Annotated in this window: 47 protein-coding genes and 1 pseudogene (2 of these 48 cut by a window edge); 14 read left to right on the top strand and 34 right to left on the bottom strand. The window is 58.8% G+C overall.

Annotated elements, in window-relative coordinates; translation table 11 throughout:
- Both L53_RS10785 and L53_RS10780 read right to left on the bottom strand, forming a co-directional pair.
- A protein-coding gene (locus L53_RS10785; protein WP_034815032.1) for a DNA repair protein RecN crosses the window boundary here: on the bottom strand, positions 1 to 971 show its 5' portion. It extends 721 nt beyond the left edge of the window; only the first 971 of its 1692 coding nucleotides appear in the window; it begins with the start codon at positions 969 to 971; its stop codon lies off the left edge, out of view.
- 78 nt (positions 972 to 1049) lie between these two features.
- The gene (locus L53_RS10780; protein WP_034815029.1) at positions 1050 to 2861 is read right to left on the bottom strand and encodes an aminopeptidase P family protein; all 1812 of its coding nucleotides are present in this window, start codon (positions 2859 to 2861) and stop codon (positions 1050 to 1052) included.
- A gap of 170 nt (positions 2862 to 3031) precedes the next feature.
- Between L53_RS10780 and L53_RS17020 the strand changes: the two genes are divergently transcribed.
- Positions 3032 to 3214 (top strand): hypothetical protein, encoded by a 183-nt coding sequence (locus L53_RS17020; protein ID WP_156947889.1) that lies wholly within the window; start codon positions 3032 to 3034, stop codon positions 3212 to 3214.
- Here the strand turns inward: L53_RS17020 and L53_RS16835 are convergent.
- Together L53_RS16835 and L53_RS10775 are read right to left on the bottom strand one after the other, a co-directional pair.
- Positions 3208 to 3381 carry a DUF2256 domain-containing protein gene (locus tag L53_RS16835; RefSeq protein WP_084333342.1) on the bottom strand — a complete coding sequence of 58 codons (174 nt, stop codon included), beginning with the start codon at positions 3379 to 3381 and terminating at the stop codon, positions 3208 to 3210. The two genes, L53_RS17020 and L53_RS16835, sit on opposite strands and share 7 nt — an antisense overlap.
- Before the next feature lie 94 nt (positions 3382 to 3475).
- Positions 3476 to 4333 (bottom strand): 50S ribosomal protein L11 methyltransferase, encoded by an 858-nt coding sequence (locus tag L53_RS10775; RefSeq protein WP_034815027.1) that lies wholly within the window; start codon positions 4331 to 4333, stop codon positions 3476 to 3478.
- A gap of 63 nt (positions 4334 to 4396) precedes the next feature.
- On the opposite strand from L53_RS10775, the gene L53_RS10770 reads away from it, so the two are divergent.
- The 4 genes and pseudogenes from L53_RS10770 (at position 4397) to L53_RS10760 (ending at position 8476) form a co-directional block, all read left to right on the top strand.
- Entirely contained in the window at positions 4397 to 5320 is a 924-nt protein-coding gene (locus L53_RS10770; RefSeq protein ID WP_051607838.1) for a peptidylprolyl isomerase, read from the top strand.
- 47 nt (positions 5321 to 5367) lie between these two features.
- Positions 5368 to 6651: pseudogene (locus L53_RS17770) on the top strand (ammonium transporter); the annotation flags it as partial.
- A 30-nt stretch (positions 6652 to 6681) separates the two neighbouring features.
- The gene (gene pgeF / locus L53_RS17765; protein WP_198019796.1) at positions 6682 to 7452 is read left to right on the top strand and encodes a peptidoglycan editing factor PgeF; all 771 of its coding nucleotides are present in this window, start codon (positions 6682 to 6684) and stop codon (positions 7450 to 7452) included.
- 88 nt (positions 7453 to 7540) lie between these two features.
- The gene (locus L53_RS10760) at positions 7541 to 8476 is read left to right on the top strand and encodes a ribose-phosphate pyrophosphokinase (RefSeq protein ID WP_034815022.1); all 936 of its coding nucleotides are present in this window, start codon (positions 7541 to 7543) and stop codon (positions 8474 to 8476) included.
- A gap of 10 nt (positions 8477 to 8486) precedes the next feature.
- Here L53_RS10760 and L53_RS10755 read toward each other — a convergent pair whose 3' ends face one another.
- The 5 genes from L53_RS10755 to L53_RS10735 form a co-directional block, all read right to left on the bottom strand.
- Positions 8487 to 8990: a hypothetical protein gene (locus L53_RS10755; RefSeq protein WP_051607837.1), complete on the bottom strand. Its 504-nt coding sequence runs from the start codon at positions 8988 to 8990 to the stop codon at positions 8487 to 8489.
- A gap of 87 nt (positions 8991 to 9077) precedes the next feature.
- Positions 9078 to 10988: a peptidoglycan DD-metalloendopeptidase family protein gene (locus tag L53_RS16440; protein ID WP_051607836.1), complete on the bottom strand. Its 1911-nt coding sequence runs from the start codon at positions 10986 to 10988 to the stop codon at positions 9078 to 9080.
- Positions 10985 to 11368, bottom strand: a complete 384-nt coding sequence (locus L53_RS10745; protein ID WP_034815020.1) for a BlaI/MecI/CopY family transcriptional regulator — start codon at positions 11366 to 11368, stop codon at positions 10985 to 10987. The genes L53_RS16440 and L53_RS10745 overlap by 4 nt, the downstream gene beginning before the upstream one ends.
- 119 nt (positions 11369 to 11487) lie before the next feature.
- A complete protein-coding gene (locus L53_RS10740) occupies positions 11488 to 11766 on the bottom strand; it encodes a hypothetical protein (protein WP_034815018.1) in 279 nt (92 codons plus the stop codon).
- 91 nt (positions 11767 to 11857) lie between these two features.
- Complete coding sequence (locus L53_RS10735; RefSeq protein WP_034815017.1) at positions 11858 to 12568, bottom strand: molecular chaperone DjiA; 711 nt, start codon at positions 12566 to 12568, stop codon at positions 11858 to 11860.
- Between the two features lie 279 nt (positions 12569 to 12847).
- On the opposite strand from L53_RS10735, the gene L53_RS10730 reads away from it, so the two are divergent.
- The gene (locus tag L53_RS10730; RefSeq protein WP_369794170.1) at positions 12848 to 13306 is read left to right on the top strand and encodes a fasciclin domain-containing protein; all 459 of its coding nucleotides are present in this window, start codon (positions 12848 to 12850) and stop codon (positions 13304 to 13306) included.
- Positions 13307 to 13381: 75 nt separating this feature from the next.
- Here L53_RS10730 and L53_RS10725 read toward each other — a convergent pair whose 3' ends face one another.
- From L53_RS10725 to dusA, 6 genes are all read right to left on the bottom strand, one after another.
- Positions 13382 to 14233, bottom strand: coding sequence for an ion transporter (locus tag L53_RS10725; RefSeq protein WP_051607835.1), 852 nt, complete (start codon positions 14231 to 14233; stop codon positions 13382 to 13384).
- A 106-nt stretch (positions 14234 to 14339) separates the two neighbouring features.
- Entirely contained in the window at positions 14340 to 14810 is a 471-nt protein-coding gene (locus L53_RS10720) for a DUF4440 domain-containing protein (RefSeq protein WP_034815015.1), read from the bottom strand.
- Positions 14811 to 14853: 43 nt separating this feature from the next.
- Positions 14854 to 16578, bottom strand: a complete 1725-nt coding sequence (locus L53_RS10715) for an MFS transporter (protein ID WP_034815013.1) — start codon at positions 16576 to 16578, stop codon at positions 14854 to 14856.
- Complete coding sequence (locus L53_RS10710; RefSeq protein ID WP_034815010.1) at positions 16575 to 18065, bottom strand: ATP-binding protein; 1491 nt, start codon at positions 18063 to 18065, stop codon at positions 16575 to 16577. Before L53_RS10710 ends, L53_RS10715 begins: the two co-directional genes overlap by 4 nt.
- A gap of 37 nt (positions 18066 to 18102) precedes the next feature.
- Positions 18103 to 19659 (bottom strand): YifB family Mg chelatase-like AAA ATPase, encoded by a 1557-nt coding sequence (locus L53_RS10705; protein WP_051607834.1) that lies wholly within the window; start codon positions 19657 to 19659, stop codon positions 18103 to 18105.
- A gap of 90 nt (positions 19660 to 19749) precedes the next feature.
- Positions 19750 to 20727, bottom strand: a complete 978-nt coding sequence (gene dusA, locus L53_RS10700) for a tRNA dihydrouridine(20/20a) synthase DusA (protein WP_034815007.1) — start codon at positions 20725 to 20727, stop codon at positions 19750 to 19752.
- Between the two features lie 136 nt (positions 20728 to 20863).
- On the opposite strand from dusA, the gene L53_RS10695 reads away from it, so the two are divergent.
- On the top strand, positions 20864 to 21535 hold the full coding sequence (locus tag L53_RS10695) for a 4'-phosphopantetheinyl transferase superfamily protein (RefSeq protein ID WP_034814993.1): 672 nt from the start codon (positions 20864 to 20866) through the stop codon (positions 21533 to 21535).
- On the opposite strand, the gene L53_RS10690 is transcribed toward L53_RS10695, so the two are convergent.
- The 5 genes from L53_RS10690 to L53_RS10675 all read right to left on the bottom strand — a co-directional run bounded on the left by L53_RS10690 (position 21532) and on the right by L53_RS10675 (position 34468).
- On the bottom strand, positions 21532 to 22308 hold the full coding sequence (locus L53_RS10690) for a hypothetical protein (RefSeq protein ID WP_156947888.1): 777 nt from the start codon (positions 22306 to 22308) through the stop codon (positions 21532 to 21534). The two genes, L53_RS10695 and L53_RS10690, sit on opposite strands and share 4 nt — an antisense overlap.
- Positions 22200 to 27587, bottom strand: coding sequence for a beta-ketoacyl synthase N-terminal-like domain-containing protein (locus tag L53_RS16435; RefSeq protein WP_051607832.1), 5388 nt, complete (start codon positions 27585 to 27587; stop codon positions 22200 to 22202). Before L53_RS16435 ends, L53_RS10690 begins: the two co-directional genes overlap by 109 nt.
- Entirely contained in the window at positions 27584 to 28924 is a 1341-nt protein-coding gene (locus L53_RS16430) for an SDR family NAD(P)-dependent oxidoreductase (protein ID WP_156947887.1), read from the bottom strand. The genes L53_RS16435 and L53_RS16430 overlap by 4 nt, the downstream gene beginning before the upstream one ends.
- 78 nt (positions 28925 to 29002) lie before the next feature.
- Complete coding sequence (locus L53_RS10680; RefSeq protein ID WP_051607829.1) at positions 29003 to 32923, bottom strand: type I polyketide synthase; 3921 nt, start codon at positions 32921 to 32923, stop codon at positions 29003 to 29005.
- Between the two features lie 27 nt (positions 32924 to 32950).
- Positions 32951 to 34468: a PfaD family polyunsaturated fatty acid/polyketide biosynthesis protein gene (locus tag L53_RS10675; protein ID WP_084333336.1), complete on the bottom strand. Its 1518-nt coding sequence runs from the start codon at positions 34466 to 34468 to the stop codon at positions 32951 to 32953.
- Between the two features lie 474 nt (positions 34469 to 34942).
- On the opposite strand from L53_RS10675, the gene L53_RS10670 reads away from it, so the two are divergent.
- Genes L53_RS10670 through L53_RS10660 form a run of 3 tightly spaced genes read left to right on the top strand, consistent with a single transcriptional unit; the run spans position 34943 to position 37954 of the window.
- Positions 34943 to 35470: a RimK/LysX family protein gene (locus L53_RS10670; protein WP_198019794.1), complete on the top strand. Its 528-nt coding sequence runs from the start codon at positions 34943 to 34945 to the stop codon at positions 35468 to 35470.
- Positions 35463 to 36995, top strand: a complete 1533-nt coding sequence (locus tag L53_RS10665; protein ID WP_034814990.1) for a UUP1 family membrane protein — start codon at positions 35463 to 35465, stop codon at positions 36993 to 36995. Before L53_RS10670 ends, L53_RS10665 begins: the two co-directional genes overlap by 8 nt.
- Positions 36992 to 37954, top strand: a complete 963-nt coding sequence (locus L53_RS10660; RefSeq protein WP_034814989.1) for an alpha-L-glutamate ligase-like protein — start codon at positions 36992 to 36994, stop codon at positions 37952 to 37954. The genes L53_RS10665 and L53_RS10660 overlap by 4 nt, the downstream gene beginning before the upstream one ends.
- Before the next feature lie 6 nt (positions 37955 to 37960).
- Here L53_RS10660 and L53_RS10655 read toward each other — a convergent pair whose 3' ends face one another.
- The 8 genes from L53_RS10655 to L53_RS10620 all read right to left on the bottom strand — a co-directional run bounded on the left by L53_RS10655 (position 37961) and on the right by L53_RS10620 (position 47629).
- On the bottom strand, positions 37961 to 38692 hold the full coding sequence (locus L53_RS10655) for a proteasome-type protease (RefSeq protein ID WP_034814987.1): 732 nt from the start codon (positions 38690 to 38692) through the stop codon (positions 37961 to 37963).
- A gap of 33 nt (positions 38693 to 38725) precedes the next feature.
- Positions 38726 to 39526: a transglutaminase family protein gene (locus L53_RS10650; protein ID WP_034814986.1), complete on the bottom strand. Its 801-nt coding sequence runs from the start codon at positions 39524 to 39526 to the stop codon at positions 38726 to 38728.
- A 4-nt stretch (positions 39527 to 39530) separates the two neighbouring features.
- Positions 39531 to 40472, bottom strand: coding sequence for an alpha-E domain-containing protein (locus L53_RS10645; protein WP_034814984.1), 942 nt, complete (start codon positions 40470 to 40472; stop codon positions 39531 to 39533).
- A 3-nt stretch (positions 40473 to 40475) separates the two neighbouring features.
- Positions 40476 to 41906, bottom strand: a complete 1431-nt coding sequence (locus L53_RS10640; RefSeq protein WP_034814981.1) for a circularly permuted type 2 ATP-grasp protein — start codon at positions 41904 to 41906, stop codon at positions 40476 to 40478.
- Between the two features lie 93 nt (positions 41907 to 41999).
- Positions 42000 to 43766, bottom strand: a complete 1767-nt coding sequence (locus L53_RS10635; RefSeq protein WP_034814979.1) for a glycoside hydrolase family 15 protein — start codon at positions 43764 to 43766, stop codon at positions 42000 to 42002.
- Entirely contained in the window at positions 43763 to 44497 is a 735-nt protein-coding gene (gene otsB, locus L53_RS10630; RefSeq protein ID WP_034814977.1) for a trehalose-phosphatase, read from the bottom strand. The genes L53_RS10635 and otsB overlap by 4 nt, the downstream gene beginning before the upstream one ends.
- Positions 44494 to 45888: a trehalose-6-phosphate synthase gene (locus tag L53_RS10625; RefSeq protein WP_034814975.1), complete on the bottom strand. Its 1395-nt coding sequence runs from the start codon at positions 45886 to 45888 to the stop codon at positions 44494 to 44496. The genes otsB and L53_RS10625 overlap by 4 nt, the downstream gene beginning before the upstream one ends.
- 151 nt (positions 45889 to 46039) lie before the next feature.
- Positions 46040 to 47629, bottom strand: a complete 1590-nt coding sequence (locus L53_RS10620; protein WP_034814973.1) for an FMN-binding glutamate synthase family protein — start codon at positions 47627 to 47629, stop codon at positions 46040 to 46042.
- Between the two features lie 282 nt (positions 47630 to 47911).
- Here L53_RS10620 and L53_RS10615 point away from each other — a divergent pair, with 282 nt between their 5' ends.
- Entirely contained in the window at positions 47912 to 48340 is a 429-nt protein-coding gene (locus L53_RS10615; RefSeq protein ID WP_084333332.1) for a DUF2853 family protein, read from the top strand.
- A 78-nt stretch (positions 48341 to 48418) separates the two neighbouring features.
- Here L53_RS10615 and L53_RS10610 read toward each other — a convergent pair whose 3' ends face one another.
- The 4 genes from L53_RS10610 to L53_RS16425 form a co-directional block, all read right to left on the bottom strand.
- Positions 48419 to 49555, bottom strand: a complete 1137-nt coding sequence (locus L53_RS10610) for an acyl-CoA dehydrogenase family protein (protein ID WP_034814971.1) — start codon at positions 49553 to 49555, stop codon at positions 48419 to 48421.
- Positions 49552 to 49875 (bottom strand): hypothetical protein, encoded by a 324-nt coding sequence (locus L53_RS10605; protein ID WP_034814968.1) that lies wholly within the window; start codon positions 49873 to 49875, stop codon positions 49552 to 49554. The genes L53_RS10610 and L53_RS10605 overlap by 4 nt, the downstream gene beginning before the upstream one ends.
- A gap of 2 nt (positions 49876 to 49877) precedes the next feature.
- On the bottom strand, positions 49878 to 51092 hold the full coding sequence (locus L53_RS10600) for an acyl-CoA dehydrogenase family protein (RefSeq protein ID WP_034814966.1): 1215 nt from the start codon (positions 51090 to 51092) through the stop codon (positions 49878 to 49880).
- A 78-nt stretch (positions 51093 to 51170) separates the two neighbouring features.
- Positions 51171 to 52499 (bottom strand): glycosyltransferase family 2 protein, encoded by a 1329-nt coding sequence (locus L53_RS16425; RefSeq protein WP_198019793.1) that lies wholly within the window; start codon positions 52497 to 52499, stop codon positions 51171 to 51173.
- 258 nt (positions 52500 to 52757) lie between these two features.
- Between L53_RS16425 and L53_RS10590 the strand changes: the two genes are divergently transcribed.
- Both L53_RS10590 and L53_RS10585 read left to right on the top strand, forming a co-directional pair.
- Entirely contained in the window at positions 52758 to 54299 is a 1542-nt protein-coding gene (locus tag L53_RS10590; protein ID WP_051607826.1) for an FAD-binding domain-containing protein, read from the top strand.
- A gap of 245 nt (positions 54300 to 54544) precedes the next feature.
- Positions 54545 to 55108 carry a UrcA family protein gene (locus L53_RS10585; RefSeq protein WP_034814964.1) on the top strand — a complete coding sequence of 188 codons (564 nt, stop codon included), beginning with the start codon at positions 54545 to 54547 and terminating at the stop codon, positions 55106 to 55108.
- A 94-nt stretch (positions 55109 to 55202) separates the two neighbouring features.
- Here the strand turns inward: L53_RS10585 and L53_RS10580 are convergent, their stop codons facing one another.
- Entirely contained in the window at positions 55203 to 55733 is a 531-nt protein-coding gene (locus tag L53_RS10580) for a histidine phosphatase family protein (RefSeq protein WP_051607824.1), read from the bottom strand.
- A gap of 126 nt (positions 55734 to 55859) precedes the next feature.
- On the opposite strand from L53_RS10580, the gene L53_RS10575 reads away from it, so the two are divergent.
- The gene (locus L53_RS10575; RefSeq protein WP_034814962.1) at positions 55860 to 56498 is read left to right on the top strand and encodes a peroxiredoxin; all 639 of its coding nucleotides are present in this window, start codon (positions 55860 to 55862) and stop codon (positions 56496 to 56498) included.
- A 53-nt stretch (positions 56499 to 56551) separates the two neighbouring features.
- On the opposite strand, the gene L53_RS10570 is transcribed toward L53_RS10575, so the two are convergent.
- Positions 56552 to 57671 carry the 3' portion of an HWE histidine kinase domain-containing protein gene (locus L53_RS10570; protein WP_051607823.1) on the bottom strand. 1439 nt of this gene lie beyond the right edge of the window, so only the last 1120 of its 2559 coding nucleotides appear in the window; its start codon lies off the right edge, out of view — the gene reads right to left on this strand; it ends in the stop codon at positions 56552 to 56554.

Genomic DNA, 57671 nt, shown 5'->3' with positions numbered 1-57671 from the left:
TGCTTCCGGCCCGCTGCCCGCAAGGCGAACAGCCGCGCCTCGGCGCCGTCCAGTTCAGCAGAATCATGATCGACAAGCCGTTCGAGCTGGCTGATCGCGCCTGCTGCTTCGCGCGCTTCAATCAAGGCCCGCTCAACAGCTTCTGCGGCGGCACGTGCGGCAACCGGCAGCGTGTCCTGAGAGGATTCAAATCCCGGCAAGCGACAAATCCGTTCGGTGGCACGCGCCGCCTTGGACAAGGCATCTTCCACGCCAGACTTTTCCAACACATTTTCGGCTTCACGCACGGCCTCGGTGACGCGTTCCGACTGCATCAACAGGGTCCGGCGCTCTGTCAGGATGGCGGCTTCGCCTTCCTGCGGATTCAAGCTGGAGAGCTCGGCCACAGCCTCGGCCAGCCATTCGCGATGTTCGATGGCTTCGGCATGCGCGTCCTCAAGTTCCTGACGCCGGGCGCTGGCCTCCGCCATCGCAGCATGAGTGGCCGCGCACATGTCCAAAAGCTTTTCATTGCCTGCAAACTGGTCGAGCAAACGGCGGTGAGATGATGGCTTCAGCAGGGTGGAGGCCGCGTGCTGGCCGTGAATCTCGACCAAGAGGTCCCCGATCTCCGACAGGAGCGCCGCGCTGACCGGCTGGTCATTGAGGAAGGCGCGCGCGGGGCCGTTGCGGCGGATCACGCGTTTCATGGTCAGGGTCTCGTCCGGCGAAGCGTCAATGCCTGCTTCGGCCAGTGCAGACCAGACTGGATGGCTGACCGGGGGCGAAAACTCTACCGCCACACTCGACTGGTCCTGCCCCGCCCGGATCATCCCACGGTCGGACCCGTGCCCCATCGCAAGCGACAGGGCATCGAGAATGATGGACTTGCCCGCCCCGGTCTCCCCGGTCAGCGCCGTAAACCCGGCGCCCGGTTCGATGTCCAGGCGGTCAATCAGGACGAAATCACGTATCGACAATGAAAGGATCATGGCCAGTCTCCAAAGAGTCTACTGGCCATGATTTATCATTAGAACAAAACCGGAACAAGCCCGATTTTCACAGACTGCCTAAAGTGGCATGCAGGTTGCGCGCAACCAGTCCTTTACCGGCCCGTCCAGACGGTCGGCCAACAATTCGTAGACTTGCGCGTGATAGGCATCGACCCAGTCCCGCTCGTCCTTGGTCAGATGAGCCAGATCGATCAGGTCCCGCGCCAGGGGCGCGAAGGTCAGGCATTCAAAGCCATACATGTCGAGTTCGCCACCTTCAATGGCCGCCGGTGGCGTGACATATTGAAGGTTCTCGATCCGGATGCCGTACTGTCCGGCGCGGTAATAGCCCGGTTCGTTTGAGACGATCATGCCGGTTTCCAGCGGCACGGAATTCCACGCCTTGGCAATGCGCTGCGGGCCTTCATGGACGCCGAGATAGACGCCGACCCCATGGCCGGTGCCGTGCTGGTAGTCGAGCCCGGCCTGCCAGAGCGCATGGCGCGCGAGAATGTCGAGATGGGTTCCGGTCGTGCCTTTCGGAAAGCGGACCATGGCCAGCGAGATATGCCCCTTCAGGACCAGCGTGTAGTGACGCCGCATGTCCGAGCTCGGATCACCGATGGGCACGGTACGCGTCACGTCTGTCGTGCCGTCCAGATACTGGCCGCCACTGTCGACAAGATAGAGGCTGCCACGTTCCAGCTTGCGGTTCGAGGCTGTCGAAACACGGTAATGCGGCAGCGCGCCATTCGGCCCAGCACCGGAAATTGTCGGGAAGGACAAATCGTTCAGGCCGCCAAGGTCTTCGCGGAATTCTTCCAGCTTGATCGCCGCATCAATCTCGGTGATCTCGCCACTCTGAGCCTCGGTGTCTAGCCAATGCAGGAAGCGGGTCAGGGCCACGCCATCACGAAGATGGGCGGCGGCCGAGCCTGCGAGTTCCGCCTCATTCTTGCAAGCCTTGGGCAGAGCGACCGGGTCGCGTTGGCGCACGGGCGTTGCGCCAGCCTGTTCGAGCTGATCAAAGAACCAGGCTGAGGCCACGTCCGGATCAACGCTGACCGTCTTGCCCTTCAGGTCTGCAAGGCCCTTTTCGAGATCGGCCAGCGGGCGCAGAGTGACACTGTTGCCAAGATGCTGGCGGAGCGCGTCGGACACTTTCACCTCATCAAGGAAGAGGTCAGCTGACCCGTCTGCGAACAGAATGGCGCGGCCGAGCGGCAGCGGCGTGCAGCTGACATCACCGCCGCGAATGTTGAAAGCCCAGGCGATGGATGCGGGAGACGTGATCACCGCAGCGTCGAGCTTTTCGGCTTTCAGGTCGCGACCGATCTGCACACGTTTTTCATCATGCGCGACCCCTGCAAATTTTACCTCATGCGGCACGACGAGCGCGGCGGGCTGGTCCGGCCGATCTGCCCAGGCAAGGTCGATAGGGTTGTTCGCAACGGCAACCAGTTCAGCGCCAGCCGCCTTGGCCGCTGCACCCATGGCCGCGACATCGTTCGGACTCATCAGTTTGGGGTCATAGCCGATGCGCTTGCCGGTCATGTCCTGCGATTTGAGCCAGCCGAACGGGCCGGGCTCCGGCACAGCCTGAACCTCCCAGAGATCCGGATCGGTCTGGTCAGCGACCTGTAGCGTGTAGCGGCCATCGGCGAAAATCACCGCGCGGTCTGTGAAGACGAATGCCGAACCGAACGAACCGGTAAACCCGCTCACCCAAGCCAGGCGCTCATTGGCGTCAGGCAGGTATTCGTTCTGGTATTCATCATCATGCGGAACATAAAGGCCGTCGAGGCCCTGCGCGGAAAGCTGTTCGCGAACGAGGGGCAGATGCGCCCGGCCGTCCTGCGGACCGCCCTTGATATCAAATGTCTGTCTCATGCCCCTTACTTAGGGCGAAAGCGTGGATTTGACCATAGAAAGCCGCATCGTAGCTATGCATTTAATCATGCTAATTTCCGATTTTCCATGCTTTTTAGTTTAGATTTTTACGCTACATAGCGCCCACACAAAAAATTGTGCGCCGCACAATACAAAAAGAGGGACGCACCATGAGACGTCAAAACACAATTACTGCGCCAGAAATGGCACTCGTCAACGGCCAGGGCCGTTCGCTGATGGTCAACGAGATGGCCGAGCCAGCCTTCGTGAACGCGCTGCAGAGCGCCGAAAGCCAGCGTCCGCAAATCCTGGCACGCCGTTCTGCGCGCTGGGCTCGCCGCGCCGCTTACTGATCCCGGCTGCGGGATACGCGTCGACATCGTTCGGAACAGTACTTTACCTCGTGCCAGACCCGTTCCCATTTTTTCCGCCATGTGAACGGGCGTCCGCAAGACACGCAGGCCTTCTCCGGCAGATCGGACTTATCCGGTCTTCTGGACCGGCTCCCAGACTTCGGCATGCGTGGACCTCCGCCCGCTTCAGCTAGGGGGCGGCGACCTGCCGACAAGGGCAGATGCCCGTCATGCGGCGGCGCGTTGGTCTGGTGTGCTGTTTCAGCTTGGCTTCCGGAACACCAGCGTCGACCACCCGTCTTCGCGAATACGAGTCTGGAAGTCGAGCCCGCGGGACGCAAAGGCGTTCCGGACTGGCGGCGCTTGGTGGTGCAACAGTCCTGACAGGATAATTGTGCCGCCCGGCGCCGTGAGAGACGCAATATCCGGTGCGAGCCCGATCAGGGGCCGCATCAGGATGTTCGCAAACACGGTGTCATACGGCCCGCCCTGACGAATGCGCGGCGTGTTCGCACCGGTGACATGCAAGGCGGTGAAGCCGTTGACATGATTCTTGCGAGCATTCTCATTCGCCACACGCACGCTATCGAGATCGATATCCGTACCGATCGCCGAGGATGCCCCCGCCTTCAGGGCAGCAATCGCCAGAACGCCGGAGCCCGTGCCAAGGTCAAGCACCTTGCCGGTGGACCGGCGGCGGCGCACATCATCCAGCGCCAGCAAGCATCCGAGCGTCGTGCCATGATGGCCCGTTCCAAACGCAGGGCCGGCCTCGATCAGCACGGAAATCTTTCCCGGTGACTGGCGCGCAAGGGCGTGGCTGCCCGCTACAACGAACGGTCCGGCCTTGACCGGTGGCAAGCCTTCGAGTGACAGCGTCACCCAGTCCTGCTCGATCACCTGTTCGATCCGCGCGACAAGATCCGGCGCGGCTTCTTCGATAATGACAACGCAGGCTTCGGCGTCTTCGAGCGTTTCCGCGAACGCATCGAGCCGCCAACTGGTCCGGCTGTCCTCCTTGGCATCAACCGCGCCCGCTGGCGACGGATCGGCCCAGGCCAGCGCGTCCCACGCCGTTTCAACTGGCGCCCGCGCGCCTTTTGCACTTATCTGATACATGAGCGGCGCTTAGCAGGCGGATGATTTCTTGGGAAGGACACAAAGATGGTGCGGATATCTCTCATGGCAGTTGCCATCGGCATCTCCTTATTGGGCGCTTGCGAAACAGCGCCCGATCCGAGCCCTGCCCCAGCCTCCGAGATGGTAGACGCTCCGGCCCCTGCGGCACCATGGCGTGAGGTGGCCCCTGAAAATCTTGTGGTCCTGAAAACGGTGGCAGGGGATGTCATTATCGAACTCGCCCCTGAAGTCGCGCCGCAGCATGTCGCGCAATTTCGCGAGGCGATACGGAGCAATCTCTATAATGGCGAATATTTCTATCGCGTGATCGATGGCCATGTGGCGCAGGCAGGACTCGAATTCGAACACCTTCTGGAAGATTGGGCCGAGCTGCCGCTGGAAGCCGAGCGGGCCGTAGACTCAGACGGCTTCGTGCCCCTGGGCAATGAGGACCTGTTCGCCGGTCAGGTGGGCCACCGGAATGGCTTCGCAGTTGGCCGAGAGAGCGGACAGGAATGGTTGCTGCATTGTCCCGGCGCCCTTGGCATGGCGCGCAATTCCCCGCCGGAGACCGGCTCGACCGAATTCTTTGTTCCCATCGGTCAGCGCCGGTATCTTGATCGGAACTATACGATATTTGGCCGGGTCATATCCGGTATGGCCCATATCAACCGACTGGAACGCGTGGAGCCTACGCCCGAGGACAAGATAGTATCCTTCCAAAATCCGGACACATCCGAAAAAGCATTTGCGGCGCGCGCGCAGGCCCTCTCCGCCAATGAGATCCTGTCTGTCGGGCTCGCGGCTGACATGCCCGAAAGTTTGCGCCCACGCTGGGAAGTCATGGCAACGCCCGGCGCAGAATGGGAAGACCTGAAGACCTCCAAACGCGATTACAGCATCTATGATGCCTTTGTGGTTACACCTCCAAAGCGCGTGGATATCTGCACACTCCCTGTCCCTGCGAGACAGGTGCTCGTTGATTGACGAACCGTTCGAGCTTCGTCAGAAATGACGAAAAAACGGGGAGTGAAATGCTGAAATCAATAAAAGGCGCTGCACGCGCAGGCTTAGTTGTGGCCGCCATCGGGGCACTCGCCCTGCCCGCCCATGCCGATACCGGAGACACAGCCTGGATCCTGACCGCCACGGCGCTGGTCCTGTTCATGACCCTGCCGGGACTTGCCCTGTTCTATGGCGGCCTCGTTCAAGCGAAGAATTTGCTTTCCATCTTCATGCAGTGCTTTGCCATTGCCTGCCTGGTCAGTCTGGTCTGGCTGGTGTGTGGATATTCCATCGCTTTCGGTCCGGGCGCGACGGGCTATCTCGGCGGGTTCGCGAAGAGCATGCTTGCAAACGTCACCGGCGCGCCACTCGACGGGCAGACCATTCCCGAACCCTTGTTCTTCATGTTCCAGATGACCTTTGCCATCATCACCCCGGCGCTGATTGTCGGCGCGTTCGTGGAGCGCGTGAATTTTGCGGTTGTGCTGATCTTTTCCGCGCTCTGGCTCGTGCTCTGCTACGCGCCTGTTGCCCATTGGGTCTGGGGTGGAGGCTGGCTGGCCCAGCAAGGCGTGATCGATTTCGCAGGGGGTATCGTGGTGCACACGACAGCCGGCATCTCCGCACTCGTCTTCGCACTGATGCTGGGACGTCGTAGCCACTTTCCGAAGGATATGCGTCCGCCCCACAGTCCGGGATTCGTGATGCTTGGCGCGGCCATGCTCTGGGTCGGCTGGTTCGGCTTCAATGCGGGCTCGGCCCTCGGTGCCAATGATGGCGCCGCGCAGGCCATGTTGGTCACACACATCTCGGCCGCCACAGCATCACTTGTCTGGATGCTGATCGAATGGTTCAGCTTTCGCAAACCCACGCTCGTCGGCATCGCAACCGGCATGGTCGCAGGCCTCGCGACGATCACCCCGGCGGCAGGATCCGTCGGCCCGGTCGGTGCCATCATTACCGGCATCCTGGCTGCAGGCGTCTGCTACGCAGCCGTTGGCTTGATCCGGCAACGTCTGAAGATCGATGACAGCCTCGACGTGTTCGCCGTGCATGGCGTTGGCGGCATCCTCGGCAGCTTACTGATCCCATTCCTCGCAGCCGCGGGTCCGCTGGCGCCGGGACTGGAGATATCCACCGGTGCGCAGTTTGGTGTGCAACTGCTCGGTGTAGCAGTCGTCGCGGTTTATTCGGCCATCGTGACCGCAGCGATCCTGTTCGTCATCAAGCTGTTCATTCCTTTGCGCGTTTCTACCGAGGATGAGGAGAACGGCCTCGACTCAGCCACTCATGGTGAGTCCGCCTATCATTTCGGCGCGCCGCAGCAAACCACGGCTAGGCGAATGACCGATACGCCCCCCTTTGAAACGAGTGATAATCTTTCAGGCCTGCCGGAGATCCGCCATGGATTCTTTGGCCGAAAGGGCGGTGTTTCAGGCGGTCTCTATACCAGTCTGAATGCCGGGGAAGGCTCAGGGGATGTGCCGGGCGCCGTCGCGACCAATCGCGAGCGAGTCCGCACCGCCATGTCCGCCCGCGCGCTGCTCTCCTGCTACCAGATTCATTCAGCCGATGTGGCACATGTCACCGAACCGTGGAGCGTGCGGCCGGAGGCCGATGCAATGGTGACGAAAATTCCGGGAATTGCCCTGTGCATCCTGACGGCCGACTGCACGCCTGTCCTATTTGCCGATGCCGAAGCGGGCGTGGTGGGTGCGGCGCATGCGGGCTGGAAAGGCGCTATTGGAGGTGTGCTCGACACAACCGTTGCAGCGATGATTGAACTTGGCGCCGAAGCAGGCCGGATTCGCGCGGCCATCGGGCCTACTATCCAGCAGGCAAGTTATGAAGTCGGCCCCGAATTCCGAAACACGTTCCTGGACGCATCCCCCAATAGCGCAGCCCTGTTCTTGCCCGGCAAAGGCGACCGGTTTCAGTTCGACCTGCCGGGCTATTGCCGACAAAGACTGGATGGGCTCGGCGTCCACAGCGTTCACGACACCGGGCTGGACACATGCGCGCTGAAAGACTCCTATTTTTCCAACCGACGACGCAATCATCGGAACGAACCAGACTATGGCCGAAATGCCTCAGTCATCATGCTTGCGCTGTAATTTTCTGAAAAAGTCGTAAGAGTCCGGTTGCGACTCGCCGCCCTATGTTACAGAAGCGACACCAATTGGGCAGCACGGGCGCTCCATCATGAAACTGCTTTCCTGCAACGCAAACCGGCCATTGGCGGAAGCCATCGCCGATTATCTTGACACGCGCCTGACGCGGTCTGAGGTGAAGACCTTCTCGGATCAGGAAATATTTGTCCGCATCGACGAGAATGTCCGCGGCGAAGATGTCTTCGTGATCCAGTCCACGTCCTACCCCGCCAATGACAATCTGATGCAACTGCTGATCTGCATGGACGCGCTGAAGCGCGCCTCGGCCCGTCGCATCACTGCCGTCATCCCCTATTTCGGCTATGCTCGGCAGGATCGTAAAACGGATGGTCGGACGCCCATCTCCGCCAAGCTGGTCGCAAACCTGATCTGCAGCGCGGGCGCCGACCGCGTATTGACCGTCGATCTGCATGCTGGCCAGATCCAGGGCTTTTTCGATATTCCAACAGACAACCTGTTCGGCAGCCCCGTCATGGTCGATGACATCAAGGAGCGCTACGGGAACAAGGATCTCATGGTGGTCTCCCCGGATGTTGGCGGCGTGGTGCGCGCCCGCTCGCTGGCCAAGCGACTGGAAGCCGACCTCGCCATCGTCGACAAACGCCGCCCCGAAGCTGGCAAGTCAGAAGTCATGAATATTATCGGCGATGTGTCCGGCAAGCGCTGCATCATGCTGGACGATATGTGTGATTCCGGGGGCACACTGGCAAACGCCGCCGCCGCCCTGAAAGAGCATGGCGCCAAATCGGTCTCTGCCTATGTCACGCATGGCGTGCTTTCGAACAATGCCGTTCAGCGGATCGAGAAATCGGTACTGGATGAGTTGGTCATGACCGACTCAATTCAACCGTCAGAAGATGCGATCAAGTCGAAATCTATCCGTATACTGCCCATTTCCCCGCTATTGGGCGAAGCCATTCGCCGTATTGCGAACGAGGAAAGCGTTTCGAAACTGTTCGATCGCTGAAGCCTTGTGCCTACTCCACCTCAGGCGCAAGCCGACTGACCAGGTAGCGCACGGCGCCGAGAATCAGAAGTATGCTGGTAACCAGCAGGCCTGCCAGGATCGCCATGAGCGTGGCAATGGCGTAATATGACATGATGAACCAGTTCGTCGGGATATCTTCGAATTCCCCGATTGGAATGGATGAGAAAGTCAAAAGCGCCACAGCGCTGCACAGGCTGATCGTGGCGAACCAGGCAATCATGCGCACGCGCTTGAACAACCAGATGCCGATGTCGGCACTACTGTTGTGCATCATCCCGAGCATTGTGAGCATAAGGGCAAGGATCGTGGCCGATGCGCTGGCGATAGCCGACCCGAAATAGAGGGACGAATCCGACAGCGCCTCTACAAGGCTCACCGCTTCGGAGCGGGAGTATATCTGTCCGACGAATAGACGGTGGATACCAAACAGGGCGAATGTCAGCACACCCCCAATGATTGGAGTGGACTTCCCGACCGGTTTGGGACTTGCCATGATCGAGAATCCTCCTGACAGCCGACGCGCCTGCTATTAGACGCGTCGGCGGATCAGAAAGTTCCCAGCATCGTCATTCAGTCCGCGCTAAGCGATACAGAATTCCATCGGATATGTGATGCCTTCGACGTCGACTGGCTTGCCTGCCTGGTTGGTAAGCGGTTTGAACGTCGCGCCCTTGAGCTCTGCCGCCGAAGATTCGAAGACCGGATCGGTGCATTCTGCGAGCATGTTCTGCGGAACGCCATCAACGCCAAGATCGAACAGGACCATGCAGCCACCGCTGAGTCGTTTCTTGGCCGCGTCGGCAGGATAGGTTGGTCTTGGATAGGTTACCGACTCTGGCGTCCAATCTGCTTTCAGCCATAAGCCGGCAAGCCTGTTCTGGGCCTGAGAGGCTTCCAGCCTTGCTACCCAGACGGCAGACTTTTCGCGCGTGTCAGCCCAGTTTGCGATGACCTCGCAACCGCCGACTTCCCCGCGGATCTCCTCAAAGGCCACATCACGCTTGATAGGTGCCAGCGGCGCAGCCGGGATTGAGGCAGGCTCGGGCGCAGCTTTCGGCGCAGGAGCCGCGGGGGGCTGTGGCACCTTTGCGCCAGAATTTGCCGCGATGAACAGGGAGTCCGCCAGGACGAGCCCGGGCTCTGCCATCGGATCCACCGCCTGGCCTGCGTGCCAGACTTCCAGATGCAGGTGTGGCCCGGTGGCTTGACCGGACTGGCCCAGCGATCCGATTACCGTACCTGCGGAGACGGATTCCCCCAGTGACACTTCAATATCTTTCAGCTGCCCGAAGCGGAGCACAGTCTCACCCGCAGCGATTTCGACGAGATTTCCGTATCCGCGCGTCATCTCTGCGCGGGTCACGATTGCTGAAGTCGGTGCATAGATCGGCTTGCCTTCTTCCTCCGCCAGATCAACGCCCTGATGCTGTTTCAATTCGCCTGAAACCGGATGCTTACGCATGCCAAAGGCACTGGTCAGCTTCGCCTTGTCCAGCACGGCATGACTGTATGGAACCGCCTCGGTTGGCAGCGCGCCTGCGCCCCGGATCAATGATCCCTGCGCCAAGGCGAGCGGGGTCGCCAGCGCCAGCGCTGCCGCGACTGCCAGGCCGAGACGTTTCGGTCGGTGGGGCGTCTCACTCAGGAGTTGGGTCAAGCGCATTTTCAGGGTTCCTTCTTTCTTGAGCGTGAATGCGGCAACCGGCAGGATGAGCGCAGGTCGGGCATGACGCGCCACCTGGGTCAGGGCGCGAGCATAGGCGATCCGGTCCCCCGTCAGCTCGGCGGTCTCTTCATCGACGATCACCTCACGCCAATAATCGAGGCGCTCGCGCATGGCCCAGGCAAAGGGAGAGAACCAGAATATATCTGCGACCATACGGTCAAATGGGCGGGTCAGCAGGTCGCCCCGCTTCAGGTGAACCAGTTCGTGCACGATGATTTGTGGCGTGTGTTGTTTCGAGATGAGCGCCGCCGGTATGAAGACGACCGGGCGCACGATACCGGCAAGGAAGGGCGCACCCCGCGGGATAACCCGCACATCCGGCACGCGCCGCAGTCCAATCGCGTCGGCCCAGTGGCGAACTTGGCGAATGACCGGACGGGATGTCTGCTTCAGGCGCTGAAGTCTCGCTTGCCCCACAGCCCAACAGACCGTGCGCACGAACCATCCGGCAACAAGCGCCCACAGCACCAACGTCGCAACCGGTGGCATACGGAATTCTGTGGTAGATTCTTCAACAAAGACGGTATCAGACTGGACCGTCAGCGCATCCATGACCGGTAAATCCGGCAAGGCCTGTGCAGCGACTTGCGTCAGGCCCGGCATGAAAGCAGACGCTAGGAATGGCGCGAACATCAAAGCTGCAGCGCCGCGCCATATGGCCTGAGCCATCTTGGGGGAGGGCCTGAGCGCGCAAAGCGCGGTGGCGAGCAGCCAGAGCGCCGCGCTCCAACCAAAGGCGAGTGCGATCAGTCCGAACAGGCTCATGCCTTGCCCTCCGTATCGGCCGCCGCCGCGTTGATGATGGTATCGAGTTCATCAAGTTCGGCATCGGAGAGGTGTGGACTTTCCGCAAACAGGGCCGCAGGCAATGGCCCGTCCATATCCAGAACCTGGCGGGCGAGATAGCGGACCAATCCGCCCAATGTGGCGGTCCGGTCTATAACGGCAGCATATACCGCAATGCCATGCATGTCCTGACGGCTGACCCAGCCTTTCTCTTCCATCCTGGCAATGACGGTTCGGGTCGTTGACGGCTTCCACCCCTGCCCCGGACCGATGGCATCATGCACCTCACGTGCGCTTTGCCGGCCATGTGACCAGAGATGTTTCAACACGCTGAGGTCGGAGGGATTGGGTTGGGACATGCAAATCTCGCTATCTAAGTCACGCATACGCTACAAATGTAGCGCGTCAGTGTCAAGCAAGTGCTTTTGGGGGCTTCAGGCTCCCAATGCGTTTCAAATTTCCAAATAATTCGGAGTTGTTATTCGACAGTCCAGCCGCGCGGCGTGCGGCGGGCGTCGAGGATGAGGGCCTCTTCAGCCGTGTCGCGCGCTTGCGGGCGAATGCCCTTGCGACCAGCATACCGCATGAACAAGGCCGCCGATGCCAGCAAAACCCCGGCGATAGCGGTCATCACGGCCAGCAATCCGGCAAACAGCACAAGCAAGAGCCCAATACATAGTTGTGCTACAAGGCTGACCGCACTCGAAAATGCGTCTGCAATATTGAAACGGCCGGAACTGGAAGCTGCTTGGGTCATAAATCTCTCGGTTACAGTGCAAACATGGCGTCAGTGCCGCGTCCCGTCAATGGAATGCCATGCCGATACTTTGTGAATTCGCGGAAATGCCTCAATCCGACCGGATCAGCAGACCCCGTTCGGTCCGAATTTGCGCATAGGCCGCTGTAATCGATGCCGCCTTGGCATGCGCGGCATCCTCGAATTCGCGTGGTGCGCCCATTTGCACCACACGATCCGGGTGATGATCGGACATCAACTGACGATAGGCTGCACGAATATCGGAAAACTCCGCATCATGGGAGACGCCGAGAATATGGTACGGGTCGTCACTATCAGGGCCCAAATGGCTGGCCTTGATCCGGCGGAATGTCAGCTCATCAAAACCGAAGGCATCAGATACGGTGCGCAGATAGTCCATCTCATCCGCTGTGACCACGCCATCGGCACCAGCAATCTGGAACAGGCCGTCCAGCACGCCTTCCAGCAAGCATGGGCGATCTCGGTATTTCCGGCCGATCTTGCGAGCGTAGCCTTCATAGCCGCGCACAGTCTGGCGGGCGATATTGAAGACACGGCGAACACTGTCGGCATCTTCAGGCGCGGCGCGGAAGACGCGCGAAAACACCATGATTTCCTGATCAGATACGGTGCCGTCAGCCACGGCGAGCTTTGCACCGAGCCCCACGACCGCCGCAGTAAACCCGACATCATTCGGATCTGGCGCGCACGCAAAATCAGCCCCGTCGGCAAGCATGCCGTCAGAGTTATCAGGATCGAACAGGCGCCGTCCGCCCTCAAGCACTCGGGTCCACAAAGACATCTCGGGAAATTCTATACCCTATTTTGGCAATTTTGGGAGCGCGGCATGCTGACAGTTGCGTGAAGTCCTGCTCACACTTCCAAAGATGAATTCTTTTTTAGATTCTGATCCTCGTGGACGGGCGCCCCGTAGAGGGTGACATCGATGGATATGGTTCCATCGGAAAATTTCTGAATTGGGACACCCCTAATCATGAAACGTCTTCTCACACTCACCGCTGCTTTCGCCTTCCTGGCCGCCCCGGCCCTCGCAGAAACCTGTCAGTATTCCAAGGATCGCATGGCTAGCCATGTCGAGGCCGAACTCGTCAAAGGCGATTGGTCCAATATGGATATCGTCGACACGGCCGCCGAAGCTGGCCAGTTCGACACGCTGCTGGCTGCCACGACCTCAGCTGGTCTGGTCGATGCCCTGAAGGGCGAAGGCCCGCTCACCGTGCTTGCGCCAACCGATGCTGCCTTCGCCGCCCTTCCCGAGGGTACGGTCGAAACCCTGCTGATGCCGGAGAACAAGCAGCAACTTGCCGACATTCTCAAACTGCATGTAGTCGCTGGCAGTAAGGTGACCTCTGACCAGCTTGCAGGGAAGATACTTACCGCAAGCACGTTGAATGGCGATGTAGCGATTGATGGCACCGACGGCGTAACCGTGAATGGCGCCACCGTCGTGAAAGCCGATGTCATGGCCTCCAACGGCGTCATCCATGTGATCGACAAGGTCCTTCTGCCCAAGGGCTAAGCTGGTCTGCAAAATGATGCGATGCTGAAGGCCTGCCCACATATAGGGGTGGGCCTTCTCTACTTTGACCGCGCCTCAACCGAGGCTCTCAAGGCGGCGATCTCCGATCGCATTTCCTGTATTGCCGAAAGTACGGCGGCCGGTCATGAGTTCGCCTTCCAATTCCCCTTCGATTTCGTCGAGTCCTTCCTCGATAATCGCCTGTTGTTCAGCCGCGAGCGAGTCCACAATCAGGGCGATGAACAAGTTTAGAATGGCGAAGCTGGCGATGAAGATGAAGATCAGGAAAAACATCCAGGCATAGGGGTTGCCGTCATCAATCACTTTCTGGACAACTTCGAATCGCCAGCCATCCATCGTCATGACCTGAAAAAGTGAATAGGCCGAACGCGGCAGATCCCCGAACAGTTCGGTGACCTCTTCATTGTCGGTATTGCCGTACATGTTGGTCGCCATCACGGCCGCCACATATGTGATCAGTGCCAGCACTGCGAAAATGGCGCCCATGCCCGGCAGGGCCTTCATCAGCGCCTCGGTAATCCGGCGCATCATCGGAACGATATGCAGCAATCGGAGAATCCGCAGAACCCGTAGCGCGCGCAATACGCCGAATGCCTGACTTCCCGGAATCAGGGAAACGCCAATGACGATGAAATCAAACCAGTTCCAACCCCGCCGGAAGAACTGCAATCGATAGACTATCAATTTCAACAGGATCTCGACCGCAAAGACATATGTGATCGTCTGATCAACCGCGTCGAGTGATACGACAAGACCTGCAGGTAGCGTCTCGCGATAGGTCAGAACACCAAGAATTACGGCATTCACGATGATCAAGGTGATCACCAGATGCCGGAACCATGGCCGCTCGATTACGCGCTCCAGCGCGGAATTATGGGTTTCAAAATCGAGTGTTGCGCGTTTCATGGTCTGTGCCGGTTCCCCTTCGGTCGTGAGGCCACACGGCGTTTTGCCCGTAACTGGGCCGACTGCCAAGGCTTGGGATGGCGAATGTCGGCGTCAGCGCAACCCGTTAGTCCGCCGACGTGGTTGTGTCGGAAATGATCACCCAACCGCCATCGATCTTGCGCAGGACCAGCGTGTACAGTCCGGACGGATTGTCGCCTTCGACCTCCAGCATCCAATGGCCATGTGCAATGGCGGCATCGGGCGACAGAATTTCAATTTCATAGTCGGACGTCACCAGCGTGCCCATTTTTTCAGGCGTATCGTAGCGTGTTTCATAACGTTGCAGCGTCGCGTCCCACCCGCGCGCAATGTTGTCGCCAGACGCAAAGCGCAAGTCTGGAGACTTCCAATAGCCATCCATAAAGGCGGGTATATCACCGCGATTCCAGGCTGCGTCCTGAGCCTCAAGCATCGCCGTGATGGCTGCCTCCTCCTTAACTTCCAACGCGACGCTTACCCCAGCCGGTTGGGCCGGAACAGTCACGCAGGCCGAGATGGCAAGGGACACGACAAGCGCAATCAGGGCTGAACGCATGAGACTTCCTCCAATATGCAAATGTGGCCTGCCCGGCCGATACCTATCGTTTGAGATAGGCCTGACGGCCCCACTCTATGGCACTGAGCACGACCGCAACACCCCCAAGCCAGAAGGTAATGATGAACACGTCATAGAAGCCGTTCTGCTCAATCATTTCGCCCAGCCAAGGCCGGCCCAGCGTGCCGATCAGCATTGTGAGCGAGGCCAGCAGCGCGTATTGCACGGCGGCAAAGCGTGGATTGACCACCGAGGTGAGGTAGGCCGTCATTGCGACAAGCGCGAACCCGCCTGCAATGTTCTCGGCAAAGATCGTCACCATCAGGCGCGCCATGCGCTGGCCCTGATCAGAGGCAATTGCCACTTCCTCAGGCTGGAGCTTTGCCGCCCAGTCCGCAAAGGTGATCAACGGCGCATCGAGGTGGGTGAATGCCAAGAAAGCATCCACGGTCGCCGCGCCAGCCGCAAGGTCCGCATAAAGCAAATTCGTCGCCGCCGCGACGATCCCGCCAACAAAAAAGACTGGCATTCGGCCGAGCACCGCGATCAGCGTCGCACCGATGAGAGAGCCGAGAATGGTCGCCACAACACCAAAGAATTTCGAGGCGATGGCGACATCGTCGAGCGTGTGTCCCAAAGCATCAAGGTCTGCGCGCAAATAGAAAGGATAGGCAAACGAGCCCCACACCGCATCGGTGAACCGGTAGGTCAGTGCCAGTGCGAGCACGAGAATGGTCCACCAGCCGAGCCGGGAAATGAGTTCCATCAAGGGGTCGAAGATCGCCCGAAACAGGGTGGCCAACAGCTTGTCGCCGCGGCTCTGTCCCGCCACCAGCAAGGGTGCCTCAGTCGCAACGGCCTTTTGAGTGAATACCAGCAAGGCAGCAACGACGGCTGGCAGGACCACGGTCAGCAAGACAATGACGGGCCCCTGTTCGGAAACGAACACCCGCGAGGATATGTCTGCGCCCAAGGCCAATTTGCGCACGACAAAAGTGCCGATCATCGTGAAACCAACGAGCCAGCTGAGCGCGACAACAATCACGGCCGGAAGAGTAACTTTTCTGCGCAGTGAGGGCAGGAAACTCATACGGCTCGTATCAGGGCGGGAAGAGGATTCCGGTTCCGGCGCGAGCAAACTGCCCAGCACCGTCAGCGCAATGAACACCGACATCATCACATAGGACACGGTCCATCCGACACGTGCGGCCACCAGCAAGGCGAGAAAGCCAGAGATAAAGCCGCCGGACTTGTAGCCGAACTGGTAGAGGGCGGACATCAGGTCCTTGTCCTCTTCAGAGCGCGCCACCTCGATCCGCCAGGCATCGAGAATCAGATCATGGGTCGGCCCAATCAAAGTAATCACGAAACAGATCAGCGCAACGAGGCCGATATTTTCCGGTGGATTGCTGAAGGCCAGAATGATCAGCAGCAAAGCGATCACGGATTGGCAAACGATCAGCCAGGATCGGCGCCCCCCAATGCGCAGAAATGGTACATTTCGGGCGCGGCCGAACATGGGCGCCCAGAGGTACTTGAACGAGTAGCCCAGAGAGACCAGCGCGAGCACACCGATCGTGTTTGTGTCGACGCCTTCCTGAGTGAGCCAGGCCGACAATACACCCACAACTGCGCCATATGGTATGCTGGCAGCAAATGACAGGATCAGCATAGCCGCCATGCGGCGATCCTTCAGGGCCTTCAGCGCGCGGACAGCGCGCGATGGCTCGCGAAGCTCGGGGGGCGTTGGCGCTGAGGTGTCGCTCATGCAGCGCCTTCGTGCCGGACCGGCGCACTCGTCCAGTGCAGCGCAAGGCGACGGAGCGCCTCGGCATCCAGCGGCTTGGCAGCCACGCCGTTTGCACCAGCGGCGCGGGCCTGGCGCTCAATGTTCGGATTCATTTCCGCAGAGACAGCCAGCATCGGAACGTCCGACCCGTTGTCGCGAATGCGGCGCATAGCTTCAAAGCCATCCATGACTGGCATGCGCAAATCCATCAGGATAAGGGCGATGTTCATTTGCGTTGCAGTCTCCACAGCTTCGCTTCCGGTGGAGGCCACAGTGACGGTAAAACCGGCCGATTCCAAGGCGCGTCGTGCGATCAGTGCATTTACCGGATTGTCATCGGCAATCAGCACGTGCCCTGCCCCTGTCTTCTGCTCCGGCTCGTCTATCGCCTGCTCACCTGATTGGACGACATAGACACGTTCTGCAATCGAGGATGCGCGCAGCGGTCGTACCAGCCAGCCTGCGCAGCCCAGACTCCGAAACCGCTCGATCGCGCCACGGTCTTCGGGACGCAGGACCACGAGAGTCGGACGCTGGCAGGCAAACTCTCTGACGAGCTTTTCGCGTAAATCAGCGCCAATCAGCAATACATCGACGTGACCGGGCACACGCCCCGCGACTGGGTCAATCAGATAAGGCCGGGCCTCGGACCCGGAAAGCGCAGACGCGGCTGCAAGCGTGGTGGCGGCCGGGAGACCGACGAGGCCGACGGTCATGTCGAGTTGCGGCAGGTCATGCGTAGACGTCATGTCTGCACGTGCCAAGGGCAGGAATATCTTGAAGGCGGTGCCCAGGCCCGGAGCACCATCAATGTCCACCTGTCCACCCAGCAGCTCCGTCAGGCGCTTGACGATGGCAAGGCCAAGCCCGACTCCACCATCGTTGAAAGCATCCCGCGTGGCCGATTGTTTGAACGCGCTGAACAATTGGACGCGATCCGCTTCAGCTATGCCGGGGCCGGTGTCGATGACACGGAATTTGAGCCCATCCGTTTGAGCCGCGATATCCAGCAGGACCGAACCCTGGCGCGTGAACTTGAGGGCATTGCCCACCAAGTTGAACAAGATCTGTCGGATACGACCCGCATCGCCGGAATAGGTCGGCATCGGCAAAGGCTGCGCGCGAACAGCGAGGTCGAGCCCTGCCGCATGCGCACGCGGGCTGAGCAGTTCGATCACTTCACGGCCCAGACGCACCGGGCAAAAATTTTCGACTTCCAGTTCCACCGCTGAAGCATCGAGCCGGGCATAATCCAGCACATTGTTGAGCAAATCGAGCAGGCGGCCGCCGCTCATCTTGATCGCCTCGGCATATTCGCGCTGCGCTGGGGCCAGTTCAGTCTCAAGCAAGAGGGAAACTGTGCCGAGAATACCGTTCAAGGGCGTGCGAATTTCATGGCTCGCCGTTGCCAAGAAGGTGTCTTCCGGCTTGGCGGCATTTGCGGGAGGCTTTTGTGAGTCCGTCATAGGACCCCAGCCCTATCGCAAAGCCTTTAGCATTCATTTAACTGACCATGCTCCCAGCTGCAGCGCCGTGTACCGCAGATACGGCTGGCTCGGGCATGCCCGGCGGACGGTGCCGATAGGATAGCGCCTCAGCGATATGGAGCCGCCGTACGCCATCACAACCCTCAAGATCCGCAATGGTGCGTGCCACTTTGAGCACCCGGCTGTAGCCTCGTGCGGTCAGTTGCAGCCGCGAAGCGGCATCCGCCAGCAGAGCGGCACCAGCCTCATCAGGCGCCGCCGACTTTTCCAGTTCGGAAAGAGGCGTGTCGGCGTTAACCGATCGGATCGTGTCACTTGCCATATGCCCCAGCCGCTCTGTCTGGATGTCACGCGCCCGGGCGACGCGCATGCGAACTTCTTCAGAGCCTTCCGAGGGCGGCGGCAGCGCAAGATCAACGGCGGTAACTGGTGGCGTGTCATAGTAGAGATCGATCCGGTCCAGAAACGGGCCGGACAATCGGGCTTGATATTGCTGTGCACAGCGGGAGGCGGCCGCGCCGGGCCCACCCCCACACCGGCATGGATTCATGGCGGCGATCAGCTGAAACCGCGCCGGATACCGCACATGGCGGTTGGCCCGCGCCACCACGGCTTCGCCCGCCTCAAGCGGCTGTCGCAAACTGTCGAGCACCGTTGCGGGGAATTCCGGCAATTCATCAAGAAAAAGCACGCCATGATGCGCGAGCGAGACTTCACCGGGCTTGGCCTTGATTCCGCCCCCGACCAAAGCAGCCATGGACGCCGAATGGTGAGGCGCGCGAAAAGGTCGTCTCCGCGAGAGACGTCCGCGCTCCAACAGGCCCGCAATCGACTGGATTTGCGACACTTCCAGCAATTCCCGCGCGGATAATGGCGGCAATATGCCGGCCAGTCGCTGGGCCAGCATGGACTTCCCCGACCCAGGCGGCCCGCAAAAAAGGAGATTGTGCCCCCCAGCGGCCGCAATTTCGAGTGCGCGCTTGGCACCTTCCTGACCTTTCACATCGCGCAGATCCGGCCCAGCGGGCGGGGTTGCCAGTTCGCCCGGCTGGGGAGGGCTGATAACAGCGCGGCCAGTAAAGTGATTGATCAGGGCAATCAGGCCTGTCGCGCCAATAACACTGCCGCCCGCCCAGGCTGCCTCAGCGCCGCAAATCTGTGGGCAGATGAGTTGCAAATCCATACCTTCAGCGGCCATGGCGGCTGGCAGGACCCCGAGCGTTTCGCCCAACGCGCCATCGAGCGAAAGTTCTCCAATAGCCGCGTAGGCCTCCAACTGGTCTGGTGGGATCACGCCCATCATCGCGAGCAGGGCAAGCGCGATCGCGAGATCGTAATGGCTGCCTTCCTTGGGAAGGTCAGCGGGGGCGAGGTTCACGATAACCCGTTTCGGGGGGAGTGCGAGTCCAAGGGAGGCAAAAGCGGCCCGAACGCGTTCACGGCTCTCGCCAACCGCCTTGTCCGGCAAGCCGACAATATGAAACGCTGGCTGACCGCCGGTCATCTGGACCTGCACATCCACGGGCTGGGCGTCTACGCCCTCAAATGCAAACGTTGTAACCCTGCAAACCATCTCCAACCCCTGTCAGCATGGGGCAAATGGTTAACAGAATATTGCGAACAAATAAAGAACGGAATTCCAAAAAGTTGAACCCGCTTTATATCAGGCGTCGAGCAGGACCGCGCTAAGCGCCTCATCCAACACTTCCAGGCCAGCTCCCTTGCGCACGGCTTTCTCCGAGAGTGTTCGCCGCCAGCGGCGCGCGCCGGGCTGTCCATTGAAGAGGCCGAGCATATGGCGGGTCATCGCATGCAACCCAACGCCCTCTTCCAAACGCGCCGCCATATAGGGCCGGTACGCGTCGAGGGCCGCCGCAGGTGAGACAGGCTCGCCGACCCCGAACAATGCGGAATCTACCTTGCCCAGCAAGGCGGGGGATTGATATGCGGCACGACCCAGCATGACGCCATCAAATGTGTCGAGGTGTTCGCGGCACGCCTCGATTGTGGTGATGCCGCCATTCAGGACGATGGTCAGGTCCGGCCGCGCGGCCTTCAGGCGGGCCACAAGGTCATAATCAAGCGGCGGAATATCGCGGTTCTCCTTCGGGCTCAGGCCGTTCAGCCAAGCCTTGCGCGCGTGGACGGTGAAAACCTTACAACCTGCTGCGCTGACTTTCTCGACAAAATCGAACAGGGTTTCTTCCGCTGGCAGATCATCAATGGCGATGCGGCACTTTACCGTGACTGGGATGGACACGCAGGCTTTCATGGCACCAACGCACGCGGCCACTTCTTCCGGCCGTGCCATCAGACAAGCTCCGAACGCGCCTGATTGAACTCGGTCGGACGGACAACCACAATTGATGTTGACTTCGTCATAGCCGAATTGCTCTGCGATGGCTGCAGCCTCCGCCAATTTTGCAGGTTCGTTGCCCCCCAGTTGCAGGACGACGGGATGTTCGGTTTCGGAGAAGCCAATCAAGCGGCCGCGGTCTCCATGGATGACGGCATCAGCCGTCACCATTTCCGACCAGAGCAGCGCATGTTTCGACAGGCTCCGATGGAACATGCGGCAGTGCCGGTCCGTCCAGTCCATCATGGGTGCAACGGAAAACTTGTAGGAAAGGCTGGTTGGCATAGTCAATGTCAGGTCCGGAAGTGCATATACGGGCTCATTCCGACTTCTAGCGGAAACAAGCGGTGTGTGTATATTCTTGGCTGTAATTGGATCATTTCCCGCGCTGATCCGGTATATCACTTGCAGCCTGACTGATATGATCCAACTCGACATTCCCTCATCTCAGACCCGCACGCCGGAGCAGCCGAGCATCTCGGCGTATATTCTGGATCATTCGGAGGTACAGACGCAGTCATCGGTCCTCACAAATACCGAGTACGCGCGCCTTGGAAAGTTGTTCGATCCAGACATACGTCTTGATCTGGAACGCTCATTCGCAGCTGTGCGAACCGGCCTTTCAAATCATCTCGGCCAAGCGAAGGCGGATATAGTTCTCGAACATGATACGCTCGGGGCGCCTTCCCTGCGAAATATGCGGGAACTGTATCTGTCGATTTCTCGCACCGGGGGCTGGTCTGCCTTCGCCACCTCTCATGACAAAGCGGTCGGAATTGATATCGAAAAGGTTCGCCACATCGATTGGCGACAGATGCTGCCGATGATGTGTTCGGCTTCGGAGCGAAAGATATTCAGCGGTATCGCTGACGACAATCTCCTCCCATTCTACAGGCTGTGGACGATCAAGGAGGCCATCATGAAAGCCGCCGGTCAGGGATTCCGCATGGGGGCACCGACGATCAACCTATCCGCAAGCCTCATCCTTGGTGAGACTTCCCAGGGACAAATATCGCATACGGATCGAATATTCGACATTTCGTGCTTCCTGCACGGAGATATTGTCACTTGCGTCGCGAGCGAGTGCACCTAGCCTTTGTCCACAAGCGCAAGGCTGTAGGGACCGACTTCGTAAACACGCAGGCCATCCCGCCACAGGCTTCCTCGTGCGGTGACAAGCCACCCTGTTTCGCGGGGCTCAAGGGAGACAATCTCCATGACGGTAACAACCTCTTTCTTGTCGGGCGTCACCTGACCACGATAGCTCCATTTGAAGGGCGCGGCAGTGGCAATGGTTTCAAAATGCGGATTGCTCATGCCTTTGTCCAGCCCTTTGAGGAGGATCGCCCGCGCGAGCAATTGTGCGAGCGCATCAAGGCCGAGTGACCCCGGCTGGACCGGATCCTGATAGAAGTGCGCCTTGAAGTACCACGCATTCGGATCAACTGCTTGGCGGCCCCGGATCAGGCCCAGCCCCGCCTCGCCGCCAGTTGGGTCAAAATAGTCGACCTCATCCAGCATGCGCATCTTGCCACCTGCCAACCGCTTCTCGATCTTGCCAGTCTTCACGGTTTCGCCCGGCAGGTCGAATGCCGCGGAGAAATGCGGCTTCGCCGGAAGGCCCGCCTGGCGGACCAACGCAGCGGCAGGGAAGAATCCAAACTGGGTTGTCAATTCAAGTACCGGTTCACCTGATGCCAAAGTCATGACGACTGCGAAGGTTACGATGGTCATCGGACCGACGCGAGAGAAGGCAGTCAGTTCGCTTTCAACAACCAGCGTCCCATCCTCGGGCTGCAACTCCCGATGCAGGAAGCCATCACCTTCGAGATTGCGGAATTTGAGATTGCCGCGAGCCAGCCGCACGGCTGCAGCGCAATCTCTGAGAGGACTGCGAATGGCATGGCCCCATTCCTGTTGTCCTCGAAATACCAGGCATTCGTAGGAATGTCGTATTCGGCGAGAACTTTTGCGCCAACTTCCTGCACGCCCGGCCGTGTGGACACGTCGATGACCCGCGTCATCATGTGATATGGCTCTTGCGGCAGTCTGGGTACGATGCCTTCGGAATCGAACCGATCATACATTTGGCCAAAGGCCGCCGATGGCGCACCGTTGGCGCAATCTAGCAGCGCGGCATGGTCGCCCCGACTTTCCCCCGTCGGTCCGGTTCGGATCGGTGCTTCGGCGACGCGTGGTGCTGGCCAATCACGGCGCAGGCGCAGGCCGAAGCGCGGGCAATAGAACACCTTCTTGCCGTCACTGCTTGCCAGAAGGGACGCGTAAATTTCCGGGGTTTCTCCATCGATGATCTCATCGATGAAGACCTCATAGGTCACGTCGTGGTCCGTATCCGGAATGACCTGCCCCCGGCAGACGAATTGCGCCATATGGCCCGGCATCGGTTCGAAGACATACCCGTCACGTTCGGTCAGCAGGCCCGCGGCCGCTGCATAGAACTCCAGTGTCTGTACGGCGGCCTCAGCCATCAGCGTCCCCGGCATGCAGGGGTCATTGTGGAAATGACCCTCATAGAACCAGGCATCGACCGGCACATGCGCGCGGGCTTTCAAATATCCCCTGCCCCACGGCCCGCCATGGGGGTCAAAGGCTTCGACATCATCGAAGAGAGCCAGCCTGTCGTCCGGCAGACGGATCGGACGTGACTGCGCGGCCACCAGTTCGAACCCGTCGCCAAAGCACGCCCAGGCATTGCCGTCCCGGTAAGCGTCCAGATCTCTGGCACTGAAAGCTCGCTTCCGGCTTGCGCCCTCGGCGGCAAATGGCGTGGGGTCTGCGGTTGGCGGTGCATCCTTGGCGGGGTCCCACATGACGCCCTTGCCGGAGGCAAGTTCGTCATCGCTGAAGAAGCCGGCCTGACGGTCGCCCGCCATACAATCATACTGGAAGAAAAACATGCGGACACCGGCGAGTGTCGCGTGCCCGGTGATCTCGATCTGGAAGTGTAGCGTCTCACCGGGCTCTGGCAGGCCGCCCTGATGGAATGTGATTTCGCACCCCAGAAGGCGATAGACCCGGTCATCCTGATTCTTGAAGTCCGCCCCCATCCAGCCGATCAAGGTCAGGTCAGCTTGCCCGCTTTCGATCAGCGGACCGGGTCGGATCCGGCCATCATGGATGAACCATTGATCCGGCTTCAAATCGGTTTCGGTCCAGATGATGCCGGTACTCTCGACTCCGGCCTCTGCATCGATTCCGGTGATCCGGTCGACGAGCAGCAAAGGGGGCGCTGGCAGGCGCACCTGACGAGCATATTGGTCCTGCGGTTTGAATGCGGCGCCGAAGAATGCAGACATCTTCTCACGCGCGGATTTCTCGATCTCGGGATAGTTCCAGTGCGGTCCTGCGGGTGATCGCGGCGGAAGTGGCTCTGTTCCAGCAGTCACCTTGCGCGGCGCGGGCAGCGGACGGTCTGCCGGCGGCGCGGGGAATGGCACCGGCGTGGTGCTGGTTTTTGAATGGCACGGCGCAGGATAGTTCACGGCGGCCAAAATCGGCGCAACCGACATACGGCTTGTTGGGGTCAGGGCCGGAACAATAGGCCTGGCGTAAGGGACATCACGTGTCAGCGCCCAAGGCGCAGGGCGCACGGTCCTGTTGCGTCGCGCGGCGTCGAGCGCGTCTGCGACGGGCTTCGTCTTGGGTGCGCGTCCGTCCGCGAACAGGAAGGCGGCGAGGTCGGCGACCTGTCCCAGGTCCGCTGTTTCAATGCGATCGGTGGCGACCGCCTTGTAGTCCTTGCCTTCAAGGATACTTCCAAGTGCGGCGGTCAACGTGTCGCGCGGGCCAAGCTCCACGAAGGTGCGCACGCCATCTTTCCATGCCTGTTCGACCGTAGACGGAAAATCAACTGTATCGATGGCCTGCCGGGTTAGCATATCTGCCGAGGTTTCGCAGGTCGGCTCATAGGCGGCATTGACGGCATTGGCGTAGAGACGCACCCCGCCCCCATCATGCATCTTGCGTGTATGCAGCTTGCGCCACGTCTCCGCGAAGGGTTGCATGGCCTTGGCATGCACAATCAGGTGCTGGTGCATCTTTGCGCCACTGCCGGGCCCAAGAGATTCGCAGATCTTGCGACAGGCCTCAGCCGGACCGCCGATCATGCAGTCTGTTCGCGAATAGATGATCGTGATCTCGACGCCGGTATGTTTGGCGACTTCACTCTTCACGGCATCAACCGGCGCCTGGACACGCCAATTGGTCCAGTCCGCCGGGACGTTCGGGCCCCACGCCTCTTTTGCCGTTTCGAACTCGCCGCCGATATGGCGCTCATACATGGCGGCATCGGAAATCTCGTCCAGCAGCGCGCCGGGATCACGCCAGAAGCCAAAAGCGAACAGCGCATTGCTCTCGCCAAGCGACAGGCCGAGCGCCGCATCCGGTTTGAGACCGAGAAGGTCCAACAACAGGATTGCGTGTGCCTGGCTCATCAGAGTGCCAGCGCACAATTGTTCAAATTCCGTTAGGCTTGCCTTGGCGAGCAGTGGGGCGATCTCGTCCGCCTTGTCGAGTTTGGCGAGACGCAGGCGCAATTCCGGGAAGGCCGAGAGCAGACCACGTCCCATGCGGGGATAAACGGCCGCAGATCCAGTGAACATGAAGGCGAGTTCGCCCTCAGGCTTGCCTTCGCCAAAGTGGACGCCGTCGCCGACAGGGGCTTTGCCCTGCTCCAGCATCTGCTGCGCAGAATCCAACTGTTCCGCGAGCGCTTCCTCAGTGGGCGCCACTATCGCAATACGGCATTTGCCCCTGCCCCCGGTCTTGCCGGATGCCATGCGCGCGGCGAGCGTCACTTTGTCTTTTGCCGAGGCCCAGAACAGGAAGGGTGTCGGCCGCAGCGCATCTGGTATGGGCACCGCATCTGCAGGATCGAATGTGACGGAGCCAACGGTGTTGAGCTGCGTTGCTGCAACCGAGATGTCGACCGGAAGAGACCTTTCCCGGATGTCCGGCACCGCGCCTTCCGCCGTAAGCACGTGTCCCCGTGCGCAGAGCTGCGCTTGCAGGGCCAGTTCGAATACGACCGAAGCGCAGGGAGCTGTGCCGAATACGCGATTTATGACGCCCGTTTCGGACGCTCCGCCCTTAGACCAGTTGACGTCATGGAGAGACCCGAAATTCCGATCCGATGCGGCTTCAGCGTCGTCTTTTCGCTTCAGGACGATGGCCGCAGCTTGGTCACCAGGTCGCACTGTAATGCCGATATCTGCGAGCGCAGCGGCACGAACCGGTTCGGTCGCAAAGTCTGCTGCGGCCACGATGGCCATATCCAGCTGACCCAAGCGCAACGCTTCGACGGCGAGGTCCAGCGCGGCAAGGCCGGAAGCCGCCTCGGCAGACACCGAAAACCCCATGCCCTGGAAATCATGCGCATAGGTCACGCGATTGGCGGTCATGTTCGCCATGGCACCCAGAACGGTGGCTGCATGAAGCGGTGGCGCAATGAGGGCCTGCGCAGTGGCAAGCTCCTCGGAGTTCCGGGGTAATCCTGCCAGATTTGCCAAGCGTTCTCTTAACAGCCAACGCGCCGAATCTGACGCACAGCCCATGCCGGTAAAAATGCCCACCCGATCGGATGCGACAGGCTTTACCGATTGCAGCGCTTCTTCCACCACATCGACAATGGCGAGCTGCTGAGGTTCCGCCTCAAGCAAATCCGTTGGCGGAGTTCGCGCAGTCTTCGGATCTGCGCCCATCTTTCGGCAGGCTGTGGCAGGCTTTATCGGCTGGTTCATGATGCGGCGCGTGACGGCGTCCGCCCCGCGGTCAGAACCCGCCAGCAGGCCTGTCCCGCAGATCACGATGTCCTGCTCGGACAGCTTGGCCTCCCGCGCCTCAACCAAATCCGATTCCGGATCATGCTGGTCGAGGATCAGATGCGCATTGTTGCCGCCAAAACCGAAATTGCTGATAGCTGCGCGGCGAATTCTGTCACGCGGCTCCCACGATGCGGCCTCCCCCAGGACTTTCATAGCGTTCCGGCTGGCAACTTCGATCAGGTTACCTCTAATCGGTGTAGGCGGCAGGGCTTCGCGCTTGAACGCTTCGGTCAGCTTGAGCAGGCTGGCCAGGCCCGCCGCCGTGATGAGATGCCCTGTATTGGCCTTCAGGGATCCGATGGCGAGATTTTTGTTGCCCGCGAACATGTCCGCCGATGCCTGCACCTCGACACCGTCACCAGTCGGCGTGCCGGTCGCATGGCATTCCAGATAGGACACGCTCTTCGGATCCAAGCCCGCCATTGTGTATGCGCGCGTCATGGCTTCAGTCTGGCCCTCCCCGGACGGGGCAAGCAAACCCTTGCGCCGACCATCATTCGAGAGGCCGATGCCCCGGATAACGCCGTGAACGACATCCTTCTTCTTCACATCAGACAGGCGTTTCAGGACAACCGAGACCGCTCCTTCAGATGGCACTAATCCGTCTGCGCCCTTCACGAAGGGTCGTGACTGGCCGGTCGGGCTGAGTGCCTTCAACGCCTCGAACCCGATATGGAGGATCAGATTGTCGGCCGCGTTGACGCCGACAACGACGGCGCAATCAATCGCCTGCGATTGAAGCCGTCGGCAGGCGATCTCCAGCGCATAGAGCGATGAGGCGCACGCCGCATCAAGCGAGAATGCTGGACCGGACAGGCCGAGCGTCTGAGCGATCAGTTGGGGCGGAAGAGAAGCATTGAACGTCGCAAGCGGTTCCGAAAGCGCCTGCCCCGCCCAATGGCGTGCGGCATAGTCTGCATGCGCCGCGCTTGGGTAGGAAAGATTGGCCACAAAGACACCTGCGCGGCCCTTTCGGACCTTCGGACGACGTGCGTTGCTCCACGCATCCAACGCGGCATGAACGGACCAGGCGCAAACCGGGTCGATCCTGGCAGCTGCGCGCCACGCTTCCGGAATACGATCCTCATCGAAGATATCCTCGAATCCTTGCACCGTTCCGGATACATAGTTTCGGGAAGCTGCATTTGCTTCCGAAAGCCCAAGCCGCTCAGAAGGCACCGGGCCGTAGACCACGCGCTTGTCAAAGACGAGATCGCCAAGCTCCGCCGGGCTCATGGCCCCCGGCAGCACGCAGCCCTGGCCGACAATAGCAATCGGCTCGAATCGGCAATCACCCGTCATCCTGCCCACTCATCCCCGATCAATAGTTCGATTTCTTGCCTGTCTCCCTGAAGAATCTGGTCAGCAAAGATGCGCGCGCCATCCTGAAGGCCAATCAACGAAATGCCGCGTGTTGCGAAATGTCCCGCCAGTGTTGCGTCGACCATGCCGCCATCCCAAGGGCCCCAACAGAAACTCTTGACGATCGCGGCGGGCAGTTGCGTTGCGAGCTTCCGCGCGACGGCGCCAAGCCAGGCATTGGCCATCGCATAGTCGCTCTGCCCTGTATTGCCGAATACGGCGGAGGCGGACGAAAACAGGCCGACATGGCGCAGCTGCGAAAGGTCGATAGCGGCGATCAGGTTTGCGAAGCCTTCGACCTTCGGCCCGAAGACATATTCCACATCTTCTCGCGTCTTCTTCAGGGCAAGCCCATCTGCCAGCACCCCTGCCCCATGCACGAGGCCAGTAATCGGCCCGCACTCAGCCGTAATCTTCTGAACGGCGGCGAGAACGCTGTCGCGATTCGACATGTCTGCCTGCAAATAGACAGCCCCCGCCCCTGCCGCCGCGATGACGTCCAGCGTGTGACGAATTTCCTGTCCTGCCAGCAGCGCGCGCGCCTGACGATCAATGGAAGGCAAGGCAGGCTTTTCGCCGCGCGCCTTGGCTGCGGAGATCAGCGCACCCCGGACAAGTTTCACGTCGCTTGTTGGCTGCAATCCTTCTGGCCAGGGCGTGATGCCGGACCGGCCTGCCAGAATAAAGGTCGATCCCGCTTGTCGACGCGCCAGTTCGGATACGCAGGCTGCGGTCACACCGCGCGCACCTCCCGGCACAAACCAGACGTTTGCATCTGTTGGAGCGGCCTGCACCAGCCCAGGTGCAGCGCCGATCTCCATCACCGAAGTACCCGCCGCATCAAGATCTGCCTCGGGAGCATTGGAGGCGACGGCGCCAAGTACCAGTTCAGTCTGTGCGTTCAGCGACACGCCTGCAGGAAGTGACCACGTTACTATGGACCGATCAGGCCATTCCTGACGGAGTGTACGCGAGAGGCCTTTCAGACCGCAAAGTTGCGCAAAACCGCCAGCGCCCGCATGCTCCAGAATCACAATCCGGGCACCGCTCGCATACAGCCGCTTGCAAATGTCCAGAACCTGCCAGTGTCGTTCCGTTACCGGCAAATGCGAAAGGCCTTCGGTTACGATTACCGTTTGAACACCCTGAACGCTATCGCCCAGAAGGCCCGCCTGAGCACCTCGTCCGGTGAGCGCCTGAACCAGTTCGGTTGCGATCTCCAATGCCCCGGCCGATACGGCAAACGGCCCCCATGCCGAAAGGTCCTGAGCGGCCACCCAGGGCTGCGCAGACCCGGGCGAGACTACCCGAACGAAATTCTCAACGGGAGAGCGCAGCGGGCGCCCCGCCGCCCCTTACGCAAAAAAATCTGCGATGGCCCGGATGGTGCGAAGGTCCGCCAGCACTTCGGGATCGACTTCCGGCAATTCCGGATGCTGGTCACGCAGGGCCGACAGGATTTCAACCTGCTTGATCGAGTCGACCCCAAGTTCTCCTTCGAGGTCCATGTCATCTTCGAGCATGTCTTCCGGATAGCCGGTCTTCTCCGCGATCAGGGCCCGGACCGTGTCAGCCGTAACGCCGCCATTGGACGAGGCCGTCGCAGCCGCCGGAGCCGCACTCATTGCTGGTGCAGGCGCCGAGGCGACACCCGACGCGTCGATCATGCCCGCAATTGCGGCAATCGTGCGCAACTCCACGAGCTGTTCCGGATCAATCTCTGGCAGGCTTGGCATGCGTTCGCGCAGGGTCGACAGGATCTCGACCTGCTTGATCGAGTCGACGCCGAGTTCCCCTTCGAGGTCCATGTCGGGCTCGAGCATGTCTTCAGGATAGCCGGTCTTCTCGGCGATGATGCCGCGGACCAGGCTGATGGAATCTCCCCCTGATGCAGAGGGTGCTGGAGCCGGAGCCACCACTGGAGCAGGCTGAACGGAGGCTTGTGGCTGGGGCGCGGGTACAGGGACCGCCATCGGCGCGGGAGCGGCTGCGGACTCTACTTCACGATAGGCGCCATTTGGCTTCACATCACTGACCGAAGGCTGTGGTTGGACCGGCGCCGCTGGCGCTGGAGCAGGAGCTGGCAAGGCAACGGGCGCGTGAATACGTGCGGGTTCGAGGGGTGCCTGGCCCGCCATCTGGGCGGCCATATTCAGGAAAGCCGAATGTGCTGTCGACATGGCAGACATATAGTCTGCATGGCGCTGGGAAACTTCATGCATGATCCGCTCAGAGACTGTTGCAGCGGGCGCAGCGGAGGAATGGGGCTGCACGGCGTATTCAGGGCCTTTTGAGGATGCGTCTTGGGTCATGGGACTGCCTGTCTGTTCTGGAAGGACTTTGTGCTCGGGGCGTGGGGAAGACTGCGCCTGAACGGGATTGCTGGTGGATGGGAATTGCGCGGCTGGGTTCTCCAGCACTGTTGGCCTTTCCGGATTTGATGGAGCGCGGCCTGCCGCACCATTCGCCGGAGGGTAAGGCTTGTTGTAATTGCCGCCGGAAATCTTCACGGCGTGCCTGGAGGGCGCGGGCTTTGGCGGCTGGGCCGGAAGCTCTGCAAACAGGCCGGCATAGTCGAGGTCGATGCCTGAGACGCCGAGCGTTGCGATGGCAAGGAGGAACTGGTTCACGCCATTGCGGCGTTTGTGATCCAATGAAATCGCAAGATGGGGTTTGCCAGCCAGAATATGGCCTACCAACCCCGTGACCACGCCGCCAGGGCCGACTTCCACGAACACGCGGGCTCCGGCCGCATGCATCGCCTCAACCTGTTCACGGAAACGAACCGGCTGGATTAGCTGATCGGATATGAAGTCCGGAAGATCTGCGACCTTGGCGTTATATTTCTGCGCCGTAGCATTCGCAAAGACATCAAGCTTCGGCGTGCGCAGTTTCTGTTTTGCAAGCACTTTGGCAAAAGGCGGCACGGCTTCGGCGACAATCTCCGAATGGAAGGCTGTCGCCACCGGCAGCATGCGAGCCTTCAGGCCAAGCGCTTCGCACTCCAGTCTTGCCTTTTCAACAATGTCTTGCGCACCCGACAGAACGACCTGGTCCGGCCCATTGTCATTGGCAAGTACGAGGCCTTGGCCGATCTTCTTCAATACCGGTGCTATTGTCGCGGAATCGGTCTGGACTGCCAACATGGCGCCCTTGGTGTTGCCCGCCGCCTTGGCCATGAGCGCACCACGCTCCGCAGCCACCGTGAGGGCCGTGTCGGAATCCATCACGCCAGCCAGGTGCAGAGCCATGATCTCACCGAAGCTGTGGCCTGCGGCCATGTCTGCCTGCAAGCCGAGCTGTGACAGAAGGCCCAGCTGCGACAAGGCCACCGCTGCGATGGCTGGCTGGGCATGCTGCATTTCCGTCAGTGTCTGGGTCTGCGCGCCGAAATCAACCTGATCGAAAGCCGCTGGCGGGAAGGACAATTTGTCGAGCCTCAGCTTGCCCGTGCGCTTGTGGCTGGCTGCCTGATCCCAGACTGCCCGCGCCTTCGGAAACGCCATAGCAAGGTCAGCGCCCATTCCGACATGCTGGCTTCCCTGCCCTGAGAACATGAAGGCGACCTTGCCTTCCATGGGCGCGTCGAGTGATGCGAAGCAATCGGCCTTGAACGGACGAACGCCTAACTCCCCCGCCCGGATCTGGCTCGCCAGGCTTTCCGACTTGATTTTGAGGTCGCCTGCGCTTTCAGCAATGATCGTCGCCCTTGCCTGAGCCGACGCCTCGAAGCCCGCGTGGGTTTGCGAGGCTGCGTATGCCAGCGATGCGTCATCCACACCTGATGCGCTGGATTCTATTGCTGTGGCGAGGGCGTCGGGCGTGTCTGCGCTGAACAGGAAAAGCTCCGCCGGAAAGACCCGGTACGGCCGTACTGCGGTTTTGCCGACATACTCTTCCAGGGTCACATGGTAGTTACTTCCCCCAAACCCGAATGAGCTGACCGATGCGCGGCGCGGTCGCTTCTTTGTCGTGATCCAGGGACGCGGTTCGGTGTTCAGATAGAACGCACTGCTTTCCTTGATGACATCCGCAGGCTCCTCAACCTTGATCGTGGGCGGAAGGACTTTACGACTGAGCGCGTTGATGGTCTTCACCAGACTCGCAACGCCAGCAGCCGCCTTGGAATGCCCCATTTGTGATTTTACGGATCCGAGTGCGCACCATGGTTCGTCGGATTCGACATCGCCGAATACGAGATGCAAGCCGTCCAGTTCTGCCTTGTCACCGGCTTTGGTGCCTGTGCCATGTCCTTCCATCAAGTCGACAGCTTCCGGACCATATCCGGCCTGAACATAGGCACGTTTGAGCGCACGGGCCTGTCCCTCAGGAACGGGTGCATAGATCGCCGTCCCCTTCCCGTCCGAACCGCCACCCAGTCCACGAATTACGGCATGTATCGTGTTGCCGTCGCGCTCGGCATCGTCCAACCGGCGCAGCGCCAACATGCCGATACCTTCCCCCAGCATGGTGCCATCGGCGCCATTCGAAAACGGTCGACAGTCGCCAGTGGGCGACAGGGCCGGTGTTTTCGAAAAACACATATACATCAGGATATCATTCAGCGCGTCGACGCCGCCGGTCAGGACTGTATCACTATCCCCAGCGCGAAGTTCGTGCAGAGCGATGCTCAGCGCCGACAGGCTGGAGGCACACGCGGCATCCGTGACCATGTTGCTGCCGCCCAGGTCAAAGCGGTTGGCGATCCGCCCGGCTACGACGTTCCCAAGCAAGCCGGGGAATGTCGCCTCCTGCCATTCGACATAATGATTCTCGATCCGCTCCGCGAGTGCGACGACCTCGCTTTCGGGCATGCCTGCTTCGCGCATCGCATTGACCCAGACCGGGCGCTGCAGACGCCCAGCCATATGCGCGGTCAATTCAGTTGCGGACGCCACACCCAGAATCACGCTGGTGCGGGATTTGTCGATGCGGCCCTCGCTGTCGCGCTCGATATCCTGCAAGGTCGCATAGGCCGCGATCAGTGCCAGCAATTGCGCGGTGTCGGTCCCCTCCATCGTCTTGGGCGGAATACCGAAAGTAAGTGGATCAAATGCAACGGGATCAATGAACCCGCCGCGCCGACCGTATGTCTTGTCCTTGGTGAGCGGGTCGGAGTCATAATAATCATCCACGAGCCAATGGCTTGCTGGCACGTCGGACAACAGGTCCCGCCCCTCGAAAATATCGCGCCAAAAGCCGGTCACGTCCCCCCTGCCCGGAAAGATCGCGCCCATGCCCACAATGGCAATCGGAGTGGCAGCTTTTGTACTCATGATGTGCTGGCTTTGCTGTTCATCATATCAGAGAAACTTTCGCGGCGTGTAGGAGAACGCTGTAGGCGGCACGGCGATACCGCTGGCGCGCATCTGTCCGGCCCGTGTCAGACGCGCCGCGCCTTCCATCAAATTCAGGGCAATCTGGCGGATTGTGCGGTTCTCGATGGGCTCCAGGAACGTGCCGGCGACCCATTCGTTGAATGCGCCCTGCGCCGGGCCACACCAGATCTGGTAGTCGGATACCCGGTCTGCTGCTCCATCCCGCGCCCATTGGGCACCCATGAACAGGTACCGGCGCGCTACGAGAGCCAATCGCTTGTTGCCATCGGTTTCAGCGCGGGCCGCCTCCTTTGGGTTTGACTCCGTGATGAAGGCCCGCGTCTGCTCCCAGGCGCTCTGGAAGGATTCCCCGAGCACGCCTTCCAGCCAGTCGCGATCTTTCTGGTCCATGGTTTCATAAGACGCGCCGGATTTGTAGAGCGCGTGCAGCTTGCGAGCCCGCATCGCAAATAGTGTGCCCCGCTTCAGCACCTGAACCTCAACGCCCTGCTCGAACATGTCCGCCGCCGGGGCCATGCCGATATCTGCCGGGCCAGCTTTGGCCAGCAATTGCCGTGCAGGCTCGGACAGGCCGGATTCGACCGCCGCCTGGTTGATGGAGCCGGTCAGCACATAGGCCGCCCCCATCTGGAAGGCTGCCGCCACGCCGTGCGGCGTCGCGATACCGCCGCCGAGGCCGATACGGATCGTATTTGCGTCTATGCCTGTTTCTGCAGCGACACGGTCTCGCGCCAAGGACAGCGAGGAAAAGAGCGGAGCGGCAGAGCGATTGTCTGTATGACCGCCGCTGTCGGCTTCAGCGGTGATATCCAGCGCCACTGGCACTTTAGAAGCAAGTCCGGCCTGCTCGGCAGAAATGCTCCCTTCAGCAACCAGCGTTTTCAGAATTTTTTCGGGCGCAGGCCTCATGAACTGGATGGCGACTTCCGCGCGAGAGACCTTGGCAAATACGTGATTGGCACGCCGGACCTTGCCATCCGCGCTGCGTGAGAGACCGAGTGCCGTATAGCGGACGATATCTGGTGAAAGCGTCATATAGGCAGAAGCCGACACCCGCCGGAGTCCCATTGCCAGAAAGAGATCGACAACGCGCGCCTCATAGCCCGGCTGTTGCGGAGAGTGGATCAGGTTTGCGCCCCAAGCAGTTTGCCCCGGCGCGATACCAGCCTTGATCTCGCGCACACCTTCTTCAATGGTTTCAGGTTTCAGCCCTGCGCTGCCATAGAAGCCAACACATCCCGCGCGAACGGCCTCAATAACCATCTTAGGCGTCGCAATCCCGCGCGCCATTTCGCCGACGACATAGTTGAAGCGCGCGCCATGCGCTTGCGCAAAGGCTGAATCTCCCAGCCATTCGGGATAAATTGCAGGAAGTGTGACAGATCGAGCGCCCTGCTCTTCCGGTCGCAGGGAACCGTCGCGAACGAATAGCCCGACATCCTCACGAACACGGTCCAGAACCTGATCCACCGACAGACTCATAAAGCCTTCCTGCTTGCTGACCCCGATTTCTTCGAGGACGGACGCGACTCGTACATTTGAACACAGATAAAGGAAACGCACCTCCTAAGACGTGTCAAAACCCTCCACTGTGTTCCGTGAGACAGACTCAGCTCTCTCCCTCCAGAAACTACTGTAAAGCAGCAGCCAATGATCGCAACCTGAAATAGATATTTTTTCAAATTCTATTCTTGGTTAATTTTTGTCGGGATATGGCACACCTGCCAAGCGCCATTCTATTTGTGTGCAATGGCAAGACCACAGACGATCCCAGCATTCACCATAGAAATGCCACGAAATCAGGTTTTTCAGGCGGAATCGGGCTGTTAAGGGAACTATTCAATCATCCTTGCGTCCCGTTTTGGGACCACCTAGTGATCGGATAGCTATCGCCCGCATGCCTTGCATGTTAGGTGACGAAAAATGCCGATCCTGAGGCAAGAGGAACGAATTCTCGTGAAGTATCTGAGACACGTCTTGGCCGCAACGGCCGTTCTTTCACTGCCCATAGTTTCCGCCATTGCGGACAGTCGCGACCGCTCAAGCGAACCGGCAGTGATGGGCTATGTCGAGAATGTTTATGTCGGCAAGCTCGGCCTGGAGATGAAGGGCAAGCTGGATACCGGCGCTGATTCAAGCTCTGTTTTTGCCCGTGACGTCCATATTTACAACAAGTCCGGCAAGGATGACTGGGTCCGGTTTCGCTTGGTCGGCAAGAATGGCCGCACAGTGCGATATGACCAGAATGTGCGTCGCTTCGCGCTGATCAAGCTGAAAACCGGCGGCACCATCCGACGCCCCGTCATCCATTTGCCGGTCTGCATTGGCGGCGTCAGTGGACTTGCTGAGGTCAATTTGGCTGACCGCGAGGATTTCGAGTACGACTTCTTGGTAGGCCGCGAGTTCATGGCATCACGCGTGCTTGTTGATTCCTCTTCGACATTCATCGCCGAAGGCAGCTGCGAAAACGACGACAGTGAATAGTTTTACACATACCCGACTACTTGCGCTGGTCCTGGCTGCTATCGGCCTCGGCATATTCGCAACCAAAGTTCTGCAACTGGATTATCCCCTCACGCCCGGCGAACGGACGACCACATGGGATTTTGAAATCTACCTCGATTTCGACACCAGCAACCAACCGGTCCGGCTGGAAACCTATATTCCGTCGAACAGCGAAAACCGTAGGGTTTCTCAAGAGCAATTCTACAATGGCGCCTTTGGCCTGCGCCTGAATGCGCGCGAGGGTGATGGCCGGACCGCGATCTGGACCTACCGCTATCCGAATGACCGGAAAGTGCTCCGCTACCGCGCACGCCTGCTCGGCGAAACACTCGCTAGCCCCTTGCCGGAAAGCATGCAGCGCAAGCTGCGCCGCGCCGCACCTGAAGCCGAGAATGACCTTGAACGGCAAGCCTTTCTGGTCTGGTCGACCGATCTACGCCGGCGATCCGCCGACGATGAATCTCTCGCCGATCTGGTGCTGGAAGAGATATTTGTGGACGGCGACGTCGATGAAGTGGAAGCGCTCTTGTCTCCCACACTCACCCGTCAGATCGCCCGCCTTGCGCTCGCACGTGATGTACTGACAAGTCAGGGAATTCCAGCGCGGGTCGCAAATGGTGTTTACATGGACCAGGCACGCCGACGGGCCGAAATCCGTCACTGGCTTGAATACCATGCCGATGGAACAGATCGACGTTACTTCCCAGGCCCGGATCCCGAAGAATTTTTCACGATCTGGCACGGCACGAATGATTTCATCCGCGCGGAAGGCATTTCGGACCTGGACTTGCAAGTCAGCCTGCAGCCGGTAAACGCAGACGTGGCAGATGTCATGCAGCGCGTCGCCAAAGCGGAAGGCTCGGCCATGCAATGGTTCTCCTTCAACCGACTGCCCATTACCACTCAGCTGGTCTATCAGGTGCTCGTCACCATCCCGGTTGGCATTCTGATGCTGGTCTTCCTGCGTCAGTTCATCGGCCTTCAGACACTCGGCACGTTCATGCCCGTCCTGATCGGAATTGCGTTCCGTGAAACCGCTCTTGTGAATGGCGTGATCCTGTTCACCGCACTGATCGCGCTGGGCCTCGCTGTGCGCTTCTATCTAGAGAAATTGAAGCTGTTGCTGGTGCCGCGATTGGCGACGGTGGTTGTGTTCATTGTTATCTGTATGGCTGTGATCGCCCAGATTATGGCGAATAACGGTCAGCGTATCGGTCTATCGATCTCGCTGTTCCCCATGGTCATTCTGACGATGACGATTGAGCGTATGTCGATCGCATGGGAAGAATACTCGGCTACAGAGGCCATCAAGCAAGGCATTGGCAGTCTCATGGTGGCGGCAGCATCGTATCTGGTGATGACCAACACGCATGTCGAATATCTGATGTTCAATTTCCCTGAACTGCTTCTGGTGATCATGGCGATCTGCCTGCTGATGGGGAAATATACCGGCTTGCGCCTAAGCGAGTTGATCCGTTTCCGTGAACTGGATGACCGGAAATGATCGGACGCTACCGGGCATTGCGACGTGCCGGACTGCTCGGAATCAACGAGCGGAATGTCCGGCTCGTCAATGAGCTCAATCCGAGGCGACTGATCCGGCTGGTTGATGACAAGCGCGAGACGAAGCGACTTGCGAACGCAGCCAATATTCCCACACCGGAACTCTATGGTGTGATCGCCAACCCGTTCCACATGCGCCATCTGGAATCCTATCTCGACAAGCCGGACGGCGTGGTCATCAAGCCCGCCAATGGCTCTCAGGGAAATGGGATTCAAGTGCTGATGGAGCCAATGCGTGGCGGCTGGCGCCGTTCCAATGGCCAGCGCGCCCTGCTCGAAGACATCCGTTTCCACGTCAATAACATCCTTTCAGGCATGTACAGCCTAAGCGGCCAACCGGATGTGGCGATGTTTGAGTATCGGGTGAAGTTCGACGAAATCTTCAATCCGATCTCGTTCGGCGGCGTACCGGATATACGGATCATTGTCGTGCGGGGCATTCCTGCAGTAGCCATGGTGCGTCTGCCGACCGCAGAATCTGACGGCAAGGCAAACCTCCATAAGGGCGGCGTTGGTGTCGGATTGGATCTTGTGACCGGCAAGACGCTTAGCGGCATGCAAAATGGCAAGACCACCGACATCCATCCGGACACGGCCAACCCGCTGCGGAATTTCTCGGTGCCGCACTGGGACACGATGCTCGAAATGGCAGCAAAGGCCTATGATGTAACCGGGCTCGGCTATCTCGGCGCAGATATCGTTCTGGACAAGACCAAGGGGCCGCTCCTGCTGGAGCTCAATGCCCGTCCCGGCCTGGCGATCCAGGTTGCCAACAGGATCGGCATTCGTCCCCTGTTGAACGCGACGCTGAAGGCAGACATTGATGGCCTGGATGCACTGGCCCGTGTCGAACTCGCCAAGAAGCTCTACCGCAACCATGTGCCGGAACCGACCTTTTAGGCCAAGTCAGAATTCATAGTCGGGCAGCGAATTGAAAGCCAGTTTCAGCGCGTCTCCCCAACGCGAAGAGATCGCCGTGAAATAAGGGTCATTCTCTTCGACTCGTCGCTTCTCAGTGACTTTGTAACTGTCTTTTTCGATCGTCTGCAGATCAAGCGGCATCCCCACCGACAGGTTTGCCTTGAGTGTGGAGTCAAATGAGACGTAGAGCAGCTTTACCGCTTCTTCGAACGTCATGTCCGGGCTGAAGGCTCTCAGCAGGATCGGTCTGCCATATTTGGTCTCACCAATCTGGAAGAAAGGCGTTTCGTCGCTGGCCTCAATGAAGTTGCCTTCGGGGTATACCAGGAACAGACGCGGCTCCATCCCGGAGATCTGACCCCCGACGATCAGCGTCGCGCCGAATGCCGCCTCTGATTCCGGCCCGCCATCGCCCTGCGTCCGGATAACCTCTTTCACTGTATCTCCAACCAATCTGGCGACCTGAAACATCGTATCAGCTGCCATGATGCTGGGATTACGTTCTTCCGGCGCCTTCAGGCGCTCATCCAACAGGCTGATCACGGCCTGCGTGGTGGCGAGATTTCCTGCAGTCAAAATGGTGATAACCCGCTCACCGGGTACCTCCCATGTGAACATCTTCTGGAACTTTGAAATGTTGTCGATGCCCGCATTGGTGCGAGTGTCCGACATAAAGATGAGCCCCCGGTCAAGCCGAAGCGCAACGCAATACGTCACTTGATGATTCTCCGATCAATATCTCGACTAACTTTACTGCTGGACTTGAATGGAAACCACGAGATTTTCCGCACCCGCACCATAGACCAAACCTCTGATGGGGGCCGCGTCGCTGTAATCCAAGCCAGTCGCTACCTGTATGTAGCGCGCATCCGGGCTAATACCATTGGAAACATCAAACCCCGTCCATCCAAGGCCATCGACCCAAGCCTCCGCCCAGGCATGGCCGGCGTCCTGGTCCACCCTGTCCGTCATCATCAGGTATCCGCTGACATAACGCGCAGGATAGCCAAGCAGGCGCGCGACCGTGATGAATATGTGCGCATGATCCTGACAGACCCCCTGCCCCTGCTGCAGCGCATCTTCTGCCGTGGTGCGCGAGTCTGTCTCATTGGTCCGGTAGGCAACCTTGTCCGCGATTTCCACCATCAACTCATGCAGAACGCCAATATCTTGTGACGGGCTTCGACTGAACTTGCCCGCCAACGCCCGCAATCCTTTCGCCGGCATGGTGAGTTCGGTCGGTCGTTGGTAAAGCCAGAGCGGCACAAGCTGACTGTGCCCCCCCATGACACCGGACGTGTCATGCGTCTCGACCTCACCTTTTACACTGACCGACACGCTCATGACGTCCGGCTCCAACTGGATCAGATCCACCAGATTTCCATGATGGTCGGTATAGCTTGTTTCCCAGTGCGCCCCTTCAATCGACACGTCCCAAGACAGGATTGATTGCGACGGAAGGCTGATCGGCCGTTTGCGAACCTGCTGGAGCGCATAGGACACGCCATGTTCGTATGTGTAGGTTGATGAATGATCTACGGTCAGTCGCATGTCATCACTCCGCGAACCTGAAATCTGTTTCGATCTGCGCCGAGAGGGATGCATTCCGCCTCAGGAAGTCCGACAGGAATTCGTGCAATCCGTTTTCAAACACGCGCTCAATCGTCGTGGCCGTCAAGCTCGCCTCAAGAGATTCGGCAAGATCATGGGTCCCCAGCCGTTGGCAATATTGCCGGAACAAACAATCCAACTGGTGGGTGATCGTGTCGTAGCAGTAGGCCAGCGAGCGCGGCATACGTGTGTCGAAGATCAGGAAATCGGCTATCGCTCGCGGCGTGATGTTGCCACCATTCAGCCAGTGAAAAGACCGCTCTGCCGAGGCCGACCTCAGGATCATCTCCCATTGCACATTGTCGAGCGACGAGCCGACCGAGGCGCTGGACGGCAGTAGGACGTAGTATTTTGTATCGAGAATGCGCGCCGTATTGTCAGCACGCTCAAACATGATGCCCAGCAAGATAAAATTATAGATGTCATTGCGGAGCATGGTGCCCGTGGTCGCGCCCCTTACCTGCGCGCCCTGCTGGCGGATCATGGTCAGGATTTCCGGCAGGTCCGTCTCGGATGGCGCACGCTTCAGCGCATCGCGCACGGCCATCCAGAAGTCATTGATCGCTTCCCACATTTCCCGCGTCAGCGCGGTACGGGTCATGCGGGCATTTTCTCGCGCTGCATGCAACGATGACATCACGCTGGACGGATTGCTACGATCTCGCAGGGCGAAATCGGCAACCTTGTCGCCCGTGATTGTGTCGTGACGCGCCAGATAGGCATCGCAACAGCCAGCGGTGACGAGCACAGATCGCCACTCCTCCTCGCCCGGCTGAGTCCGGGTGAGCGCCATGCGGAAGCCTGCCTCAACAAGACGGCTGGTATTTTCGGCTCTTTCCAGAAGCCGGGCCATCCAGAACAGGCCCGATGCAGTCCTGCCCAGCATGACCTAACCCTCCTTCAGGACCCAAGTGTCCTTGGTGCCCCCGCCTTGGCTGGAGTTCACAACAAGCGATCCCTTTTTCATGGCAACGCGGGTCAATCCGCCGGGCGTCACGTCAACGCCATCAGATGAAACAAGCACGAACGGGCGCAAGTCGACATGGCGAGGTGACAGGCCGGATTTCGTCAGCACAGGCACTGTCGAAAGGGCCAATGTCGGCTGCGCGATATAGTTGGACGGCTTCGCTTGAAGCTTCTTCCGGAAAGCGGAAATTTCCTTCTTGCTCGCCGCGGGCCCGACCAGCATGCCATAGCCTCCGGAGCCGTGAACCTCCTTGACGACAAGTTCTTCCAGATGCTCCAGCACATAGGACAGGGAGTCTTTCTCCGCACAGCGCCAAGTCGGCACATTCTTCAGTAGCGGCGCTTGCCCCGTATAGAATTCGACGATGTCGGGCATGTACGAGTAGATCGCCTTGTCGTCGGCAATACCGGTGCCCGGAGCATTGGCAATCGTAATGCCCCCAGCCCGGTAAACATCAAAAATGCCCGCCACGCCCAGCATGGATTCCGAGCGGAAATTCAGCGGATCAAGATACTCATCATCAACTCGTCGATACAGCACATCAATGGTTTCGTAGCCTTGCGTGGTTCGCATGGCGACCCGTCCATCAACGACGCGCAAGTCATGACCTTCGACCAGCTCAACGCCCATCTGGTCCGCCAGGAAGGCATGCTCAAAATAGGCTGAATTATGGATACCTGGCGTGAGGATCGCCACCGTGGGTCGGCCCGAGGCCTGTGCCGGCGCAGACCGTTCGAGCGAACGCCGCAGCGCCATCGGATACCCCGAAACACGCTGCACCGACATCTGCGCAAACAGTTCCGGGAACATCTTCAACATGGTCTCCCGGTTTTCCAGCATATAGGACACGCCAGAGGGCGTGCGGGCATTGTCCTCCAGTACAAAGAATTCGTTGGGGCCGGTGCGCACCAGATCAATCCCGACAATATGCGTGTAAATCCCTCCCGGTGGATCGAAACCGATCATTTTCGGAAGAAAGGCGTCATTCTCGCGGATAAGGTGTTCCGGCAGGCGACCGGCGCGGACGATCTCCTGTCGGTGATAGATGTCATACAGGAAAGCGTTGATTGCCTTGACCCGTTGCTCGATGCCGCGAACCAGTAAGGCCCACTCGCTGGCGCCGATAATGCGCGGCACCAGATCGAATGGGATCAGCCGCTCGTCAGCTTCGGACTTTCCATAAACGTTGAAGGTGATTCCGGTGCGCCGAAAGAAGGTTTGCGCATCCCGCGATTTCTTCAGCAGAGCCGAAGGAGTCGTTTTGTCAAACCAGCCATTGTATCCGGCATAAGGCGCGCGCACGCCTTCGCCAAATCCATGCATCTCGTCGAATACGTCCTCACCATCAGCCATAAACTCAGCAACGCACAAACGCTGGATAGTTTCAACAAACTCAGTCAGCGTTCATGATGATCAACTGCCTGCGTTCGTATAAACTGCGCAATATCAGGTAACCGCTGCCCAAGGCTTGCTCAGAAGGGCTGCAGAATTGATGATTCCAACCATGCAGTAGGTTTGAGGAAAGTTACCCCAAAGCTCGCCAGTCTCTGGATCAACATCCTCCGACAGCAATCCAACATGATTGCGGCTGGCAAGCACGCTTTCAAAGATTTCGCGTGCCTCCTCGACGCGCCCCACCCGGTAAAGCGCATCAATGAACCAGAAGGTACACGCCGTGAAGGCAGTCTTCGGTTTTCCGAAATCATCCTCGACCTTGTAGCGATAAACATGATTTCCCATTCGAAGATCGCGGTCGACGGCCTCAACGGTGGCGACATAACGCGGATCGCTTGCCGGAAGAAAGCCGATCTCGGCCATCAGCAGAACGGAGGCATCAAGATCGGTGCCACCAAAGGCCGCTGTAAACGCGCCAACGTCTGCACTCCACGCCTTCTCCAGAATGGTGGCGTGAATGATGTCGGCCCGCTCACGCCAATAGGCCGCACGATTGTCGAGTTCTAGCCGCTCGGCAATGCGCGACAGGCGATCGCATGCTGCCCAGCACATGATCGCCGACGATGTGTGGACATGCGCAATGGTCCGGAACTCCCAGATGCCTGCATCCGGTGTGTCATAGACTGCGAATGCGCGCTCGCCCACGGGCTCAAGTTGTTCGAACTCGGCAATGCCGGGCTGTGCAAGCAGCCGGTGATCGAAAAAGGATTGCGCGACGCCGAGTACGACCTGGCCGTAAACATCGTGCTGCACATGTTCGGCGGCTTGATTCCCACGGCGCACCGGTCCTGAATCCCGGAAGCCCGGCAAATTCGGTGCGAGGTCTTCGGTCAAGTCAGCCTCGAGTCCGATCCCGTAGACAGGCTGGATGTGACCGCCTTTGGAATGGGCCACAATATTCCGCACCCACCTCATATAGTGCTCCAGCGTCCCCATACCTGAAAGCCGGTTCAACGCTGTCACAGTGAAATAGGCATCCCGGATCCAGCAGAAGCGATAATCCCAGTTGCGTGACGAACCCTCATGCTCTGGAATGGACGTGGTCAGCGCCGCCACGATGCCGCCAGTCTCTTCGAAAACGCACAGTTTAAGTGTTATGGCCGCGCGGATAACCTCATCCTGCCATTCGAACGGCACGGCGAGGCTCCGCGCCCACTTCGCCCAATATTGACGCGTGCGCTCCTCCCAGTCGCGTGCGATGACACTCGGGGAATCTGTCAGCGATTCGTCTGCCCCAAGAATAAACGTCACATCCTTGTCCAGGACGAAGCTTGTTTCGGTGAGAATATAGGAAACCGGCGCGTCAGTCGTGACTCGGAATGAAAACTCTTCATCGACGAACCGCACATGATTGACACCGCGTATGGGCTTGAGCCGACGCCCTCCCCAGTCCGTTTCCGGCGTCAGGGAGATTTTCAGCTGTGGCGTGCCCGCGATAACTTCAAACCGTCGCACCAGACTGACGGGCCGGAACGTGCGACCCTTGCGTTCAAACCTCGGAGCAAAGTCGACGATCTCCAGGATGGCACCATCTTCAGACTCCATACGCGTGCGCAGGATGGCGGTGTTCCGGTCGTAGGACTGCGTACGCTCGGACAGGCCCTCCATCCACACACTGAATGAACCGCCACCGCCCAAAAGCTTGTTGAAGACGGGCTCCCCGTCAAAGCGTGGCAGGCAGAACCACTCATAGTCACCGCGCGCATTGATCAGGCCCGCAATGGTTCCGTTGCCAACAATTCCCAGATCGAGACTCATACTTCTCCCAACACTTGTTCCAGATAGGTAGCGACGTCGCGATGAGACGCCAGCCGATAGTTTGCCGCGCTCTCTCCTTCCCCGACCTTGATCGACCAGCCACCGAGCTTATTGGCCACAAGGAAGGCGTCTTCATCTGTCTTGTCGTCGCCAATCATCACCGGCAGGCGCCCAGCGAACGGCGCAGTCTCCATGGCAGCTTGCAGGCAAACGCCCTTATTGGCCCCACTCGGCTTTGCCTCAAGCACCATCTTTCCCGACTGCAAGGAGTAATCTTTGTGCTGAGAAATTACGCTACTGATTTCGTGAGTGAGTTGCTCACTCTTTTCAGGTGCCGCACGATAGTGGATTGCGAGAACCGGCCCTTTCTCTTCCAAGCGTACACCATCATGCACGTCCACGACGGATGAGATGCCGGAGAGCAGAGACTTGGGCGCGGACGGCACACCTTCGGTCATTGCCGCGCCGGGCGCGGCTGATCTCAGGCCATGATTGCCGAACCTCCAAAGCGTATCAGGCACACGTTTCGACAAATCTGTCAGGTCACGGCCAGAGAGAATTGCCAATGCACCATCGAGCTTTTGAGAGACGCGCATGAGAACCGAATCCAGACCTGACGCCAGAAACACGGCATCTGGATCATCCTGAAGCGGAGACAGCGTTCCATCAAAATCCAGGAACAAGGCGACACCCTGGTCAAGCGCCGGCGGCATGACAGAGGAATTACTCATGCAGGAACGCCCTCAAACGCCGTCATGAAGCGGTGGCGCCACCAGTTGATGTCCTGCTGGGCAATATTGTCGAAGAGCGTCTGCCAACGGTCCTTCCGCTCGTCGAGCGGCATCTCTATGGCCTGCTTAACGGCTTCCGCGATGGCCGAGCTGTCATATGGATTGATGATGATCGCCTCCTTCATCTGCTCTGCCGCACCGGCAAATTGCGACAGGATCAGAACACCCGGGTCCTGAGGGTCTTGCGCGGCGACAAACTCCTTCGCAACAAGATTCATGCCGTCCTGCAAGGGGGTCACCAAGCAGGCCTTTGCGAGACGGTAGAGCCCGGCGATTTCTTCGCGGTCGTACCCGCGCGCCAGATATCTGATCGGCATCCAGTCGAGGTCGCCATAGTCGCCATTGATCCGTCCGGACAGCGCATCAAGCTGTTCACGGAGCTGGGCGTATTCCTCGACGACAGACCGTGAGGGCGGTGCGATCTGAGTGAACGAAATCTTGCCGTGTAATTCCGGATACCGGTCGAACAAGTCGGCCATACCTTCAAACCGCTGCGGCAGACCCTTCGAATAGTCCATCCGGTCAACCCCGATGACGAGGTCGCGTTCACCTAGAAAACGTGACAGGCGGGTCGCCGCCCGGTCTGCTGGCTCGTGGGTTGCCGCTGCAGCAAAGCCCTTACTATCAATGCCTATCGGACAGTGCAGTAAATGGACAATGCGCCCGTCAACCTTGAACTTCCCATCCGGCTGCTCCTCGGCGCCGAATTCTTCTTCGAGGTATTGCGCGAGATTGGCGAGGTCCTTGCGGCACTGAAGGCCGACAATGTCATAGGCGCAAATTCCCTTCGCCAACTTGCGATGTTCAGGAATGGCGCGGAACACTTCCGGAGCGGGAAATGGAATATGCAGAAAGAAACCACATTTCCCCCGCCACCCCTCTTCCCGCAAGATGTCGCCGAGCAGCAGGAAGTGATAATCATGGACCCAGACAATGTCGGCTTCGTCTGCCTGGTGCCTTACGATTTCAGCAAACTTCTCATTGATCTCGACATAGAACCGATAATACGCGGAATCGAACACAGCCAGATCAATCCGGTTGTGCATGACCGGCCAGAGAACACTGTTTGAATAACCGAGATAGAAACCGTCAAACTGGTCGCGGGAATAGTCAGTCAAGGCGAACTCAACGCCGTCCTCTGCAGACCGCTTCGCGCGGTTGCTGGGAAAGTCGAGAATACGGCCGCTCCAGCCAATCCAGAGGCCCTGCGTGTCGGCAAGCGTATCCCAAAGCGCAACTGCGAGCCCTCCGGCTCGGCTTTCTTGGCCAGCCGCAGTACGGTTTGAGACTGCGATCAGTCGTGAGCCTTTTGAAACTTTATGTTCTGTCATTGCCCATCCTGTCTCACCCCATCTAACGCGTGACGCATCACTGCCAAAGGCATAGCGCTGTAGCTGAGTGCAGAAACCCCCACCCTGCTCGCTTTGCGGGCACTACCATAAATCTGAGCAGCGCGCCGATGGTTCCCGCAAAATCACAGAACTAGCTTGCTGGCAGGAAACTGTTGGCCTGTGCCATGCGCCATTCCTGCGCCAGTTGGGTTTCATCCGGGGCGTTCAACAATTGTCCGGCCTGCACAAGTTGGTAGGCGCGTTCGGCGGTGTAGGCGATGTCCTCCGTCACGCGATGCATGACGTGGCGCGGGGTCAGTTCGGACGGATGTTCACATCCTGCGGCGCCAACAACCTCCATCAATGCCTTGACCGTATTTCGGTGGTAGTTCCTGACGCGGAGCGCCTTGTCGGCCACGACCAATCCGCGCTGGCGCGCCTTGTCGGATGTCGCAATGCCGGTCGGGCATGTATTGTTGTGGCAATTCAGCGACTGAATGCAGCCGAGCGAGAACATGAAGCCGCGCGCCGTATTCACCCAGTCAGCTCCCAGCGCCATGGAAGACGCAAGTGAGAAGGCGCTGATCTGTTTGCCGGAACAGGCAAGCCGCACATCCCCCTTCAAACCCGTCCCCACAAGCGCGTTGCGAGTCAGCACCAGGGCCTGCCTCAAGGGTGCACCGACATGGTCAAGAAACTCCGCAGGCGCTGCGCCAGTGCCCCCTTCCCCACCATCGACCACCATAAAGTCAGCGCGCAGCCCAGTTTCCAACATGGCTTTGCAGATGGCCAGCGTTTCCCAACGATTGCCGACAGCAAACTTGATCCCGACCGGTTTGCCGCCTGACAGCTCGCGCAGGCTGGCAACAAACTCCAGCATCTCGATTGGTGTTGAGAAGGAGGAATGCGCGGGCGGCGAAATGCATGTTTGTCCAACGGCGATCCCGCGCGCCTCGGCGATCTCATGTGTTACCTTTTCTCCCGGCAACACGCCGCCATGCCCCGGCTTTGCGCCTTGGCTCAGCTTTACTTCAATCATCTTGATCTGTGGGTCAGAGGCCGTGTCCGCGAACTTGGCCGCATCAAAAGATCCGTCAGCTGCGCGGCACCCGAAATAGCCAGAGCCCAGTTCCCAGACAAGATCGCCCCCGCCCTGACGATGATAGCGTGACACGCCACCTTCTCCTGTGTCGTGATAAAACCCACCTAGGGATGCGCCTTTTGACAGGGCTTCGATTGCGTGCGCGCCGAGTGAGCCGAAACTCATTGCAGAGATATTGAATACACTTGCTGAGTAGGGCTGCGATGTCTCCGGCGCGCCCACCAGCACACGTGGGTTTGTCTCGTCCGGATGTTTCGCCGCTACGGAATGCGCCAACCATTCATAAGGCGGCTTGTCGATATCAAGATGGCTGCCGAACGGCTCAACGGACGAAACATCCTTTGCCCGCCGATACACCAATGCGCGCTCTTCATGATTAAAGGGGCGCCCCTCCGTTTCGCTCTCGACAATGTAGGCACGCAGGAAAGGTCGCAACTCTTCCGCAACCCATCGAATACGTGCGAAAAGCGGAAAGTTTCGCCAAAGACTGTGTCGACGCTGAAGCACATCATACAGACCTGTAAGAGCCAAAGGGATCAAAGCGACAGCGAGGTAGATCAACCAGCTGTGCTGTCGCCAAAACACAAGGCATAGCGCCAACAGCAGAACAGTTGCGAGCCAAGGCAGGTAACGAAACATTTTATCCTCACTTCACGGCCAGTATCGCCAATGGGTGTGAACTCCTCGCATAGAGAGGTCAATCAATCGTATCCATGTGCTTCCAGCCAACCTCCCAAGACGGCATATTGACTGTTTAGTCCGTATTCGCACTACTTCGGGATATTGTTGCACTACCGAAAAGGGGTTGGCAGGCTGTGGAAAAACGGGTCAGTGTTCAAACAGCGTTTCAAACTGATTCGTGTTGTGAGCTGCGTAAATTTAAACACGCCCGTCCGTCGGGCCCATTGAGGAGACACTCCCATGGCAAAAGCAACCAAAGCCAAGAAAGCTGCGGCGCCAAAAAAAGCTGCTGCACCCAAGACAACGAAACCAGCTAAGGCACCTTCACCGAAGGAAGTCCTGATGGAGAAGTACATCACTGACCTGAAAGACAAGGTTGGCGAGACACGCTCTGACATGGCGCTTCTGGATGCAGCCGTCAAAGCCTGTGGGCCGACGATCTACAAGGCCGATTCCGCAACCGTTGCTGCTTCTGACAAGGAAGAGCTGGGTCGCATCAAGAAAGGCTTCATCGCGAAGAAGCTTGGCGTGACTGACGACGCAAAAGCAGATGCCGCGATTGCAGATGCTGTTGCAAAGTACGGAAAGTCCGTTCGCGCAAAGCATCGTCCGGTAATGTATTACCTGATCGCCAAGGCGCTCAAGAAGGGCTCGGTCCTCAAGGGCTAAGCGCTGCTTCCTTCACGGGACAAAAAGAAAGCCGGGAAGGTCATAACCTTCCCGGCTTTTTTCGCGTTGAATGCTCGATCAGTATCCGGCAAGGCGCGCGTAGCGATCCCTGTGCCAGCTGGCAGAACCATAGAGCGCTTCCTGTACACGAGCCCGCTTCATGTAGAGGCCAGGGTCTGCATCATCCGTCATGCCAATTCCCCCATGCATCTGAACGCATTCGTTTGAAACAAGGTGAATCAATTCACCAGCACGCGCTTTGGCGAGACTTGCCAGTTCCGCGACATTTGACTTGCCGTCATCGACGGCCGCCAGCGCAGCCGCAACGCAGGACCGCGTCAGCTCCAGCTCAGTGAACATCTTTGCGGCCCGATGCTGCAATGACTGGAACGATCCAATCAGTTGGCCGAACTGTTTGCGGTTGTTGAGGTACTCCAACGTCATTTCAAACGCCGCATCTGCACTTCCCAGCATTTCAGCCGCCTGACCAATCGCCGCCCGGTCCAGAACCGGCTCCAGTACGTCTGCGCCTTTGTCCACCGCGCCAATGATAGCGGTTCCCGGAACCATCACATCTTCCAGCACGACATGAGCCGCGCCGTGAGAATCGACAGAGTTCAGCGCTTGGACCGATACGCCCTTCGCATCCGCCGGAACCATGAACAGGGTAAGGCCGTGACGGTCACCTGCTTCACCAAACGTACGCGCCACAACAATCAGCATCTCTGCATGATGGGCGTCCGGTACAAAGCGCTTCATGCCGTTCAGCGTGTAACCCTGCCCATTGCTCTCCGCTTCGGTGGCGACACCCAGCGGATTGAAATGTGCCGTTTCGTCGAGCGCCAAGGCAAAACTGGTTTCGCCCCCGGCAATCTTGGGCAACCATTCCGCCTGCTGTTCGGCGCTGCCACCCAGCTGCAAGGCGCTGGCCGCAATCAAGGCTGTCTGGAGAACCGGGGTTGGCGCCAGTGTGCGGCCTTGCGCTTCCAGAACCTGGCCAAGTCCGACCAGGCCGAAGTGTTCACCACCGGGCTCATCTGGAATGATCACACCAAAGAAGCCGAGTTCGGCGAGTTTCTGTCGTGTCTCTGCGTCTACGCCATTTGCCCCACTGTCGCGCAGTTGGCGCAGGCGAGTCACCGGCATTTCATCACGCGCGAACGCCATAGCGGTGTCGCGCAGCATTTCCTGGTCTTCCGTCAAAAGGAACGTCATCTGAATATCTCCGAAGCCTTGCGTTTTTCCCTGGTGTTTATTGCATCACGGCGGACATTTTCCGCTTCGCGCCCTACGAGCAAACCGGCCAAACCGGCCGTACTCCAAAGGGCGCTGGCAGCGAGAACCAGCCGGATGTTTGTCAATTCGAGGCGCGCTGCCTCCATGCCTGCCCATACGTAGACAACGACAAGAGTCGACAACAGCGCAAGTGTCCACACAGCCATCTGCACAAGCCAGCGCCCACGGAAAAACGGAGCCAGGACTCCGGCCATGAACGGTGTGCCAAGAAACAGAATGATGATCTGCGTGGACGACATGCTTATTTGTGGTCCTTGAGACCCAATACGCGTTTCGAGATCACGTTCAGATTGATCTCACTCGTGCCGCCCTCAATTGAGTTGCCTTTCGAGCGAAGCCATTGGCGCGTAACCTTTTTGGCGGATGGGTCAAAGCCCTCCCCTTCCCAGCCAAGCCCCTCAGTTCCAAGCGCCTCCACGAGTAGTTCGTGGCGATCCTGATTCATCTTGGCAGCGCCATATTTCAGGATGGAAGCTGTGTGGCCCACCTGCTGGCCAGCCTTGGCTTGTTCGGCCTGGCGCTGGACGGTCAAATTGAACGCCTTTGCATACATCTTGTGGTCCGTGATCCGTCCGCGGAGGTCGCCATCAATGAGACGTCCCTCATTGTCGGTACCGATATGCATCTTCGCATATTCTTCAGGCCCAAGAATGCCGGAGCCACCCGTGCCGCCAAATCCGCCAGCGGAAATTGAAGAGCGCTCGAACTGAAGCAGCCGCTTGGCGATCTGCCAGCCCCCATTCACGTCGCCAACCAATTGGTCCTTTGGCACCTTGACGTCGGAAAAGAAGGTTTCGCAGAATGGGCTTTCACCGGAAATCAACTGGATCGGACGCGCCTCAACTCCGGGGCTCTCCATGTCGAACAGGATGAAGCTGATGCCTTCATGCTTCACGCTCGTGTCAGTGCGCACGAGACAGAAGATCCAGTCGGCCTTGTCAGCGTAAGATGTCCATACCTTCTGCCCATTGATCAGGTAGTGATCGCCCTTGTCCTCGCAACGCGTCTGAAGGTCAGCGAGGTCAGACCCCGCGCCGGGCTCGGAATATCCCTGACACCAGCGAGTCTTGCCTTTCACGATGTCCGGGATGAAACGAAGCTTCTGCTCCTCGTTGCCAAACTCAAGCAAGGCCGGACCAAACATCCACAGGCCAAAGGAGAACAGCGCCGGGCGCGCCTTGATGCGGCGTAGCTCTTCCTGAAGCACGCGGTTCTGCGCGCGGGTAAGTCCGCCACCCCCATATTTCGCTGGCCATTCAGGGGAGGTCCACCCCTTCTCGCCCATGCGCTCCAACCAGAGCTTTGCTTCGGGGTTTTTGAACTTTTCGCGCTTACCGCCCCAGACGATCTCGTCGTCCTTCATTGGCGTGCGCATCGACGGCGGACAATTCTCCTCAAGCCATTCCCGCGTTTCAGCACGGAATTGCTCTAAATCGACAGATTCATCATATGCCATATCGGACTCCTGAAGGGGCAACAGAACTTTGCCCAACCATATGCCCATCGGATAGCACCGCCAAGCACTGACCTAGCGTTAGAATTGGTGCGCGCCTCCCGCGCCAGGCACGCCCTCTCGAGGCGTTTTGACCCAATAATGTGGTCTGCGCGCCAAGCTGTAGAGGGCTCTCGCCATCGCGAAGAACTGCAGCGGCCAATAAAATGGCAATGTGATAAGGTCTCGCATGCGTATTGCGAAGGAAGTCGACGGCACTGTGAGGGCGGTCACAGCACCAACCGCATAAGAAACGGTGAGCATCGCCCAGCTGATGCGGCTTAAGTTGGTATCCGGAGACACGATACAGACCACGCACCAGACCAGCCAAGGAAGGTGAAAGAGCGCAGACAGAATGGAGGCGCCAAGCGTCAGCTGCATTGAGACAAAGCGCAGCGCCCCCATTTCACGTGCTGCAGTGACGGGTTCGCGCATCAGCACCAACCAAGTCTGCACAAAGCCCTTCAACCATCGCGACCGCTGACCAAACCAGACATTCAGACGCTGTGGCGGCAGCTCAACAGTTGAAGGCGCGATGACACCAATCTTCTTGCCAAGCCGGGCGAAGCGCAGACCCAGATCCGCATCTTCAGTGACATTCCACGCATCCCACCCGCCCGACGCGAGTAGCGCCCTGCGCCGGAAATGATTGCTTGTTCCGCCAAGCGGTATGGGCATTCCGAGTCGAGCCAGCGCTGGCATGAGCCGGTGAAACTGAATTGCGTACTCCAATGCCCAGTGCCGGGACAGCCAACTACCGAAGCGTACATTCCCAGACAGGGGAGCCTGGACGCAAGCCAGGTCCGGATCCCACGCAAACCGGCGTGCCGCCTCCATGAGCTGGCCCGGATTGGGCCGGTCCTCGGCATCATAGACGGTCACAAATGCCCCACGGGCCCGTCCGAGGCCATAATTCAACGCGCGGGGCTTGGTCTGTGGCTTGCCGGGGGGCAGGACCAGAACTTCGGTTCCTTCCGGCCATATTTGAGCATGGATCGCATCCTTCGTTGCGTCGTCTCCGGCTTCCAACAACAGTTTCACATCAAGCAAATGCCGCGGATACTCAAGCGACATGAGGCTGCCCGACAGCTGGGGCATGCAGGTGGCCTCGTCCTTGAGCGCTATCAGGATCGTATATACCGGCAGCAACAAGGAGAGGGAGGCTGGATCGGTCAGAAGGTAGGCGCGACTGCCCCCAAAGATCGCCAATGCGAGTCTATACGCAATGATGAGAACGAAGATGACCAGGCTGAGCGTCCCAAGCCCAGTCAGGATCAACCCGGGCGCAAACAATCCCAAAATACCAAGTGTGGCCGCGCTCCGACCGACGAAACGAGACTGTGCCTCGTCAAGTCCTGTCTTTGCAGACATGCCCTGGAATCGGGAAGGGAACGCCTCCGCTGCCCTTTCCGCCAGACGCACGTCCGGCGGAGGCTCAGCAAGGTCATCAAACAAATGCTGCGGAAATCTCTCCCGCGCGGACGCCCCATCACCACCCATGAAATGCATTGATGAGTAAAGAGGACGAAGCTCAAGAAACCACAAGTTGAATTCGTTTCGAGATCGTAACGAATGCCCCAATTGATGGAAATATATAGACTCTCGCAAAGTTTGTTCTATATTTGTTCTATGACTGAGCTCAACATCATCTGGTTTCGACGGGACCTTCGGGTTCACGATCATGCCGCACTCGCTTCTGCCAGCGCGGCGGGCGGACAGATTGTGCCGCTTTTCATATTCGAGCCGAATTATTGGCAACGGGCCGACACGTCGGGACGCCAATTTGAGTTTGCAGTGGAATCTCTTGCTGATCTTGATCGCGCCCTGCGCCAACGCGGTGGTCAGCTTTGCCTCAGATCCGGCGTGGTGACGGAAGTTCTCTCACGTCTGCATGCCCAGCATGGCATCGCTTCCCTTCATTTCCACTCTCTCGGCAATACGCCTGCAGAGGCGGAACAGGACCGGCAGGTTCGAACCTGGGCGCTCAAGGTTGGGATTCCCCTGAGAGAGCATACCGGGATACAATATTCAATTTCGCCGCATTCTGATTGGGATACGGCGTGGCGCAGACATATGAGAAAGCCTCGTATCGCGGCGCCCGCAGCTCTTCCTCCGCTGTCAATTCCATCGGAAGGCTGGCCGATCGCTTCTGATTTCGGTCTGGAATCAGACGGGTGTCCAGACCGACAAACGGGCGGGCGGACCAATGCAATCCTTCAATTGCGGTGGTTCCTGTTGGGCGGTGGTCGCAATGCTGGGAAGGCAAACTTGTCCATAACGGCATGTGAGGCGACCGCATCGCGACTGTCCGCTCATTTGACGATGGGCTCAGTGTCAGAACGCGAAGTCTGGCAAGCCGCCATGAAAGCCCAGGCGGCACTGGTCACCGATGGGGACGAGACCTTTGCCACGGCACTTCACCGCTTCACCGAAAAGCTCGCCAAGCGATCTCGACGTGTTCAGGCATCTGCCCGGGTCAGTCTGACCGACACGTCCCTGCTCCCGGTCGACATCCATAACCGAGAAGAAGCCAGTTTGGCTGATCCTCGTTTGTCTGCCTGGACAAATGGAAAAACCGGGTTTCCGCTATTGGATGCGAGTATGCGGTGTCTTCAGGCCACCGGGCATTTGGAATCGAGCCTCAGGAGCCTGCTTCTTTCCTTTGCAACATGTCATCTCTGGCTGGGACCGGTTCGCCCGGCTCAAGTCCTAGCGCAACTCTGCACCGATTTTGCTCCCGCAATGTACTACGGAAGTGCCAGCCAAGTCATCGGCCTCTCCAGAGAAGCTCCGCCATATATCCCCAACCCCGTCAGGCAATCCCTGTCTCGTGACCCAGACGGCGCGTTCATCCGCAAATGGATTCCCGAGATCGCCGAACTACCCGACCAGTATCTCCATGCACCCTGGGAAGCTCCCAAGTCGGCCCTGTCCGCGCACGGCATCATTCTAGGACAATCCTACCCTATGCCGCTGGTGGACCATGTCGCAGCCGCCCGAGAAGCAAAACGCAGGCTTTCCCCTGACGGGGCGTCTCGCCCACTGCCCTTTCATTCTATTGCTCGAAAGCCGCTGGGCATCAGAAGGTCAACTATCGGCCGCAACATGACAGCAAAGCGTTCAGGTCATAGCCCAATCCAGCTCAGCTTTGATTTGCAGAGCCAAGCCTGATTGGTGGGCAGCACAATGCAATCGTTTGTATTAATTCTGGTTCAGATTTTTTCTTCGGCTTGACTTGCAATTGGCCGGACCATATCGATATTCAACAAATAACAGAGCCTTGAAATTGCTTGTATTTATCTTTTTTCGATAAAAACTTATTGATTTTCGATAATTTCCAACCTAGATTGTTTGTGTCGGCGGCGGGATGGTCTCGCCAAGGACATTCAGAAAACAGCTAGAAGGAATTGAAAATCATGATCCCCCGCGCTCGTCATACCGACATCGCCGCTCCCGCCAAGAATGACGTGATGGCCCTCTCCATCATGACCGGAGAGGCAACTCACCGGACCCGGCCGGCCAATGATGTCAAAGCGGAGGATCGTCAGAATCTTCTGGTTCGCCGCCGCCGACTAAGCCCGCCTGCCGGCGCCGCGACAATCGGTTCCCCTGCCGATCGTGGCGCCGGCCTCCCCCCGCCCCCACACTCACAAGCCCAGAAGGATAATCTCACCATGATCCGCTCAATTACAGCCATCGCCATTGCCGCTTCCATCGCCACCGCGCCCGCTTTCGCCGCGTCCGACAATTTCCAGATGGAAATCGATCTGAACCGCACGCAACTTGAGACGCAAGAAGGCGCAATCCAAGAATACAAGCGCATTCGTCAGGATGTTCATGAGCGCTGCGCCGCCGAACATGACACATTTCGCTTCGCGAAGGACTATGTGGTCGAAAAGTGCGAACGCTCGATGATGAAAAAGGTCGTCGCCTTCGTGGATGACGCGACCTTCACCAAGGTTCACTACGCATCCAACTAATCTTCTTCGGCTCTGGCGGGCCTCCTGCCTCTCCAAACACACGCCCGCCCGGTCCGGATCCTTGCCCTGCTCTCACCAGCAGGGCATTTTCTTGTCAGGAATTCGCGTCGGCTTCCCGGAAGTCCTTTGCCCGCAGGACCTGCGCAAGTCGGAAATGGGCAGACACAAACGCTTCATCCTCATCACTCTCGAACAAGGCACAGCAACTGGTTGGGAATTTTTCTATTAACCGGATCGATTCCAGATGGTCCTGGCTACCGGCTTCGCGAAGAATTTCCATCGAGAAGTCATGCAGGCCGGGATTGTGACCAATGATCATGAGCGTACCAGCACCATCATTATGCCGCACAGCTTCGGTTAACCCGCGCACACCCGCCAAATAGAGAGACTCCATCGGTCGTACTTTCTCGCCCTCCACCACCTTGGCAACTTCAGAACAGGTTTCGCGTGCGCGGCGGGCGCTAGACACCAAAATCCGCTCCGGACCCCATCCCATCGCGACCAGTTCCTCGGCCATGCGTTGCGCGTCTTCCTTGCCTCTTGGCGTCAGAGCGCGGCTGAAATCGTCTACCCCTTCGCCCCAAGGCTCTGTCTTGGCGTGTCGCATCAGGATTAGGCGCTTCATTCCAATTCCTTCTTCCCGAATCGGGCATTAGAAAAACTTATCGACAGCTTCAGGTGCCGCGCATTGGATTGCTTCTTCTTAGGCACCATTTTCTGGTCAGAAATCAAGAGACAGGAGTATGGTAATATGAGCCTTCTGATTGGCGACGTCGCCCCAGATTTTGAAGCCGAGACAACAGAAGGCCGCATTCGCTTCCACGAATGGGCTGGCGATGACTGGGTCGTGTTCTTCTCCCACCCGGCCGATTTCACACCGGTTTGCACCACCGAACTTGGCTATACAGCGAAACTGAAGGATGAATTCGCCAAGCGTGGCGCAAAAGCCCTCGTCATTTCAGTCGACAGCCTCGAAGACCACAAGAAGTGGATCGCTGATATCGAGGAAACCCAGAATACCAGTGTTCAATTTCCGATCATTGCCGATCCTGATCGCAGCGTGGCAACGCTGTACAACATGATCCACCCAAATGCGGACGCCAAAGTCACGGTTCGGGCAGTTTATGTCGTCGACCCCAACAAGAAAATTCGCGCTTCCATCATCTATCCCCCAAGCGCCGGTCGGAACTTTGATGAGATCCTCCGCCTGATTGATAGCCTTCAACTTACTGACGGCCACAAAGTGGCGACGCCGGTAAACTGGAACGACGGCGATGATGTGATCATCGTGCCTTCTCTGACCGACCCGGACGAAATCGCCAGGCTCTTTCCGAAAGGCTACAAGGCTGTGAAGCCTTATTTGCGCTACACACCTCAGCCGGAAAAATAAATTTCCTCCTGACCTTCCGTGCCATCAGTGCGCGGAAGGAACTGGAAGTGAATTCAATTTGGCAAAGCTGCTTTGATCGAGTCGATATCGTACGGCTTCTTGACAACTGGCGCGGATGAGTAACGCTTCGCCAAATCGATGGAGTCTCCATAACCCGTCGCAAACGCAAAGGAGATGCCTTGCGCGTGCAGTTGTTCGGCGACCGCTTCACTGGTCTCTGATCCCAGATTGACATCCAACAAGGCAAACTGAAGGGTCTCGCTCTCTATGAAATCGAGCGCTTCTTTTACGTTTGACGCCACGAATACTTCCGTAGCGCCTAGCGACCGAAGCATGTCCTCCGCATCCATTGCGATAATCAAATTGTCTTCCAGCACCAGCGCATGCCCAGACAGGCCGGCCCGCTTCCGTTCATCAGTCTTGTTCGCAGGCTCTGAATGCAGGGCATCGGCAAATCCATCGACGTGCGCCGAGGGAACTTCGAAATCCGCTGAGACACCTGTGACTTCAAACCTCATCTCGGCTCGACCGCCCAACTCATACGGAATCGATCGCTCAATGATGGTTGACCCAAAGCCCCGGCGTACGGGCGGTGACTGGATGGGTGGGCCACCGGTTTCCAACCACGACATCGACAAGGCCCCGTCCGAGAGCCGCGCGAAGCCAATATGGACAACGCCATTTGTCGCGCTAAGCGCCCCGTACTTGGCTGAGTTCGTCAGAAGCTCATGCACCACCAGCGACACAGCCGTGAAGGCTTTTGGTCGCAAGTGGACGTCCGGGCCCTCGATCTTCACCTTCTCGGCGTTTGCCCCGAGATAGGCTTCCACCTCAATGCGTATCAGCTCTCTTGCAGAAGCAGGCTCCCATTGCTGGCGCGTGATCAAGTCATGTGCACGACTAAGCGCATGGATTCGACCGCCCACAACATGTGTGAACTCTGAGATGGAGCGCGCCTCCGACCCGCTTTGTTCGACAAGTCCACCAATCAGACTCAAGATGTTCCGGACACGGTGGTTGAGTTCCGCAATCAGCAGCTCCTGATGCTCCTGCGCTTTGGCTCGCTCGCGCAGTGTTGCATCCGACATACGCAAAATGACTTCGAGCAATGTCAAGCGCAGGGCTTCAGCAGCGCGCGCTTCCGCGGGCTGCCAGGGAGCAGATGTATTCCGC

Origin of the sequence: Hyphomonas sp. L-53-1-40, from assembly GCF_000682775.1 — a bacterium.
GTDB lineage: Bacteria > Pseudomonadota > Alphaproteobacteria > Caulobacterales > Hyphomonadaceae > Hyphomonas.
This window is presented reverse-complemented; position numbering and strand designations above follow the sequence as displayed.

Bases quoted from the DNA above. Each gene is read 5' to 3' on its own strand.
- L53_RS10645 (WP_034814984.1), bottom strand. From the start codon at position 40,472: ATGCTGGGCAGGACTGCATCGGGCCTGTTCTGGATGGCCCGGCTTCTG.
- L53_RS10740 (WP_034815018.1), bottom strand. From the start codon at position 11,766: ATGACCCAAGCAGCTTCCAGTTCCGGCCGTTTCAATATTGCAGACGCA.
- L53_RS16440 (WP_051607836.1), bottom strand. From the start codon at position 10,988: ATGAGCCTGTTCGGACTGATCGCACTCGCCTTTGGTTGGAGCGCGGCG.
- L53_RS10745 (WP_034815020.1), bottom strand. From the start codon at position 11,368: ATGTCCCAACCCAATCCCTCCGACCTCAGCGTGTTGAAACATCTCTGG.
- L53_RS10650 (WP_034814986.1), bottom strand. From the start codon at position 39,526: ATGCGACTGACCGTAGATCATTCATCAACCTACACATACGAACATGGC.
- L53_RS10730 (WP_369794170.1), top strand. From the start codon at position 12,848: ATGGCTAGCCATGTCGAGGCCGAACTCGTCAAAGGCGATTGGTCCAAT.
- L53_RS10615 (WP_084333332.1), top strand. From the start codon at position 47,912: ATGGCAAAAGCAACCAAAGCCAAGAAAGCTGCGGCGCCAAAAAAAGCT.
- L53_RS10725 (WP_051607835.1), bottom strand. From the start codon at position 14,233: ATGAAACGCGCAACACTCGATTTTGAAACCCATAATTCCGCGCTGGAG.
- L53_RS10780 (WP_034815029.1), bottom strand. From the start codon at position 2,861: ATGAGACAGACATTTGATATCAAGGGCGGTCCGCAGGACGGCCGGGCG.
- L53_RS10735 (WP_034815017.1), bottom strand. From the start codon at position 12,568: ATGTCTTTGTGGACCCGAGTGCTTGAGGGCGGACGGCGCCTGTTCGAT.
- L53_RS10760 (WP_034815022.1), top strand. From the start codon at position 7,541: ATGAAACTGCTTTCCTGCAACGCAAACCGGCCATTGGCGGAAGCCATC.
- L53_RS17020 (WP_156947889.1), top strand. From the start codon at position 3,032: ATGAGACGTCAAAACACAATTACTGCGCCAGAAATGGCACTCGTCAAC.
- L53_RS16835 (WP_084333342.1), bottom strand. From the start codon at position 3,381: ATGCCGAAGTCTGGGAGCCGGTCCAGAAGACCGGATAAGTCCGATCTG.
- L53_RS10755 (WP_051607837.1), bottom strand. From the start codon at position 8,990: ATGGCAAGTCCCAAACCGGTCGGGAAGTCCACTCCAATCATTGGGGGT.
- L53_RS10640 (WP_034814981.1), bottom strand. From the start codon at position 41,906: ATGGCTGATGGTGAGGACGTATTCGACGAGATGCATGGATTTGGCGAA.
- dusA (WP_034815007.1), bottom strand. From the start codon at position 20,727: ATGCCAACCAGCCTTTCCTACAAGTTTTCCGTTGCACCCATGATGGAC.
- L53_RS10585 (WP_034814964.1), top strand. From the start codon at position 54,545: ATGATCCCCCGCGCTCGTCATACCGACATCGCCGCTCCCGCCAAGAAT.
- L53_RS10600 (WP_034814966.1), bottom strand. From the start codon at position 51,092: ATGGCATATGATGAATCTGTCGATTTAGAGCAATTCCGTGCTGAAACG.
- otsB (WP_034814977.1), bottom strand. From the start codon at position 44,497: ATGAGTAATTCCTCTGTCATGCCGCCGGCGCTTGACCAGGGTGTCGCC.
- L53_RS10610 (WP_034814971.1), bottom strand. From the start codon at position 49,555: ATGACGTTCCTTTTGACGGAAGACCAGGAAATGCTGCGCGACACCGCT.
- L53_RS10695 (WP_034814993.1), top strand. From the start codon at position 20,864: ATGATCCAACTCGACATTCCCTCATCTCAGACCCGCACGCCGGAGCAG.
- L53_RS10705 (WP_051607834.1), bottom strand. From the start codon at position 19,659: ATGGTTTGCAGGGTTACAACGTTTGCATTTGAGGGCGTAGACGCCCAG.
- L53_RS10710 (WP_034815010.1), bottom strand. From the start codon at position 18,065: ATGACGGACTCACAAAAGCCTCCCGCAAATGCCGCCAAGCCGGAAGAC.
- L53_RS10590 (WP_051607826.1), top strand. From the start codon at position 52,758: ATGACTGAGCTCAACATCATCTGGTTTCGACGGGACCTTCGGGTTCAC.
- L53_RS10775 (WP_034815027.1), bottom strand. From the start codon at position 4,333: ATGTATCAGATAAGTGCAAAAGGCGCGCGGGCGCCAGTTGAAACGGCG.
- L53_RS10720 (WP_034815015.1), bottom strand. From the start codon at position 14,810: ATGCGTTCAGCCCTGATTGCGCTTGTCGTGTCCCTTGCCATCTCGGCC.
- L53_RS10715 (WP_034815013.1), bottom strand. From the start codon at position 16,578: ATGAGCGACACCTCAGCGCCAACGCCCCCCGAGCTTCGCGAGCCATCG.
- L53_RS10620 (WP_034814973.1), bottom strand. From the start codon at position 47,629: ATGTTTCGTTACCTGCCTTGGCTCGCAACTGTTCTGCTGTTGGCGCTA.
- L53_RS10635 (WP_034814979.1), bottom strand. From the start codon at position 43,766: ATGAGTCTCGATCTGGGAATTGTTGGCAACGGAACCATTGCGGGCCTG.
- L53_RS10575 (WP_034814962.1), top strand. From the start codon at position 55,860: ATGAGCCTTCTGATTGGCGACGTCGCCCCAGATTTTGAAGCCGAGACA.
- L53_RS16425 (WP_198019793.1), bottom strand. From the start codon at position 52,499: ATGTCTGCAAAGACAGGACTTGACGAGGCACAGTCTCGTTTCGTCGGT.
- L53_RS10675 (WP_084333336.1), bottom strand. From the start codon at position 34,468: ATGAGTCTGTCGGTGGATCAGGTTCTGGACCGTGTTCGTGAGGATGTC.
- L53_RS16435 (WP_051607832.1), bottom strand. From the start codon at position 27,587: ATGACGGGTGATTGCCGATTCGAGCCGATTGCTATTGTCGGCCAGGGC.
- L53_RS10580 (WP_051607824.1), bottom strand. From the start codon at position 55,733: ATGAAGCGCCTAATCCTGATGCGACACGCCAAGACAGAGCCTTGGGGC.
- L53_RS10770 (WP_051607838.1), top strand. From the start codon at position 4,397: ATGGCAGTTGCCATCGGCATCTCCTTATTGGGCGCTTGCGAAACAGCG.
- L53_RS10660 (WP_034814989.1), top strand. From the start codon at position 36,992: ATGATCGGACGCTACCGGGCATTGCGACGTGCCGGACTGCTCGGAATC.
- L53_RS10605 (WP_034814968.1), bottom strand. From the start codon at position 49,875: ATGTCGTCCACGCAGATCATCATTCTGTTTCTTGGCACACCGTTCATG.
- pgeF (WP_198019796.1), top strand. From the start codon at position 6,682: ATGACCGATACGCCCCCCTTTGAAACGAGTGATAATCTTTCAGGCCTG.
- L53_RS10680 (WP_051607829.1), bottom strand. From the start codon at position 32,923: ATGAGTACAAAAGCTGCCACTCCGATTGCCATTGTGGGCATGGGCGCG.
- L53_RS10625 (WP_034814975.1), bottom strand. From the start codon at position 45,888: ATGACAGAACATAAAGTTTCAAAAGGCTCACGACTGATCGCAGTCTCA.